At 69.4% G+C, this 42182-nt stretch carries 25 protein-coding genes, 1 pseudogene and 1 CRISPR repeat array (1 of these 27 cut by a window edge); of the genes and pseudogenes, 8 read left to right on the top strand and 18 right to left on the bottom strand.

The genetic code is table 11. The annotated features are described in order from the left end of the window. Positions 1–27: 27 nt before the first annotated feature. A CRISPR array of direct repeats spans positions 28–422; the repeat unit is 29 nt; unit sequence GGGCTCATCCCCGCAGGCACGGGGAGCGG. A gap of 440 nt (positions 423–862) precedes the next feature. From cas2e to LIU39_RS11760, 12 genes are all read right to left on the bottom strand, one after another. Continuing rightward, positions 863–1213, bottom strand: a complete 351-nt coding sequence (gene cas2e / locus LIU39_RS11815; RefSeq protein WP_227046602.1) for a type I-E CRISPR-associated endoribonuclease Cas2e — start codon at positions 1211–1213, stop codon at positions 863–865. Further along, positions 1210–2220: a type I-E CRISPR-associated endonuclease Cas1e gene (gene cas1e, locus LIU39_RS11810; protein WP_227046601.1), complete on the bottom strand. Its 1011-nt coding sequence runs from the start codon at positions 2218–2220 to the stop codon at positions 1210–1212. The genes cas2e and cas1e overlap by 4 nt, the downstream gene beginning before the upstream one ends. A 3-nt stretch (positions 2221–2223) precedes the next feature. Continuing rightward, a complete protein-coding gene (gene cas6e, locus LIU39_RS11805; RefSeq protein ID WP_227046600.1) occupies positions 2224–2928 on the bottom strand; it encodes a type I-E CRISPR-associated protein Cas6/Cse3/CasE in 705 nt (234 codons plus the stop codon). Further along, complete coding sequence (gene cas5e, locus LIU39_RS11800; RefSeq protein ID WP_227046599.1) at positions 2919–3659, bottom strand: type I-E CRISPR-associated protein Cas5/CasD; 741 nt, start codon at positions 3657–3659, stop codon at positions 2919–2921. Before cas5e ends, cas6e begins: the two co-directional genes overlap by 10 nt. After that, positions 3656–4876 carry a type I-E CRISPR-associated protein Cas7/Cse4/CasC gene (gene cas7e, locus LIU39_RS11795; RefSeq protein ID WP_227046598.1) on the bottom strand — a complete coding sequence of 407 codons (1221 nt, stop codon included), beginning with the start codon at positions 4874–4876 and terminating at the stop codon, positions 3656–3658. The genes cas5e and cas7e overlap by 4 nt, the downstream gene beginning before the upstream one ends. Then, the gene (gene casB, locus LIU39_RS11790) at positions 4873–5595 is read right to left on the bottom strand and encodes a type I-E CRISPR-associated protein Cse2/CasB (RefSeq protein ID WP_227046597.1); all 723 of its coding nucleotides are present in this window, start codon (positions 5593–5595) and stop codon (positions 4873–4875) included. The genes cas7e and casB overlap by 4 nt, the downstream gene beginning before the upstream one ends. After that, positions 5592–10238: a type I-E CRISPR-associated protein Cse1/CasA gene (gene casA, locus LIU39_RS11785; protein ID WP_227046596.1), complete on the bottom strand. Its 4647-nt coding sequence runs from the start codon at positions 10236–10238 to the stop codon at positions 5592–5594. Before casA ends, casB begins: the two co-directional genes overlap by 4 nt. Before the next feature lie 1241 nt (positions 10239–11479). Next, a protein-coding gene (locus tag LIU39_RS11780) for an IS5 family transposase (RefSeq protein ID WP_227043696.1) occupies positions 11480–12300 on the bottom strand; the annotation gives its coding sequence in 2 pieces (ribosomal slippage) (positions 11480–11940 and positions 11940–12300; 822 coding nt in all). Between the two features lie 754 nt (positions 12301–13054). Next, positions 13055–16123, bottom strand: coding sequence for a pPIWI_RE module domain-containing protein (locus tag LIU39_RS11775; protein ID WP_227046595.1), 3069 nt, complete (start codon positions 16121–16123; stop codon positions 13055–13057). Between the two features lie 82 nt (positions 16124–16205). Next, positions 16206–19988: a pPIWI_RE_Z domain-containing protein gene (locus tag LIU39_RS11770; protein ID WP_227046594.1), complete on the bottom strand. Its 3783-nt coding sequence runs from the start codon at positions 19986–19988 to the stop codon at positions 16206–16208. Beyond that, the gene (locus LIU39_RS11765) at positions 19981–21249 is read right to left on the bottom strand and encodes a pPIWI_RE_Y domain-containing protein (RefSeq protein WP_227046593.1); all 1269 of its coding nucleotides are present in this window, start codon (positions 21247–21249) and stop codon (positions 19981–19983) included. Before LIU39_RS11765 ends, LIU39_RS11770 begins: the two co-directional genes overlap by 8 nt. Further along, positions 21242–23038: a PD-(D/E)XK nuclease family protein gene (locus LIU39_RS11760; protein ID WP_227046592.1), complete on the bottom strand. Its 1797-nt coding sequence runs from the start codon at positions 23036–23038 to the stop codon at positions 21242–21244. The genes LIU39_RS11765 and LIU39_RS11760 overlap by 8 nt, the downstream gene beginning before the upstream one ends. A gap of 166 nt (positions 23039–23204) precedes the next feature. Between LIU39_RS11760 and LIU39_RS11755 the strand changes: the two genes are divergently transcribed. Next, complete coding sequence (locus LIU39_RS11755; protein WP_227046591.1) at positions 23205–24743, top strand: serine/threonine-protein kinase; 1539 nt, start codon at positions 23205–23207, stop codon at positions 24741–24743. A gap of 81 nt (positions 24744–24824) precedes the next feature. On the opposite strand, the gene LIU39_RS11750 is transcribed toward LIU39_RS11755, so the two are convergent. Both LIU39_RS11750 and LIU39_RS11745 read right to left on the bottom strand, forming a co-directional pair. Then, the gene (locus tag LIU39_RS11750; protein ID WP_227046590.1) at positions 24825–26846 is read right to left on the bottom strand and encodes an N-6 DNA methylase; all 2022 of its coding nucleotides are present in this window, start codon (positions 26844–26846) and stop codon (positions 24825–24827) included. Between the two features lie 158 nt (positions 26847–27004). After that, positions 27005–29143, bottom strand: a pseudogene (locus LIU39_RS11745) (UvrD-helicase domain-containing protein). A 172-nt stretch (positions 29144–29315) separates the two neighbouring features. On the opposite strand from LIU39_RS11745, the gene LIU39_RS11740 reads away from it, so the two are divergent. Genes LIU39_RS11740 through LIU39_RS11725 form a run of 4 tightly spaced genes read left to right on the top strand, consistent with a single transcriptional unit; the run spans position 29316 to position 32682 of the window. Next, positions 29316–29699, top strand: a complete 384-nt coding sequence (locus LIU39_RS11740) for a DUF4357 domain-containing protein (RefSeq protein ID WP_227046589.1) — start codon at positions 29316–29318, stop codon at positions 29697–29699. Between the two features lie 25 nt (positions 29700–29724). Continuing rightward, entirely contained in the window at positions 29725–30666 is a 942-nt protein-coding gene (locus LIU39_RS11735) for an ABC-three component system protein (protein ID WP_227046588.1), read from the top strand. After that, positions 30663–30953, top strand: coding sequence for an ABC-three component system middle component 6 (locus LIU39_RS11730; RefSeq protein WP_227046587.1), 291 nt, complete (start codon positions 30663–30665; stop codon positions 30951–30953). Before LIU39_RS11735 ends, LIU39_RS11730 begins: the two co-directional genes overlap by 4 nt. Beyond that, positions 30931–32682, top strand: coding sequence for an ABC-three component system protein (locus tag LIU39_RS11725; RefSeq protein ID WP_227046586.1), 1752 nt, complete (start codon positions 30931–30933; stop codon positions 32680–32682). The genes LIU39_RS11730 and LIU39_RS11725 overlap by 23 nt, the downstream gene beginning before the upstream one ends. 15 nt (positions 32683–32697) lie before the next feature. Here the strand turns inward: LIU39_RS11725 and LIU39_RS11720 are convergent, their stop codons facing one another. Beyond that, on the bottom strand, positions 32698–33096 hold the full coding sequence (locus LIU39_RS11720; RefSeq protein WP_308409370.1) for an ATP-binding protein: 399 nt from the start codon (positions 33094–33096) through the stop codon (positions 32698–32700). A 274-nt stretch (positions 33097–33370) separates the two neighbouring features. Here LIU39_RS11720 and LIU39_RS35250 point away from each other — a divergent pair, with 274 nt between their 5' ends. The 3 genes from LIU39_RS35250 to LIU39_RS11710 are packed head-to-tail and all read left to right on the top strand — an operon-like array spanning position 33371 to position 34438. Continuing rightward, complete coding sequence (locus tag LIU39_RS35250; protein WP_308409369.1) at positions 33371–33595, top strand: helix-turn-helix transcriptional regulator; 225 nt, start codon at positions 33371–33373, stop codon at positions 33593–33595. Continuing rightward, entirely contained in the window at positions 33588–34238 is a 651-nt protein-coding gene (locus LIU39_RS11715; RefSeq protein WP_308409368.1) for a DUF5753 domain-containing protein, read from the top strand. Before LIU39_RS35250 ends, LIU39_RS11715 begins: the two co-directional genes overlap by 8 nt. Next, positions 34235–34438 (top strand): DUF397 domain-containing protein, encoded by a 204-nt coding sequence (locus LIU39_RS11710; RefSeq protein ID WP_227046584.1) that lies wholly within the window; start codon positions 34235–34237, stop codon positions 34436–34438. The genes LIU39_RS11715 and LIU39_RS11710 overlap by 4 nt, the downstream gene beginning before the upstream one ends. Before the next feature lie 25 nt (positions 34439–34463). Here LIU39_RS11710 and LIU39_RS11705 read toward each other — a convergent pair whose 3' ends face one another. The 3 genes from LIU39_RS11705 to LIU39_RS11695 form a co-directional block, all read right to left on the bottom strand. Then, positions 34464–38624 (bottom strand): Eco57I restriction-modification methylase domain-containing protein, encoded by a 4161-nt coding sequence (locus LIU39_RS11705; RefSeq protein ID WP_227046583.1) that lies wholly within the window; start codon positions 38622–38624, stop codon positions 34464–34466. Next, the gene (locus LIU39_RS11700; RefSeq protein ID WP_227046582.1) at positions 38621–41593 is read right to left on the bottom strand and encodes a DUF8741 domain-containing protein; all 2973 of its coding nucleotides are present in this window, start codon (positions 41591–41593) and stop codon (positions 38621–38623) included. Before LIU39_RS11700 ends, LIU39_RS11705 begins: the two co-directional genes overlap by 4 nt. A gap of 108 nt (positions 41594–41701) precedes the next feature. Then, positions 41702–42182 carry the end of a DEAD/DEAH box helicase gene (locus LIU39_RS11695; protein WP_227046581.1) on the bottom strand. 4793 nt of this gene lie beyond the right edge of the window, so 481 of the gene's 5274 nt are visible here — the last part of the coding sequence; its start codon lies off the right edge, out of view; its stop codon occupies positions 41702–41704.

The following is a 42182-nucleotide window of genomic DNA, read 5'->3' as shown; positions in this document are numbered from 1 at the left end:
GTTGCCGCTGCTGGAGTCCTGCACCGCGGGCTCATCCCCGCAGGCACGGGGAGCGGATCATCGTGCAGGAATGCAAGGCCGCCGGCGAGGGCTCATCCCCGCAGGCACGGGGAGCGGCCACGTAGGGCGTGAGAAGCATGCCGGGGCTCGGGCTCATCCCCGCAGGCACGGGGAGCGGCTGTCTGCCGGCACCGTCGCCGCGATCATCGCGGGCTCATCCCCGCAGGCACGGGGAGCGGTCGCGGTGCCAATCGCGTACCTGGACCTGCTGGGGCTCATCCCCGCAGGCACGGGGAGCGGCGGCCGAGGTCGAGGACCAGGTCGAGGCCGTCGGGCTCATCCCCGCAGGCACGGGGAGCGGGCGTTGAACTGGCCCCTCGCGGTCTTGGGGGCGGGCTCATCCCCGCAGGCACGGGGAGCGGTCTTCGTGAGCTGCACTTTTATCAAGGGGCGACGCTTGTTTCAGCAAGGATGAGAGAAAAGAACATACGGGGCAAACGGGAATGCGTTCGGTCAGATGCCTCCACGACACAGGCTACGCGTTCACACCGAGGTTTCCCGGGTGAGGCTGCCATGGACTCCGCCCCCAAAGATGCCCTGCCAGGAGCGCGGCTTACCCTGCTTCGGGTCGCGACTGAACCCGCACGTGCGCAAGGCAGTTCGTGGTACGCCGATGGTCAGGAAGGTACGGGCGGCTCCCACCGTTCGGCATTAGGAACGGATGCTCTCGGCGTACAAGCCGCCAAGAGCCGAAACCCGAACTCGCCAGAGTCGCGGCGCGCAGCGGACACCACCGCACGGCCGCTGTCGGTACGGGCACCCGGGCAAGCACGACCGGAAGGTCGGCCCGTTGGCCAAGAAGCTACGGCGCCCGGTTGCCGAAGCGGCGGCGCTTGGACGCCTTGCTCCAGCCTAAAGAAGGTGATGAGGAAGCAGGGCGGTCGGAAGGGCGGAAGATGAGGGTGAGGCCCTCATGGTCGACGGGATGCCATTTGTGGTCGTGGGTACGGAAGGCATAGCCCTGTTCGGAGTTGGTGGAATAGGCGAGCAATGCGCGGCCGTTACCGGCGTATTGGCGGACCTCGTCCCACAGGGCGTCGCGAATGCGGGCGGAGGGACTGCCCAGGAAGACACCAGGAGAGATTTCCAAGAGCCAGCGGGTGAGGAAGCCGCGCAGGCCGACCGGGCAGTGAGTGAGGACGATGACTGTCACCAGATGACGCCATCCCGCGCGAGAGCGTCCTGCGCCCCGATGTCCTGAGCCAAGGTGCCGCCCTGACTATCTCCGTGGTCGCCGTAGTTGCGGCCGGCGGCCACCTCGGCACCCCGGTCGGACAGGAGGGTGACGTGGTCGCCGTCGTCCGGCAGGTCGGCACCCGCGGGCGCGAGCAGTCCCTTGATGTCGCGCACGCACCGGTCGAGCAGCCCGACGGTGTTGATGCGGTCACGCAGCGCTCGCCGAGTGCGGGGGCCGATGTCTTCCGGACCTTCGGCGGCAACCTCGAAGGCCACGGGAATGCCGATGTCCGTCTTGTAGAAGTCGGCCACATCGAGGACGAAGGACAGTTCGTGGCCCGAGTGGACGAAACCGAGCCCAGGACTACAGCCCAGCGCCGCGACCACGGTCTGGGCGATGCCGTACATGCACTGCGCAGCGGCGGTGATGGCCTGGTTCGGGGCATCTCCGGAGCTGAAGTCGCCGGGGGTGAACCGACGGCCGCGCCAGGGGACACCGGTGCGGGCGGCCTGCTCGGCGTAACAACGCTTGACCCGGTCGCCCTCACGACCGAGGAGCTGGCGACGGGTGCACCCGGCCGGGTCCTCGTCGGGGAAGCGGAGGCGGTACATGGCCCTGGCGACGTTGAGCCGGGCCCGCTGGTTGGCCCAGGCCATGGCCTGGGCCTCCACGAGAGCGGAGGAGCGGCTCAGTGCCCGGCCGCCGGCGTAGAAACGTACGCCGTTCTCGCCGACCCATACCACCACGGCGCCGCTCTCACCGAGAACCGCCATGGCCTGGTGGGTGATCCGCGTGCCGGGGCCGAGGAGCAGCGTGCCGATCGTCGCCGAGGGGATGTGGCGGACTCCCTCTGCGTCCTCGGCGGTGATGGCGTTGGCGTCGCGGTGCACCACACAGCGTTCGAGGTAGACGAAGGACAGGCGGTCACCAACGCGGGTGAGCTGTCGCGGACTGGAGGCAGGACGCCTGCTGATCGTGGTCACCGGCTACTCCGCGGGAGCCAGGGTCATGAGCCCGCAGCCGTACGCCTTGGCCTTGCCGAGACCAAAGGTGAGGGTGCGGCGGAGCGCATCGGGATCGAGGACGCGGAGGCGTCCGTCGAAGGTGACACAGGTCAGCGTCACCTTGTGCGCGCGGGCGTCGGACTCGTTCCTCTTGCGGAAGGCGAGGTCACTACGGTTGTGGACGACGACCTCGTGCCAGGCACCGTCGAGGCCGTCAGGCCGGCGCTCCGACCTTTCCACGATCGCGAAGCCGGCGTCCGTCTGCCGTTTGAGCAGCCAGTCCAGCTGGTGGCGCGGGGTGACGTGCGGGGTGCGCTTGGTCGGCTCGGCGTCGTGCCGCCGGATGCTGTGCACGGGGTTCGCGGTGAGCCGGAAGGCCCAGGTGTCGTCGGCGGCAAGGCGGGCGAGGAAAGGCGCGTACGGCTTCGTCTGCCAACCGCCCGTCGTCGGCCAACCCGCCTGCTCCACAAGGTGGGTGAGGTCGGGCCGGCCGGGGCTGACGACGTAGAGCAGCACTTCGCTGCGGGACTGCTGGTCCAGGCGCCACAGCACCCGGGGGCCGTCGCCCTGATGGTCGGGCTTCTCTACGAAGGACGCCATGACTGCCGCGTGCAGGCTCTGCGGCGAGGTGAGCAGCCGACGGGCGCCCATGCGCGCGGTGTTGAGACGGAATCGGGTCAGGAACATGGGTGGTCTTCCAATAGCCCCATCGGATCGTGTTTCGGCGGTACGAAAGTCCGGCGGGACGCGCTCAGCGGATTGGCGACGGTGATGGCACTCGAGTGGATGCCGCGCAGTCCGTACCGGCGGTGACGCGGGTCGAAGCTGAGCGGCTGGTCCCGTATCGCGTCACCGGGGCCGCCACCGGCGACTAGGTCGGCGATCACTTCGAGTTCGATGCGTCGCTCGCGGACACGGCGGCGCTGGAACCAGGCGGCTGCCTGCCAGGGCTCGGCCCTTAACGCCCGCCACAGGCCGCCGCGATGGACACCCAGGTCGATCGGGCGGGACGGCGGGCAGGAGCGGCGGCCGAGGAATGGCAGGAACGTCGGAGCCCGGACCGCCGCGTAGAGGGCGTCGATCAAGGCTTCGTCACCTTCGACGGCGGCGACGAAGACCGCGTCAGAGAGATAGAAGCGTTCGGAGACCGGCATGGACTTGCCGGTATCGCCGTGGCGCGCGGTCTGGTAGTCGCGCACCCGGGTACCCGGCTGGTCGAGCCGGACGGCGAACGTGAGCGCGGCAAGGTCGGAGAGATCCGCGCCGCGGTCACGGCCCTGGGCCGCGGCGAGCAGCCCGAGCACTCCACTCTTGGTGGGCGCGCGCTCCGTCGTACGCCGCACGAAGCGTGACGACGCGCCCCACGACTGGAGCGGGCCCGCTAGGCGCAGCGTCAGGACGCTGGTGCGTTCGCTCATGCGGGGCGGTCCTGGCCCTCGGGCGCTTGCGCCACCAGCCGTTCGCCGACCGCGTCGCTCACTTCGTCGAGCAGACCGCCGATGGTGACCGTCGTGCCGAGCGCCGCCAGCGGCTCGGTGGCCGTCCCCGCCCTGAGTACCCAGCTCGGATCGTCGGTGACCTCGTACGCCTTCTCGATGTCGGAGACGTGCGCGAGCAGTTGGGTGCACGCGCCGCGCAGATGGCCGCCGGAGTCCAGGGGAGCGAGAACGGGCTCCTCGAAGGCGGAGACGAAACTGATGGGCCTCGCCGAGCGGAGGGTGACGATCACGGCCTCGGGAAGCGTGTGGTTGCCGAAGGTATTGATCTTGCCGGTGGGCATGGAGGCCACGAAGCCGTGCAGGAAGGCCCGCACCGCCCTGCGTACCGGCTCGTCCAGCGGCTGCTCAGGACGCCGACCGACACCAAGGTTGTCGCGCAGCCGGTCCACGTCGAGAGCGGCGTAGCGGTAGAGCGTCGCCGAGTTGAAGTCGACCGTGCCGATCATGCCGGCACCGGACTCCTCCTCCTTCTCGTTCTGGTCGTCCACCGCGGTGAAGTAGTCGGACTCGTTCTCGACCTGGTGGACGCTGATGGCGTGCGCGACCTGGGCCGCGGCGTCGACGTTGATGTCGGCGGAGTCGGCGACCATCCGTCCGAACAGCGCGATGTCCACCGAGTGCCGGGTGTCGGCGATCCCGCGGGCCTTGTTCTTGTTCTCCTTGGCCTTCAGGTACGCCTTGATGTCGGCGGCACCCTCGACAGCGAGGTGAGCCAGGCCGTCGATCTGACGCGCACTGAGGAACATCAGATACGAGGACTCCGGCGGCGGCTCCGGCTCGCCCTTCTTCTTCGCGCTCTCCGCCTTCCTGCGCGGCACCTCGATCTTCGAGCCCGTCGCGGCGTAGAGCGTTTCGGCGGCCAGTGTCATGGCCGCGGCGCCGTCCAACGAAGCTTCCACAGCAGTGATCCGCTCGGCCAGCAGCTCGGCCACCCGACGGGTGCGAACGCCTAGTTCGTCCGGGTCGAGAAGGTCTTGGAACGCTCGTCGGGTCGCCCTCTTCCACGCCTGGCTGGAGACGCGGGCGCGGCGGACGCCGCCGTAGACCGCGGTCTTCGGGGTACCGGTGTCGTCGCGGTTGAGGTTGCTCGGCGGCACGGTCTGCAGCACGTGCACGTCGATGATGGTGCGGCTCACGGGGTGTCATCCTCCGGTGTGGTCGTGTCAGGTTCCTGCAGGCCGTCGCTGCCGCCCGGCGCGTTCGGCCCCGCTGTCGCTGAGCCGTTGCCGGAGGCGGACCGGGGAACGGCGAGGTAGGAACGGCCCCAGGAGCGGCGCACTGACTGGGGCCCGCCGGGGCTCTGCCAGGTGTGGAGCTGGTCGGCCAGCAGCCCGTAGTCGAGCGGAACGGCCTCGCGGCGCAGCAGGAGAACGATCTCGCGCAGCCGCCCGGCGAGGACCACGGGAGTGGCGGCCGTACCCGCCCGGACGAAGCGCTTGCGCGTCGGCTCGTCGATCTCGGCACCGGGGGCCAACCGGCGCACGGCAGCGCCGAGTTCCGGTCCGGGCCTGCGGTGCATACGAGCGGTGTGGTGCGACTGCTGGTGGAGCGACCACAGGGTGACGGCGGCGTGCGCCGCCTCCTCGGCCCACCGCATGGCGTCCTCGGTCAACTCACGGCGCTCGTACTGCTCGTATAGAGGTTCGGTGCCGATGAGACCCCACAGGTCGGCGGTCTCACCGGCAGGTCGGCCGATGCCGCGTCGCAGCCGGGCCAATGTGCCCACGGCATCGCTGCGGTCGTCCAGGTAGCCGCGCTGCAGCCGCGTGATGCGCTGGTGGACGGCGGCGCCGACCGGGCCGAGGGACGGCTGCCGCGTACCGGACGTGGCAGGGGCGGGAAGGCTGGTGGTCATACCGGCGACTCCACGGGGGCGGTTTGGGCAGTCGGTGGGTCCGGCGGGCCGTCGTCATCAGTGGCCAGGTGCCTGTGGAGACGGGTGCGGAAGCGAAGCTCGGCTGCGGCGTCGTTCAGCCATCGCGGTCCGTTACGGGTCTCCACGATGCGTCCTTCCCAGGCGGCCAGTCCAGCGTCGTCCAGCAGCCCGGTACCCAGGCCGCCGACGATGCGGTGCACCTCCCGCTTCCAGCGGTCGCGGTGCTCCCCTGGGTCGGGAGCGGTGCCCAAGTCCCGCAGCCATCGGCGGTAATGGGTGTCGAGTGTGCCGAATCCCTGGTCGCGGGCGGCGTCCCTGCGCGGTTCAGGATCGGACCCGGATGCCCGAGCAAGGTCGATGGCGAGGTCGGCGAGCATGCCGACGGCCTTCTCCGCGTCCTTCAGGGCATCCACGGCCTTCTGCCCGTACCGCCGGTCATCGCGGTGAAGCAGCACCACAGGCATCAGGACTCCGTCGTCCACCACCTCGTCGATCACCGATTGCTGGGTGCCGTACCGCGCGCCGATGATGCGGGTGCGGATCAGGTGGCCGCGTGGGAGAAATCCTTCGGTGGTCAGCCGGGCGATCCACTCCACGATCCCGGGCCGCAGGTGCTGAGCGCCGTCCTGGCCTTGCTCCGTCCCTGCCTCCCGGCCGGTGAGAAGGCCCTCCATCCCGCGCCAGGCCATGCGCGACGGGTCGTGCTCCTGCGGCAGGTAGACGAGCGCTTCGCCACGCTTCTTCTCCTGTGCCGGACTGCGGCGCCAGCCCGTCATCGGCTCGTACGGCAGTTTGTTGTGCGGTTCGAGGCGGTCACCGTACGCGAGCACCGCACCGTGCACACCGTCGGCGTCGTGGTACAGGCGGATACGACGGGACTGCCAGGTGTACAGGTCCCGCAATCCGTAAGGACGTTGCGCTAGGTCCCGGGCCTCAGCAGGCCCGCACGGCTCGGCCCGCCACGCCGGGCGGTCGGCCTGGTCCGCGTGCAGCCCTGTGGAGTCCGCGGCCATCAGGTTGAGCAGCAGCGTCTCGTGGAGGTTGTCCCCCTCCATGAGGACGCCACCGAGATTGCCTGCCCACGCCACGCCCTGGGGATAGCCCTTACCGGCCTTCACCCGGGGGTCGTCCACCGCGCCGGACTTGATGCCCGACGGGTCGAACGCCTGGGCGTGCACCAGCCATCGGGAGGCCTCCGCCCAGCCGAGCCGGTCGACCCCCGGCATACGCATGCTGAAGAACGGTTCCCCGTTGGGCACGTCGGCCACGATGCGGTTGAGAGAGAAGATCTCGTCCTTGGCCGTACGCAACCCGGCGACCTGGAAGAACGGACGCTCGGGGTGCAACAGGTCGAAGCGATCGCGATGCCGGTGCAGGTAGTCCGCCACGTGCCCGGCGTACGGCCTATCGGACACCCACAGCTCCTCCCACGCGTCGCTGTCGGCCGGCGCCGCGCCTTTCCCGGACCCGTCGAGAGCGTCATGGAGGATCGCCAACAGCAGTCGCATCAGGGCGAAGTCCTGGGTCGGCAGATCTCCGACGAGTCGGCGAATGTCGCGCGCCTGGTCGAACACCTCCGACAGGGACAGCTCGCGCTCCGAACCGTCGATGAGCTGGACGGGCAGCCAGGGGCGATGGGCCAGATTGAAGGACGGCACCCCGGGGGTCGGCGTCGCCTCCTCTCCCTTGCTCGGTTCCTCGCGTGTCACCAGCAGGCCCTCGTCGGGGTCATACGCCAGATTCCACCCCGCCAGCCGGGTCTGACAGTCCTCGTCGAGCGCGAGGATCAGCTCCCCGGCGAGCCAGTGGCTCTCCTTCTCCTGCCAAGCAGGGACGTAGAGCTCTTCCAGTTCGGCGAGGGCCTGGTCCGACTTGTCGGGGAAGGAGAAGTGGTAGGGCAGCCGCAGGCCGCTCGCAGCGGCGGCCCGCGCGGCGCGCGCGGACGGTACGGCATCGGTGGGCAGTTCGAGACCGCCGCGCCCCTTGTCCAGCCAGGGCAGGGTGCACAGGGTGCCGTCGGCCCGGCGCATGACGACCAGGACTTCCAGACTCTCCCGGCTGTCCCGGACCTGCGCTCGTCCGGCACTGCTGTCATCCGCGTCACCGACGCCTGCGCCGATCCAGCCGATGAGCGGTCGCCCGGCCTTGCGTACCTCGTCCAGCCGGAAGACCTCCGCCTTCTGCTGCTGCTTGGCACGGGCTTCGCGGTGTTGGGCCCGCGCGGGATCGACGGTCTGCTCCCAGTGCGGCGGGCAGGGTTCGTCGTCCCCGTACGCCCGCTGGACGAGAGGGCTGATGTCCTCCGGCAGTCGCACAGGCCGGCCCGGTTTCCCGGGCGCTCCGAGGTGCGGGGTGAGTACGGCGAGCGACCGGAGCAGCGGATACACGCCATAGACCGTGCACGAGCCTTTGACAGGCGTGGGGGCAGGATCCGTTCGCCAGTCGACGCCGGTCACCAAACAGCGCGGCTGCCGCAGGCGCGGAGGACGTTCACTCTGCTGCTCACCGCGCGGGTGGCGGTGCAGCCGTCCCATCCGTTGGAGCAGCAGGTCTACGGGACACAGGTCGGTCACCAGCAGATCGAAGTCCACGTCCAGCGACTGCTCGGCCACCTGGCTCGCGACCACGATGTGTGTTCCCCGTGGACGGTGCGGTGACTTGCTGTCGCGGTCCGGTGGTCCGAACCGGGTCAGCAGCGAGGCGTCCTTGCGTGCTCGGTCGACATCGATGAAGCGTGCGTGCGCGACGGTGACGTGCTCGGCACCGAACCTCGCCCTGAGTGCGGCGGCCGTGTCCGTCACCCGGTCGACGGTGTTACGGACGACCAACGCGCAACCGCCGTCGACCAGTTCCACTGCCAGACGGTCCGCCAGTACGGTCTCGTCATCCGCCAGGCGCTCCAACACCACGTCGGTCCGGCGCCCGGAGGCGGCGGGCGATGCCTTCACCGGCTCCGTGCCGGGGGCGACGGCAGTCAGAAGCGGGTAATCAGTGGCGTCGGCGAGTGCATCGGCGCTCGTCCCGGTGTACGCCTCCGCCAACTCCCGCCGTCGGCCTGCCGGAAGCGTCGCCGACAGCACCACGACGGGAACGCGATACGACCCCAGCCATGACAGCACCCGGTCGAGGTAGGTGTTCATGTAGGCGTCATAGGCATGTACTTCGTCGATGACGACGACCTTGCCGGCCATCGCCAGGTGTCGCAGAGCCAGGTGCCTGCTCTTGAGACCGGTCATCAGCAACTGGTCGATCGTCCCGACGGCGAACGAGGCGAGCAGGCCCTTCTTCCGTCCCCGCAGCCACTGGTGCGCGACGAGGTCGGCCGAGGCTGCCTTCGCGCCGCACGCAGGACGTTCGCCCTCGCCATACGCGTCCACAGCGGCGATGGTGCGGTGACTGTCACGCATCAGGGCGGCGTAGTCCTCCTGGAGCGCTGCCTTCGCGTGCGCCAGCAGGACCGAACACTGCTCCGGCGAGGGCTCCTCTGCAGTCGCCGATGTGAGGGGCGGGAGCCGGTCGAGCCAGTCCAGGAGCCGCGGGAACATCGCGTTGCTGGTCGCCATCGTCGGCAGGGCCAGGTAGCACCCGCCCGCGCCCGAGCGAGCCGCGAACACCTCCGCCACCGCGAGAGCCGCCTCGGTCTTCCCCTCCCCCATGGGCGCCTCAATGATCAGCATCCCGGGCTGTTCCATACCCCGAGCCATCGCGAGGGCCTGCTCCTGCACCGGCCGCACCACGGCACCGGGCGGCAGCTCGAAGCGCGCGGCGAACAACTCAGCTGCCTGCTCGAGCGGTTCGGCCGGTGACCACGGTGCGGGCAGTCGAAGCCCCAGCCACGCCGCGGCCACCCGCTCACTTTCGCTCCGGGGATGCTCCTCGGGGAAGTACGGGAAAAGATCCGGGTTACTGGCGATCCAGTCGCACACGATGACAATCGCGGTCAGCAGCACTTGGACCGGCTGGGGAAGTTTCACCCCTCGCCAGTGAGCAAGCCGGTCGTTCACCCCGAAGACGTCGGCAGACGCATCCAGCAGCTCGTTCTGCACACGCTGCCAGACGGCCTCCGCCGGCCCCGGCGTCCGCAACAGTTCGGGATGCGCATCGAGGTTGTGGATCTGCACGTGGTCCGGTGGTACGCCGTGGTGACCGCCGGCCATCACGGCGAACTGCGCGGAAGCCCTGCGGGTCCAGCCACGCCGTTCCTCCAGCCACTCCTGCAGCAGCACCTGACCAGCCAGCCCGTGCGGTGCCATCCCGCGGTGGTCGCCGAACTGCTTGCGCGTACGCATGCCGAGGCCGGCGGCGCTCATCACGTCGGCCAGATCGTCCACTTGGCATGAGAAGGCAGGCGTGGCCTTCCCGATGTCATGCGTGCCCGCCAGCCACACGCACAACCGCCGACCATCGGCTTCCCCCTCGGGAAGCGGCTCCGCGACCACTTCCTTCACGTTGCGCGGAAGCCAGTGATCCCACAGCAGCCCGGCGACAGCAGCACTGTCCGCCATGTGCCGCCACAGCGGCAGCCACTTCTCCGTGACCCGGTCGTGCTTGGCCCACACCGTGCGAGCCGCGCCGGTCAAGCGGTCGCCGAGGTTTGCGGGCGGGTTCTCTTCGCTATGCACGGCGGTTATTCAACAGGAACCTGAATGTGGGCTCAGACAATACGGCACGATTGATCAATATCTATCTTCCATGATCAAAATGCAACACAACGCGAAGGAATTTTACCTGCGAGCGCTGGAAACTGCGGCCGACAAGGAGATGAGGTCGGGCACTCGCCCCGTTCACGTGACATCCGAACGGGAGGACGAGGGCAGGCTCGCGTATGATTCAGCGTAATATCCGCTCCCCGCAGTCGCGGGAAACTTCACCCGGTAAAAAACTATTCGCACCACTCAAAGCCGACAGGTGCGGATAATGACTCGGTGGGAAAAACTGGGTTCATCATTCCGGCATACATCCGGATGTCCCCCTGAAGGTCGCCGCGTGCCACGCTCCCCGCATCTGCGGGGATACCCACCTCGCTTAATTTCGCCTCCCGCAACCACGGGAACCTGAACGTAGTAGCGTGATACATGCACCTCCACCATTATCCGCGCGTGTCTCTCCCTACACCGCTGCCGCGGCCGGACTACCGTCATGAAAGCGACAGCACTATCTCGAGTTGCCGCCCCCACGGCAGAGGGATCAGATTAAAAATGAAATACAGATTTTCAAAGCGCTGGCGTGTTCGCCGAATTCGAAAGAATTTTTTGAACGGTTTGAACGGACCGGCGGACGACCCATCCCGCCTCCACGCAGGGGAGGGCGGCAAGCTGCATATGCCGTCTCGACCGCCACAAGATCCTTCCACACCCCCGGAATCCACCTTTCGCGCATCAGCCTTCCTCCTGGCCGCCCTCCTCTGCGCCGTAGTCAGCTTCACTGTCATCGCGCTCGCGGCAATTGGCCACGCCACTCCTGATGCAGTCCCAGAGGTTCTACGTGGACTCGCCACTCTGGCGAGCATCCTGCTGCGCCACCCCTGATGGGTCTCCTGCGAGTTCCCTGCGAAGCCAGGTTCCCTTGGAACAGCCGTTGCGCCACTACGCGCCAGGAGGAGCGGAGAAAACGGTCAAGAGGATCTTGCGAAGACCTCACTGCGAGGTTCGCTGTGACCTTTGGCAGCGAGGTATATAGCCGCGCCCGGCACCACGCACCCCTTCCGGGCAGCACAACATTCGACCAAGAAACCGTTCATGGCCACCGCGGTGACGGTCTCCCGAAAAAGGAGAAAGTTTCCCTACCAGACAACCAGGCCCCTGTATCTGTGCAGCTCAAGACCTTACGGCCCTCACCCCCACCAGGTGCCTTCTAAGAGGAGCTAACACAATGCTTGGGCTCGTCTGTAGGTGATGACGCAGCAGGCGAGTTTGAGGAATGCCTCGTGGATGTCGTCTCGGATGTCCCAGCGGATCCGTAGTCGTCTGAAGCCGTGGATCCAGGCGTTCGTGCGTTCGACGACCCACCGGACGGCGCCCAGGCCGGATCCGTGGGGCACTCCCCGGCGGGCGATGACCGGCTTGATGCCGCGTTTCCGCAGCAGGCGGCGGTACTTGTCGTAGTCGTAGCCGCGGTCAGCGAACAGCTGCCGGGGGCGGTGGCGCGGTCGGCCGGTGGCTCCTCGGATTCGGGGAATCGCGTCGAGCAGGGGCAGCAATTGGGTGACGTCGTGGCGGTTCCCGCCGGTCAGAGTGATGGCTGGTGGGGTGCCGTCGGCGTCGGTGACGATGTGGTGCTTCGAGCCGGGCCGGGCACGGTCGACCGGGCTCGGCCCGGTTTTGGGCCGCCCCGACGGGCCTGCCGGTGCGAGCCGTCGATCACCGCCCGGGACCAATCCAGCTTCCCCGCACGGTGCAGCTCGGTCAGCAGCACCTGGTGAAGCCGGTCCCAGACACCGGCCTCATGCCAGTCCCGAAGCCGACGCCAGCACGTCATGCCGGAGCCGAACCCGAGTTCCTGCGGCAGCCATTGCCATTGGATCCCGGTATGCAACACGAACAGGATGCCCTGCAGACAGCCGCGGTCGTCCAGAGGCAACCGCCCCGGGTTGCACGACCGGCGCCGCCTGACCGGCAACAGCGGCTCAATACGCGCCCAAAGATCGTCCGACACCACCCACGGCGGACCATTGCCCTTCCCCATACCCGGCCCAACGACCCACCCAGGTACCAGACATGGCCTCCCCAGCTCTTTCTGTTAGCTTCTCTAAGTACTTGGCCGCAGGTTCGAGTCCTGCCGGGGGCGCACGTTTAAGCAGGTCAGAGGGAGCCTTAAGCCCTTCGCAAGATCACTCGCGGAGGGCTTTTTCATTGCCCGAGAGGCTATTTTGTACATATATGCACCATCGATTGAGGCGCTGCGTCCCACATACGTCCCCCCGGTTGGGGCAGCAACTTACGTCCAACCGCCATTAGTCAGAGAGTCGCCCCTGGTCAGAGCCATACTGATGGGCAATCAGCCAAGAACGGGGCAGGCGCCAAAGCGGCACCTGTCCTGTTCTTGATTGCTAGATCGACCTGCTCGACGCCTGTCCTCACGCCACCGCACACACGTAGATTCATCCCCGACGCGAGCCGCCCGATGTGGGTAGGGCTGGAGGGCTAAACGGAGCGGGGAGCCATGGTCAGAGCTTGGACGGTCCGCGGGGCCGGCAGGGAGAACGCGAAACGCAAGCGCTCGACGAGGGCGTGGTGATCGCCAGCTGAGAGGAAGCCGGCTGTCTGAGCGACTGCGCATCGATCACTGAGGCGGAGGGCCTTCCCGCGCGAACCTATCAGGATGAGGGCGCCTGGCAGCGTGGACACTTGGAAACACCAGCATTGGCGCTGCATCACCATGGAGACCCACACGCAGAACCGCGTTGTCCCACAGCTCAGCACGTCGCCGCAGAAGAGCTTCACCCATCGTCGTCTTCCTTCTCGGGTTCCGTGGTCAGCCCGGCCGCGTCCATGAGGTCCGGGTCCGGATCGTCCTCCGTCGTGCTCCGCTGCTCCCGCTCCACAGTGGACTCCGCCGTCGCCCCTCCTGGACTCACATCACTCTCCACGAACATCGGGAGGACATACGCCTGGGCCAGTCCCGCCAGGTGAAGCGGGAGCGGCAGGGACAGCGCCGCGGCATAGTCCGGCGCCTGGCGCAGTTGGTGTACGGCGAGGGCCAGAGCCTCGGCCTCATCCGGCTTGCCCAGGGCGAGGGCGCCCGGGTCGTCGCCCACGTGACAACCGAGCACTGCGATCTCGAGCAAGGTCGGGTTCCAGGCGCTGGTGCCCGCCTGTGAGGTGAGGTTGCCCGCCGCGTTGACCCGGGTGGCCAGGCGGTCGAGGGCGGGCGACACCGCGTGGGTACCGGGGCGTTCCGTGGTGCTGTAGAAGATCCGGTCACCTGCAGGAGCCTCGCCCTGCGACGGGACGGTCTGGGCCCAGAAGCCGGCCGGCTGTCCGTGCGGCTTACCGGGTTCCGCCAGGCCCCACCACTGCGCGGTCTCCCGTCCGCCACACCCGCGGACGCGCACAAGGCGGAGTTCGTCGTCGAGCCTGCCCGCGGGGGCGTGGCCCGTCTGGATCAGATCCCGCTCAATCCGGCCATCCTGCAGCCATGGCCAGTGCAGCCTGCTGTTCTGTGCGTGGGTGATCAGCGCGGTGGGCTGACCGCGCAGCGAGTGCAGTACGCGCTGGAGGAATGCCGCGGTCTCCTTGCGCTGCTGGGCGAGGTTGGTACGCCACTGCTTGCCGGTCAGACGGGAGGTACTTGATTGCGGGCCGCCGTCCTGCGGGTCGGGCTCCGCGCATGCCTCGGGATCGATCTCGGCCTGCTTCACTAGGCCGAGGAGAAAGCGCGGATACGGCACCCACTCCCCCGCGGCATCGTCCCAGCCGCGCACGGCCGCCAGGCCCGCCGCGTCCGGCAGCGGGGTGGCCAGGACGGCCACGGGCAGGTGCTTGGGCAGCCGGGTCGGGCCGTCCTTGCGGCGCTTCACCATCCAGACAGCGGCGTACTGAAGTCCATCGGGCAGGTCGTTGCCGAGCGTGTGCTGCGGCAGTACGCGGACGCCGAGCTGACGCAGTCCGTCAAGCCAGGAGCTGTGGGTGCGATGCTCGATGCTGTCCGCGTTGTCGATCTGCCGGTCGGTGGACGGGGTCACGACGAACTGGGTCAGTACCCCTGCGTCGGCGCACCCCAGGCGGACGGCGAACTTGGGGTCGGTCGTCGACGGGCGGAAGGTACTGCGGTGGGCGATCTCCACCAGGGCGAGTTCAGGGTGGTCGGGGTCCACGCCGTCCGCGCTCAGCCATGAGCGCAGGGCGCGGCGACGCTCATCGATAGCCGTCGCGATGGCCGTGCCGTTGGCTTTGACGGCCGGGTCGGGCAGCAGCCGGTCTCCGAGTCCGTCGGCCAGGGGCAGACACCGCAGTCGTAGGGTGAGTTCCTCCGTCCGCCATTCGAGGACGACCGGTGCTCCGGGCCTGGCTTCGTCGAAGTCCCGGTCCGTGATCACGGCGGCGGAGGCGCCGCCATCACCGTCCAGGCCCAGGGCATGCGCGAACTGGGCCACTGCTTCCTTCCGTACCTCTGATGACTGCCACAGCAACCGGACCTCCACCAGCGGGGGACCGCTGTGCCGCGAGCGCCGGCCTGCGATCCGCGCCTGCGCCGCGAGGTTCGCCCTGCGCGCCTGGGTTTCGCGCAGCAGCTCGGTCTTCTTGGCCTCGTCGGTCCTCGGTTTGGGCCGCCGGTTGTCCGGTGCGCCGATGCCCTTGCCGCGTCCCCGGGTCAGATCGGGTACCCGCACCACCGCTTCCGGAAGAGCCTGTTCGGCCCACTCGGTCAGCTGGGCGCGCTGGTTGGGCATGAAGCCGGTGCCGATCTCGTGCTTCCCCATTCGGGTACTGTGCACCACGGCCGCGCGGACTCCGCGGCCTTCACCGATCCAGGAGCCCGGTTCGGTGAGGAGTTGTTCGGGGTCCGGGAAGTTGCCGGAGAGGCTGAGTCCGCGCAGGATGCCGGCGGTGTCGTTCTCCGACCAGGCGAAGGTGTCGGCTGCCCGGTCCCGGCGCAGTCGGGCGAGTGCGTAGCGTTCGGTGGCCGGTGCTCCGGGCAGCCAGGGGATGGTGGGCCGCAAGTAGACCGTGGTGGCCTCCCGGTAGGACAGGTTGAGGCGTTTGGTGGCGGCCCGCGGGTGCGTCGCCCAGCGGCGTACACCCCAGTGCAGATGGAGACACGGCCTGGTGTCGAACGGCGTGGTGTGCAGGGAGATGTTGAGTACGACAGAGAACCACCACTCCTTGCGCTTGACCATTCGGCACAGGGACTGCGACATGAGTTCGGCACCCTGGTCGCGAGGCCCGCGAGGCACCGCGCGAAATCGCAGCTCGCCACCGTCGAAGCGGTAGGGGTCGAGGGACAGGATGCGGCGGGCCAACGCGTCGGTGGCGAGCTGAAACTGCCGGGGGTAGAGGGCGGCGGTACCGCCGGCGCTGACGGGCCTGGTGAGCAGTTCGACGCCGGTGACCGGCTGCCACTCGGGGAGGTTCCGCTTGAGGTCGGCGCTGCTCGCGAGCAGCAGCGAGCGAAACCCGGGATCCTGCCCCGCACCCTTGGGGCCGAGGGTGCGCAGCCAGGCGTCCAGGAGCTGCCGCATGGAGCGGTCCGGGAGGGGATCAGTCGCCGAGGCGGGGACGTACATCCAGAAATCCTCGGCGATCCGATGGTCCTGTTCCGGCCCCGGCTCGACGGGGATACGAGGGCGGGGGCGGACAATCACGTCGGGGGCGAGGGTCTGCAGTACTCCGTCGAGTCGGCGAGTGGGCAGGGTCAGCTGCCGTTTCTCCTCGTCGCGTCCGTGGTTATGCAGATCGAGGAGTTCCGCGCGCCAGTATTCGGGAAAGGCGAGCGCACGGAAGTCCTCGGTCCAGGACTCGCTGCCCTCGGCAAGGTGGTACGCGGATCGGCGGATGTGCTGGTACATGTCCGTTCTCCCTGCGATGTCGTACGTGGTCGGTCTCGCGCCGTGTCTTCGACAGCCTTGGAAGCGGCGGGGTCTCGGTGTGTCAGTCGGTGCTGCGCGGCTCGGGCGGAGCACCCAGGTCGCACAGCGCCTCGTACAGCGGCCGGTAGAGCAGCTTGACGAGTTCGATGTCGGCAGGGTCGGGCCCATCGGCCGCATTCTCGATGCCGGTGGCAGTGAAGTACGGGGCGAGTACGTCCCGAAGGCGTACCAGCAGTCCCGGGTCGCTGGTGCGAGACCGCCTGCTCCTGTCGCCGGCGGGTGCCTGCGCCCCCGCCAGTCGCGGCGCGAAGGCCGCGTCGACGAACACGACGCGGGCTGGCACACCACCGCGAACGAGGCGGCCGATGACCTGCCAGATGGTGACAAGCTGGTCCCAGACGAAGGACTCCTTCTCGTCGTGGGAGAGCGAGGAGTAGATGTAGGGACGGGACAACACGTGCCGCCAGACACGACGGGCGACGGTCCGAAAAGCGCCGCCTGCCGCATGAAGACCGTCGGCCTCCGCCACCAGATCAGCGAAGGTTCCGTCCGGGCTAGTCAGTTGGCCGCGCACGAACCGGCTCGACCAGTCGTTGATGGCGAACACCGCCAGGGACAGGTCATCGGGGCGTGGGTGAGGACGGACCAGGAAGAACACCGTCCCGAACGCCGCCACCCTCTCCTCGCCGGGGCGCTGGGGGGTGGTGAGAATGTTGTGCCCTCGCTCGACGGCCAGCAGAGGGGCGACGAGCAGTTCGGCGTCCGGGTCCTCGGCGAAGGAGGCGAGGTCTCCACGCCGTACTGCCTCTGTGCTACGTGTCCGGCTCCCCGACAGCGCCGCGCCGTCGACCGCGGCTTCCAGTTCCGCGTCGTCGGCGGTCAGGACGCGTACCCGGCCGCGCCAGCGCGGGATCTCGTCCAAGGCCGTGGCGGCCACCTTGGCCTCCGCATAGCTGCCCACCAGAAGCAGCGCGCGCCTGCGGCGCTGGTCGCGGATCTGGGCGAGTTCGCTCTGCAGCGGAGAAGTGGTTCCGTCCCTGCGAGGACGGGCCAGACGGTCGATCATCAGGCGCAGGACGTCCTCGCGCTTGTCGGGGTCCTGCCCGGAGAGGCGGATCGGCTGTCCGGCCGCGTCATAGAGGAACTCGGTGCGGAAAACCGTGTCCCGGATGGACTGCAGCGCCTTGCTCCGCGGTTTCAGGACCGCCCGGACGGGAGCGAGCACATGCGCACGGGTGGACGTGCCGGCCCAGCTGGTGCCCGACATCAGCAGAACGTGAGGTCCTGCTTCCTCCCGGCCGGGATCGGCGCCGAGCTGGGGGAGGCCCAGGAGCAGCTCGCGACCCACACCCGCACAGCGGAAGAAGCGCAGGGTTCCGGTGCGGCGGCCGTCCTTATCGCGGGCGGCCGCCCGTTCGTCGATCAGGTACTGGAAGCCGAGGACGTTGCCCATAGGAGCCTCGGGCAGGAGCGGTGCGTAGTCAAGGGGTGGCCGGCGGGTCAGTTCGTGGCTCGCCGCGTCGAGCCGCAGCGCCGCCTCCACCTGGGGCCACAGGAACGTCACCCGGTCCAGACGCTGGTGCAGAGCGGCGAGTACAAGGGTGAACTCCAGTCTCCGAGCGTTCAGTTCGCGCCACTCCTCTGTGAGGGGTACCTCCTCAGGCGCAGGCTCCTTGCCATGTCGGGCAGCGGATGGCGGGCGCTGCTGCGGCCCCGGTGCTCCGACGAGGAGAGAGTCGAGGAGCGCGCGGACCCGGGTGCGTGTCTGCTTCTCGTCGAGGGTGTGCAGAACGTCGTGGGCGAGGGCGGTGAGCTCGTCGGCGGGCGTCAGATAAGGACCCCGCCCGCCAAGCGGATCGTCCCGGAACATATCGAAGAACCCGGTGATCTCGCTGCGGCGGTGCGCCCAAGGCACCTCCGCCCCAGAGGGCCTGCGCTCTCCCTGCTCCTCCCCGCCGTCGCCCTCGGCGTCCATCTCGTCCTCGTCCTCATACAGCGCATTCTCGTCCTCGATGTCCCCCGCCTCCGTGCCGTCCGGCCGCCGGACGGACCGGCCGGGCGTCAGCGGATACCAGGCGTTCAGCAGCTTCTCCTGAAGGGTCCATGCGCTGAAGTAGTCGATCTGCGCCCAGGTCCGCAGCCCTTCGTCGTCGATGAGCATTGCGTACAGCCGGTCCGCCGCGGAGCCGACGATGTCCAAGGCGGCGGACCACCGTTCCACGTCCTGGTCGGAGAGCTGCAGTCGCCCCTGCCGGGCGAGTTCGGCGATCTCATGGGTCTGCAACTGGTCGAGCCAGGATTCGGGGACACCGGTGGTGACAAGAGTGGCCGACGGCGCGAACATCTGGTCCAGCTGCATCTGTACGCGGTCGGCCTCGTCGATGATCACAATGTCGCTGCGCAGGGAGGCCAGCTCCGAGTAGCGCAGACGTTCGGCATTGAGCTGGCGCGGAACGGCCGTCTGGACAAGGCTGGCGGGGTTCGCCACCCAGATCAACCCGTCCACGAGGTCGCGCGCGGCAGAGTGCCGAGGGCAGGCGCTCCACAACGGGCAGGCATGCGGAGTGCCCCACTCCTCCTCTTCGTCGCTGTCGTCCCTGGGGGTCTGCCTCCCGGCGGCGCCACGGGCGCGTTCGAGTTCGCGCAGGGCGTGTTCGGCTGCCAACTCCTCGGCAGCGTCGGCGGTGCCGGTGGTGCAATCCCGGCGCACGGGGTACAGGCCGCCGCACGGTGCGTCGCTGTAACGCAGCGGCTCTGATGTGTCGAGTGCGCGCAGCGCGTCCAGCGGGCAGGCGGTGCTGAGGTGCCTGAAGGCCGCGTCGGTGTGGGCGAGGAGCGAGTGCGCTCCGCGCGCGGCGAGCCTGCGGTGCAGCCGCTGGGTGTGCTGAGGTCGCGTGGTGCCGCCCTGGATCAGGGCTGCACTCAGGCCGAGGCCGCGGAAGAGTTCGGTCAGGGTGAGCTGTTCGGCCACGTCACCGACGACGAGTGTGGTGCGCAGGCCGTTGTGGTGCGCCCATACGGCGATCAGGGTCATCAGGGTCGACTTGCCGGCGCCGACCATGCCGACGAGGTGGGTGAGCCGGTCGAGCGGCAGCGCGGATGCCGGCGCGAACGCGGTCCCGTCCGGGGTGCGGGTGTCGAGGTCGAGGTCGTCGAGGCGCTGGGCCCAGTTGCCCGCCTTTCGGCCGCGGCTCCGTTCCTCCTCGTCCATCCACCGCGCCACGTCGGCGAGTTCGTCGAGCGATACGTTCAGAGGTCCAGCGGTGGCCGGACGTTCGGCGGTGAGGGGGTGGCCCGGGAGAGGGTCTCGTACGAGGTCGGCCGGGATGGTGACAGAGGTGCGCCGATGGCGGCGGTCCATGAAGCGATGCTCACCCGCCTCCGCCTGCTCCATCGGTTTGACGGAGAAGCCCGGCAGATTCGCGAGCGCTTCGTCGTACACGGAGAAACGGTCGGCGGCGACCATGAGGGGAACCCGGTACGCCTCTTCCCCCGCTGCCGGGACACGGTACGCGCGCAGCCGCTCCGGCAGTTCCAGGTAAGCGTCCAGAGACTGCCGCCACATCCGGCCGCGGCGCATCGGCCAGAGCAGGTGCCGGGCCGCGGCCAGCGCGACCTGTTCCGCGGCGCCGACAGACAGCTTCGCGGCGCGCGCGAAGGCTAGGCCGTAGCCGCCCAGGAGCGTCCACGCTCCGTCGGCGGCGTGGCCGGGTGCCACGGTCTCCATCAGCCGCAGGGCGAGTTCGACCTGGCAGAGCAGGGCGGGCCGGGTCCTGGCGTGCTCTTCGGGCCAGGGTCCGAGCGCGGCTACGACCGGTTGGTACCAGCTGCTGCGGTCACGCATCGTCCGCTCCGTCCTGCCCGGCGTCCTCAGCCCGTGTCGTGTTGTCCGCGGGGCGGTTCCCGGTGCTTCGTCGGCCGGGCCCCGACGGTTCGTCCGCTCCGGTGTTGAGCGGACCGATAGAGGCGTCCGGCCCCCAGTCACCGGACAACCGCAGCCGTGCGGCCCGCACCAGCTGTCTGTCCGTGAGTAGCCGCAGTCCACCTGCCTGGGCGCCCCGCTCCCTGGCATAGCTGTCGAGGTAGTCGCGGCGTGCGCGAACCCTGAACTCCGGAACGACCCAGCAGGCTTCGTCGTAGGGAGGTTCGGCGCGCACCGCGGTCGCGCTGCGCCCAAGGAAGGCCGGATGCGCCCAGTCCTTGACGTCCACGGCCCACACATGGCCATCGGGGAACGTGACGCGCACGTCGTACGAGTCGAAGTTGGGCCACATCTCGACGGTGAGCCCCAGCGCCCGCAGCTCGTGCTCCAGGGCGGTCTCCGCCTGTCCGGGACCGGTGACGAACAACCGCAGCGGTTTGCGCAGCTGGCGCAGCTCTCCGACCTCGGCCGCCACGAGTTCCCGGCCGTGCGGCGCGGGCCCCCGGTGCCGGCATTGATCCCGCTCGCACCACCACTCGGTGTCGGACACCGGGTGCAGCAGGATCAGACAGCGATGGCAGCACAGACACGAGCCGTCCCGCCGGAACCCGGCGGGGACGGGGGCGTAGATCTCCTCGACGAGGAACCGGACCGGGTCGAGGAAGAGGTCGCAGCTGATCTCTGCCCAGTCGCCCTCCGTGAGTACAGGCTGGGTGACCAGGAGGCGGCGGAAGGCCGTGTACGACTCGGGCGACGACATCGCGCGGCAGGCCCGCAGTGCCTCGTGGATGACCAGGCGGTCGTACTGCCGCCCGGTGCTGTCGCCATATCCACGTACGGCGAGTTCGTGGCAGAGCTGTGCGGGTTCTCCCGAGACCTCGTCGATCAGCCGGTCCGCGGCGTCGAACAGGTCGGGGGGCAGCTGGTCGAGGGGCCAGCTGCTGAGGGGCCGGGCGCGGGCCCAGCGGATCATCTCCGGTACGCCTGCCGGGGGGGTGGCCCTGTTGCGCAGACACTGCAGAACCAGGGCGTCCAGGGCACGCTGCGCACCGGGCGGGTAGGGCAGGGTGAAGGCGTCGAGGTCGCCGACGGCAGCGAGATGCAGGACGGCGGTGGCCACGTCCCGCAACAGGACGACGCCCGGGTTGAACAGCCAGTCCGGTTTGAGCTGTTGGTCAGTCATGGACCGGAAGACCTCCTTGCGATGGCAGCGGAGCGCTCGGCTTCGGCTCGTCGGCATGTGAGGGCGCGCCGGGGCCATGCGGCAGCGGATGGTCGGTGACGTAGGCGGTGCCGGGCCGGCACCAGGTCCGTGCCTGACAGCCGTGGCAATGGCGCCCGGTCCTCGGTTCGTACGTGGTGTCGTCCAGGAGCGGCTGGGCGAGGTCGGCGATGACGTCCCGGGCTTCGTCGACGATCTCCACGCGGCCAGGGTCGACGCGTTCGAGCCTGCTCTCTCCGTGGCCCTCGCGCAGATGCTCCAGTTCGACCCAGGAGCGGCGTGGGTCGTCACCCAGCGCTCCCGCGTGGAACAGCAGGACCCCGAGGGCCAGTTGCGGGTATGTGCGCAACAGCGGCTCCCGCTCCCACATCGGACGGGCAGACGTTTTGGTCTCGCGCCAGATCCACCGGCCGCGATGGGTGTACACCAGATCGGGTACGGCGAGGACAACGACATCGAGTTCGGGCACGTAGGCCGTCACCCGGTGCTGTACGAGTACGCGCTCGTCGGCGTCGAGTCCGTTGAGTGGGCACAGCAGCCGGTGCTCGGCCAGCATTCCGGCGGCCTCACGTGCGTACACGTCGTCCAGACCGGTCCCGGACCGTAGCGCGGCCGAATCGGGGGCCGCGCGGTCCCGGCAGCCGCGCACCAGCCGTTCGCCGTGTCGCGCGTCCAACCAGGAGTCGACAGCCCTGCCGCGCCGTGCTCCCTCGTTCTCGGTGGACAGATCGTTGAGATGCAGGCGCCGCACTAGGTGGTACTGGGCGGGACATTCGGCGTACAGGCGCAGATCCCAGGCGGAGACGGAACGGCGCTTGCGGGCGGCGGACGGGCGCCGTCCTCCCCACAGACTCGGGGCGCGCATCAGGTCCGTACAGCCGGCGATGGCCTTGCAGCCGACGCAGCTCTCGCCGGGCCGGGTGCCCGTCGCGGCCGCAGCGGCGAGGAACGCCGGCACGGCGTCGCCCTCGAACCGCTTCCTTGCCTCAACAGGCCCTTCGCCGAACCGTGGTGTCACGCCGAGCAACGGTTCGACCGAACCATCGGCGCACCCCACGTCGAAGACGCGCACCAGGGCAGGCGGGCGGGTGGTGTCGGTCGCCTCGACCGGGGGCTCGTCCCGCGCCCTGCGCCGCAGCGTGGGGGCCCCGTGTGCCATTACCTGTGCCACGGCACCGAGTTCGGCCTCGGGGCGACTGGTCTTGGCCCGACCCAGCGAGGGATACCACAGGTCGCGCACCGTCCCGTCGACGGAAGCGTACATGCGGCCCCACAGGGTGTGCTCGTACTGCCGGGCGCCGCGCGGGTCGGGTGCATCCGTGCGGCGTGTTCGCCACGTCCACGGGTGTTTGACCGCCAGGGTAGGCGGCATCCCCGACTCCTCGGCGGCAGCTTGCTCTCGGGCACGGGCCGCGACGTACCGCTCAAGTGCGTGCGCGACCCACGCGAGGTGGACGGGGTGGACCGGTGCGCCCCTGCCCCGGAACGAGCCGCGGGTGCCGCGCAGTTCTGTGCACACCCGCTCGACGGACCAGCCGTGGTGCTCCACGAGGTCGAGCGCCGTGAAGAGCGGGCCGAACCCGAACTCCTCGTACGGCGTGGGCAGGAACGGCACGGCCGGTTCGGCCACGAGCTGGGGCCGCATCGCGATGCGGCGGTGCGTGGGGCAGGCCGCGGCGTCGGGCCGAGCCATCCGGGGACTCGCCCTGATCAGCCAGTCGTCTCCGGCGACGCCCGGTGGATTCTGCATGGTGACCCCCGTGGAGGGCGGCATGGGCAGGAGGACGTCCAGAACCGCAGGGCTTCACACATTCCCGCACGACGTCCCGAACACGACTCAAGCATGACATGCGTCTGTGAACTAAGTCGATGCGTACTCTACAAGATGACCGCTTCACGCTACTCTGGTGTGCCGAATGGTGCAGGAGGCGAAGGAGCGGCGCGGCGTGGACGCGGATTCGTATGCGGAGATGTACAGGCCCGGCACAGGTGATCTGATCGACGGGCGCTACGAGTTGACGGAGTCGCTCGGCAAGGGCGGGATGGCCCACGTCTGGCGCGCCCGCGAGGTCTCCCCGGGCCGCGAGGTCGCGGTGAAGTTCCTGCGCCACGACTCCGAGGCCCTGTATGCCCTGGACCCGGAAGAGAGGGCGGCCGAACTCACCGTCAGGAACGCCCGGTTCCGGCGCGAGGCCACGCTCCTGGGCACGCTCGACCACCCGGGCATCACGGAGCTGTACGGCAGCGGATCGCACCGGGGCGTGCCGTACATCGCCATGCGTTTGGTGACCGGGGTGAGTCTGCGGACCTTCCTCGACGAGCACACACCGCTGCCGCCGACGACGGCGATCACCGTCGCCGTACAGGTGGCAGGAGCACTGGCCTGCGCGCACACGTTGCCTGTCGTGCACCGGGACCTCAAGCCCCCCAACATCATGATCGACGACGAAGGGACGGTCGTCCTCATCGACTTCGGCATCGCCAAGCCGCTCCGGGCCGACGCCACCCGGTACACGGCGCACGGTTCCACGCTGGGCACCCGCGGCTACCTGGCGCCCGAACAACTCCTGGAGCGCGAGCCCACCGCGCGCACGGACGTGTACTGCTTCGGCTGCGTCTTCTACGAACTGCTCACCGGACGCCCGCCGTTCCCGCTCGGCGCGGACGCCGGTCTGACCGAGAGGCATCTATACGAGGAGCCGCTGCCGCCGAGTGTGTACGCCGCGGGCATCCCCGAGGCGATCGACAACCTGGTGATCCGCATGCTCGCCAAGCAGCCCGGGCAGCGACCGCCCGTCGACGAGGTCCTGGAGGTCCTCGCCCCGTTCGGCCCCCAACCTGGCGACCCCGAACCCCGGCCGCGCACCCGCCCCGACCCCACGGCCCCGCTCCGCCGACCTGCGGACCGGGTTCCGCACACGCGCCGCGCTCCCGCCGCGCCACCTGTCACGTCCCCTGCGGCAGGCGAGGAGGAGTGGCTGGACACCCGCGCGGTAGAACTGCTCTGCACGCGGGCCGAGTCGGAGATCGCCGCCGGCGAAACAGGTGACGCGGCCGGCCGGCTGTGCGAACTGGCGGAGCGGGTGCGCAGGGAGTGGGGAGAGCGCCGCCCGCTGGTGCGCCGCGTGTGGCGGGGAGCGGCGGACGGGCTCCGGCTGGCCGGAGACTTCGGCTCCGCGGCCCGTCTCTACCAGGGCATCGACGACGCTCTCCTGCACGGCGACGGTCCGGCCGAGCGGGCGGAGCGCGCGGTGATCCGGCTGCGGCTGGCCGAATGCCGCCTCGCCTTCGGTGAACTGGAGGCCGCCGTCGCCACTGTCGATGCTGCGGGACGTACGGCCGCGGGTCTGCCGCGCGAACTCGCCGAACAGGTCGAGTCCGTACGGCACGAGGTTGATGCCCAGCTCTCGGCCCGGCTCGCGGACGCGGACGGCCAGGGCAGGTCGGGGGCCTGACCGCACAGCGAGGCGACCTGATGCGCTTCGCCTCTCCGCACCCCCGTACGCCCCGCCACCGTGCGCCGGCGCCCGAGCGCGCTACACCCCGCCCACGAGCCGCCCGGCCGCCAGTTCGTCGCCGAGGTCGTGGACGAGCTCCGCGCCGAGCTCGGCGGTGCGCCGCGCCATCTGTTCGAAGGCGGCGATCTCGCGGAACGCCTCACCGTAGCGCCGCTGTTCACGGAGCGGCACCTGGCGGACCTGGAGGCGCCGGACATCGATGCGGGAAGAGCTCGTCGCGTGCGTCCTGGCCTGCCGGACGTTGGCCGGGGCGCGCAACGAACCGGCGAGGAACCAGGCATCGAGCTGCTCGGGCTGCACCCGCACGGCGTGCAGTTGGGGGCCCAGAGCGGTCGGCAGCCCTTCATGAACCCAAGCCGAGAACGCCCGCGCCACCCCCACCACCACGATGTCCCCGGGTTCGGCGATCAGGGCCTCGTGCACCGCGGGATCGTCGGCGGCGAGGTGTCCCCTGGGGTCGCCGCCCGACAGAAGGTCGGGAACCGTCAGGAGCGGAATGCCCTCGGCGGACGGCGCCCCGGTGCGGACTGCCGCCTCCGGTGGTTGCTGGCCGCCGCGCAGGGTGAGCGCCCCCGCCCGCGCCAGTTCGGCGACGGTGGTCGCCGTCGGCGAGTCCTGTGCGCCAGAGGCCAGTTCGAGCGCCGCGAGCAGCCGGGCCGACTTGGTCACCGAGGCAGCGATGTCCTTGAACTCCCGCCAGGATGCAGCCAGTCGGGGCGCGGTGTCCGCCGGGGACAAGCTGATGTGGCGCCCCGGAGTGAGGTCCACCTCGTCGTCGAGGAGCTCGATAACAGGTACGCGTCGCACGAAGGGAGAGACCTCGGCCGGATCCGTCCGCCCAACGGCCTCGCGCACGAAGCCGCCGATCGCCGTCCAATCGGGGGCCCACTCACGGCCCGGATCCCTGGGAAAGCGGGACACGCCGTCGGCCACCAGCAGGTGGCCTCCTGCGTGTGGCTCTTCACCTGGTACGGGCGCCCGCAGCACCCACAGGTGCAGGGAGACGCTGTGCGGTGCGGCGCATCCCGGCGGCAGCGCTACGACAGCCTTCAGCTGGCCGGTGCGCAGCAGCGATCCTCGGATGCGCCGACCCGCTTTTCGCGCCGCCACGGCGGGGGGCAGCAGCAGCACGGCCGCGCCGCCGGGCCGCAGCACGGCCAGACAGTGCTGGACCCAGGCGAGTTCGGGTTCGGTACGCGGCGGCAGCCCGTGGCTCCAGCGGGTGTCCGTGGCCAGCTCCTCGTACCCCCAGTCCCGTTCGCTGAACGGCGGGTTGCACAGGACGATGTCGGCGGGGACGTCCGCGAACGGGGCGTCGCGCAGGGAGTCCCCTTCGCGGATGTCTATGCGCGCCGACTCTCCCTCCCGTGCGTCCTCGGCGAGGCTCAGGCGAGCTTCGGCGAGTGCTGCGAGTACGGAATCACGCTCACCACCCAGCAGGGTCGGTGCCCCACCGCCCAACTCCTCGGCCACCTGCGCCCCGGCCATCAGGAGGTGACCGGTGCCGCAGGCGGGGTCCATCATCGTGACGCCGCCGTCCACTTCCGCGACGCCAGTAGCGAGCTCCGCCATGAGCGCGGCCAGCGGCTCGGGAGTCGTGGCGATCTGGCGTACATGGACGTCGAGCCAGCGGCGGAGCAGAAAGGCGAAGGTCTCCGGTCCTCCTTCGCGCCGCCCGAGGTCCACGGCCCGCTCGATCAGCGCCATCGTCTCTTCCGGGAACGCGGCACCTCCTGCCGCACCCCGGCCGGCGAGCCTCCTGCCCACCTCCTCGATCGCCGCCCCCGTCTCGTCGCGTCCGCCGAGCGCCTCGAAGCGGGGCCAGAGCCATTCACCCTCGGCGGACTTCTTGAGCTTCTTGTTGTCGCGCAGCCAGTTCTCGATGTCGGTGAGGGAGAACTGGGGGTTGACGTCCGTGCCGGCGATCCTGGCGGGGAACGACGGATGACGCCGCCGCCAGTTGCTGACGGCGGCCCGCCCGACGCCCGCGAGACGAGCGATTTCCGCCAGGGACACGGGTACGGCACGCGGCGTGGACATCTGAACTCCCTGGGTGTTTCTCGATGAAATCGGACGTTCCCTCACCTGCGGGCGTGTGATCAAGCCACTTTCCCCCTCCCGCGCGTCCGGCAGACTACTACGGCAAGGCACGAGTATTGACATTGTTCACAGGCCGATCGCGGACATCGCTCTTCCCGCTATCCCACCCCGTCGAGGAAGACGCTCGGCCGTCCGCTGTACGACATGTACAGCGCCTCTCTCGCCCGGGTGCTCGCCACGAACAACAGGCACCGTTCGGCCGCGAGGTCCGTAGCATTCTGCAGGGGATCGACATCGGCCGGCGTCACCGCCGGCGGGAACGGGAACGCCGACGCGGTCACCCCGGCCACGACCACGCAGCGGAACTCAAGGCCCTTCAGGCTGTGCAGACTCGACACACGTACCCCGGCCGCGCCGTCGGACTCCCCGTCCTTGACCCGCACCACGGGCAGCCTCGCCCGGGCGAGCCGGTCGCCGATCCGCGCGGTCTGCGCGTGGAACCGGGCACAGACCGCGATCTCGGACGGCGCGCCCCCGGCTGCCGCCCACGCGCCCACCGTGCGCACGACGGCGTCGGTTTCGGCCGCTTCCGTCCCGTGCCCCTCGCGCACGGGCCGCTCCCCGTAGCAGGGACCGGTAGCCGGAGAGCGAATCCGGTGCGTCACCCGTCAGGTCCGCCACGAGTTCACCGCCGAGCATCGCCCGCGACCAGCGAAGGATCTCCTCCGTGGAGCGGTTGAGGCGCAGCCGCGCGCCATGCCCAGCGACGGAGACACCGAGGGAGCGCAGCGAAAGCCGGGAGTCGTAGATGAGCTGGTGCGGTCGCCGGTGAGAAACAGGTCGTCGGGCCCCTCGGGCACCAGCGCCCGCAGCAGCCGCCACTGGGTGGGGTGCAGGCCCTGCGCCTCGTCCACCACCACATGGTCGTACGAGGAGCCCTCGCTCGGTCTGTCTTTCAGCAGCCTGGAGGCCCTGGCGCACGGCTGCAGCCAGGTGCAGGCGCAGTCGCGGGCGAGTTCTTCCTTGAACTGCGTCATCGCCTGCCATAGCCGCGGACGCTGCCCGGCCGCCAGCTTGCTGCCGCGTCCGCGCCGAAGGCCCTTCTCGTACTCCTCGCGGGCGCGCAGGTCCTGGGCGAGCAGCACATGCCGGTACTCCTGGACCAGGAAGGCGTCGCCCCAGGGCAGTTCGAGCCTGCGGGACAGGCACTGCCAGCGCCGCCGCTCGTCCTTGTCGCCGAGGACGTCCCCCGGTTTCCCGTGCAGCTCCCGCACGATGCGGTGGGCGGTGGCGTCGACCGTGGTGACGGTGACCCGGTCGAGGAGCACCTGGTCGTGGTCGAGGAGCAGGGTGAGCCCGGACCGCAGCAAGCGGGTGAGCGCGCTGGTGTACGTGGTGAGCAGGACGCGCGTGTGGGGTGAGCGCCCGAGCAGGTGCCTTACGCGGTGCAGGGCGACCACCTTCTTGCCGGCGCCGGAACCGCCGGTGATCCGGGCGGGGCCCACGTACGCGGGCCGGTAGGCCACCCGCCGCTGGGTGGGATGCAGGAAGATCCGCCACGCGTCGAAGGGCTTGGCGAGGATGTCGGCGAGTTCCTCGGGCCCGGTCACGAGGGCGATCCGGCTGCGCGTACGGCTGACAGCGGCCGCCAACTCGCCCTGCCTTTCCTCGGGTTCGCCGGCGGCGACCGCCTGTCGCGCCGCGACGAGGTCACGGAAGATGCCGTCGGGGGCAAACCCTTCCGCGAGCAGCCACAGCGCCTCGAACTGGCCCTCCGGCATCAGCGACCCGAAAGTCTCCAACTGCGCCTTGCCGGTGATGACGCGGGCGGCGCGCAGCGCGACGTCGTCGACACCGAGGTACCGCAGCACGGTGTCCGGCCGGCTGGCGAAGAAGAGCTTCGACGCGACCTCGACCTCCCGGGCGAAGAACGGGGTGATCTGCTCCATGGTGCTGAGATCACGCACTTCGAGACGGCGGGTGACCGGGTTGACGGAGTACAGCCGCCGCTTGGCCCAGGAGTACGCCTTGTCGCGCGAGACCACATAGACGAACACGTCGCTGCCATCATCGGGCGCGAGCAGCACGATGCGCTGCCCGTCGTCGACCTGGATCGTGCGCATGCGCGGATCACGCGAGCCGACCACGGATTCCAGGTGCAGGCCCTTGTCCGCGTGCAACTGGTGGACCGTCGACTGCTGGAGCTTCCCCATCGCCTCGTGGACACGGGCGCGGGACGGCTTGTCGAGCCGGCCCACGCCCGCCCAGAAGGTGTTGGCGATCGCGGCCTGCGGCACTCTCTCCCCCTCCCATCGAGCCATCAATAAGTCATTGACAAAGTTTACAGCCGCACGAAGCGCAAGCAGTAGCACACTCCCGGCGCATCGAGATTGACAGCGAGTCGCAAGGTCGGTTATTTTTTTCCCACTGAAGCGCAGAGAAAAATAACCGAGGAAAGGGAGGGTCTCGGTGCCCGAGCACAGCATTACCGTTGACGCCGAAGTTTTCGCGCGCCTGCAGCGCGAGGCCAAACCGCTGATCGACACACCCAACAGCGTGCTGCGACGTCTACTCGCCCTGGACGAGGCGACGGTCCAGCCAGGGGCGCTCGCCGAGTTGCTCGCCGCAGGGCTGCTGCAGCCGGGGCAGCGGCTGACCTGGCGCCGCCGCAACCTAGGCCAGGTGCACCGCACACACGTCACCGCCGAGGGAAGCCTGCGCCTGGAGGACGGCCGGATCTGCGTATCGCCGTCTGGCGCGTGCGAGGCAGCGACCGGGGCCAAGGCTAATGGCTGGGATGCCTGGCACACGGACGACGGCACTTCCTTGAGCGCCCTTCGCGGCAGAGCCTGACCACTTCGACGGGGGGATCGATCACGTGGATTTCACTCAGCGCATGCTGGCGCAGCTCACCTTGCGCCAGCAGCTCACCGACATGCCGGGCGAGAGCTTCGAGCAGCTGATCCACCACCTGCTGAGCCTGCGGCACCCCGACTTCGTGCCCGTACGCACACACGGAAGCCTCGGCGACATGGGCGCCGACGGGCTCCTCTTGTGGGACCGGGTGCTCTGGGCATGCTACTCGCCGCAGACCGACGACATCGGCCGGGTCAAGCGCAAGTTCGGGTCCGACCTGGACAAGGCGCTCGCGAAACGGCCGGACGCCTTCGACACGTTCCGATTCGCGGTCAACGATCTCAAGGGCGTGCACCCGGAGTTGAGCGTGATGATGTCCGACGCTCAGGAGAAGCTGCGCCCGCGCCGGGTGGAGCACTACGGCTGGCACCGGCTGTGGAACGACGTCATGCGACTCGACCTGATCGCCACCGAGGAGCTCCTTGGTCGTGAACTGCCGGTCCAGGACAAGACGTACGGCATCGGACTCACCGACCTCGAGGCGTTGCTTGCCCGGCTCGGCGAGCAGCGGCACACATCGGAACCGCTCGTCGCCCTCCCCGAGGTCAACAAGTACAAGATCGAGTGGAACGGCCTGACCGGTGACGTCCGAGGCGCACTGATCCAGGGGATCGGGCACAGTCACCTCGTCGAGGGGTACTACGCCGGGCTCGGCGCACCGGACGAGGCGGACCGAGTCGCCCAGGGCTTCCGTGTGTACTACGGCCAGGTCAGGGCAGAGACCGAAGACCAGGACCGGCTGTGGGCCGCGCTGCAGGAGTACATCCTCGGGAACGCGGCGCCGAGCCTGAACTCGATGTACTGCGCCTGGATCGTCATCGCCCATCTCTTCGAGCGGTGCGACGTCTTCGACGTGCCGCCCGACGGCTGGATCCCGGGGTCGGCAAAGCGGAGCGCCGCGTGATCACACCGACGAAGGGGATCTCCCCGGATCGCTCCCTGCTGGCCGTCGGTGCGCAGATCCTGCGGGTCCTGGACATGCCGCTGACCGTCACCCAGACGTGGTCGAGATTCCGCGCCGAACGTGTCCGGCTCGGCCACCACTCTCCGGTCTCCTTCCAGTGGTTCGTCCTCGGGCTCGATGTGCTGTACGCGCTCGGTGTGATCGAATTCCGCGACGATCTGCTGACGAGAAGGCGAGCCGACTCGCCGACCAGAAGGAGGGACGATGCTGCGTCGTCTGAGCGCTGACGAACCCCGGTTCCGTACCGTCGAGTTCCGGCGCGGCCTCAACCTTCTGGTCGCCGAGGCGCACCCCGGGGCGACGAAGACGGACAGCCGCAACGGCACCGGCAAGTCCAGCCTGGTGGAGCTGCTGCACTTCGCTCTGGGTGCCCAGGCCGGCAAGGGCAGCCTGCCCAGCCGCACCCGGCTTCGGCACACTCTCTTCACGCTGACCATGGACTGGCCCGGGCGCGAGGAGCCGGTATGGGTGAGCAGGCGCGGTGCCCAGCAGGGCATCGTCCTGACCGATGCCCCAGGCGGCACCGAGGGCGAGGCCGGAGGGCTCTTCGAGTTCAACCTCACCCGTGAGATGCCGGTGTCGGAGTGGAGAACACGTATAGAGGCAGACCTCTTCCGACTGCCCGCCGACCACCCCGGCATCTCGGGGCGCGCCCTGCTGTCGCTTCTCGTACGCCGTGTCGGATCACACGCCTTCAACGACCCGGTGCGGACCTATCCGCAGCAGCCCACGGCCGAGGCCGCGGCCAACCTCGCCTATCTCCTCGGCCTGGACTGGCGGCTCGCCGCCGGCTACCGCGACATCGCCACACGGGAGGCGACCCGAAGGCAGCTGCGGTCGGCGATGAACGATCCGTCCTGGCACCAGGTCGTCGGTACGACGGCGGACCTGCGCGGCAGGATCATCGTCGCGGAGGGCGACGTGAATCGGCTCCGCGAGCAGATCGCCGCCTTCCACGTGGTGCCCGCATACGCAGAACTCCAGGCGCGGGCAGACGAGTTGGACAAGAGAGTCCGCTCGCTGCCGGAGCAGGATGTGATCGACCGCCGGAACCTGGCGGAACTGCGCCGCGCGGTGGAGGAGGCGAACGAACCAGACACGGCGTACGTGGACGCCATGTACCGGGAACTGGGCGTCGTCCTGCCCGACCGGGTGCACCGCTCCTTCGAGGACGTACGCGGCTTCCACGCCTCCATCGTCCGCAACCGCCGCCGCTACCTCGCCGACGAGATCGAGGAGACGCAGGCCAGACTCACGGCGCGCGAGCACGAGCGCGCCCGTCTCGGTGAGGAGCTCACCGAGACACTGAGCGCACTGCGCGACGGAGGCGCCCTCGACGGCCTGACGGCACTCCAGCAGTTGCTCGCCCAGAAACAGGCGGCGCTGGAAGCACTGCGTAAGCAGCATGAGACGGCGCAGTTCATGGAGGCCAGCCAGCGGGAGATCACGGCGCAGCGCGTCGAGCTCCAGGAGGAGCTGGAGCTCGACCTCGAGGAACGCGGTGAGCAGACCCGGGAGGCCACCTGGCTCTTCGCCCGATTCGCCCGCCGCCTCTACGGGCAGGACCGACAGGCCTACCTCACCATCAGGGCCGGCACCAGCAGCCTGGAGATCTCCGCCCATGTCGACAGTCAGGACAGCGTCGGCATCAACAAGATGGTGATCTTCTGCCTCGATCTCACGGCCGCGGTGATCGCCCACCGCCACGACCGCGGGCCCGACTTCCTGGTCCACGACAGCCATCTCTTCGACGGGGTGGACGACCGCCAGGTGACCGAGGCGTTGACGCTGGCGTCCGAAGTCGCCGAAGAGGAAGGTCTCCAGTACATCGTGACGTTCAACTCGGACAAGCTGGACCGCGCCCGCCTGGGCGGCTTCGACCCCTCCCCCTACCTCATCGAGCCACGCCTGACCGACGCCTACGACGAAGGCGGACTGTTCGGGTTCCGCTTCTGACCCGGCCGTCGCACCTCACCGGCGGTACACGGCCCACACCGTCTTGCCGCCGGGGTGGTGCGGGCGCACGCCCCAGTCGTCGGCCAGGGCCTCGACGAGCAGCAGGACACGCCCCGACTCGCCGCCGCTGTCGGGGTTTTGTGGTGCCGGCCACCTGTCGCCGCGGGCATCGGTGACCTCGATCCGCAGTTCGCTCGCATCCAGACGGACGTCAAGGCGGACCTCGCGACCGGGCACCCGGCCGTGCAGGACGGCGTTCGCGGTCAGTTCGGCGATAAGGAGGGCGGCCGTGGTGGCGAGGTCGTCGGGACCGGCATCGCCGAGCGGCAGGTGCGCCGCGAGCCGGCGCTCGGCGGCGTGGCGGACGGCGTGTGCGCCGTGGCGCGTGGTAACGAAGAGAGCCCTGAGGCTCACGTGGCTTGCGCACAGGTCTAGTTGGGGGATCGCAGCCCCGGTTTCCTGGTTCACGTCACCGAGGGCGACGTGCCCGATCTGCCACATGGAGTACCCGGCACGGCACGGAGAGCGACTGTCCGGGGGGCGGCCGGACAGGTACGGGAGTTGTCCGGGTATCCGCCCGTGACCTGCGCCGCGGGCCGCTCGGTGGTCAGGAGATCGGCGAGCGGTCGGTCTGTGGACGGTACGGCGATCCGGCCGGGGCGGGCCGGGGACGGACGGATGGTGCGCGATGACGGCGGTACGGGGTGACGCGGGCGCCGGGAATCCGGCGGGCTCGGAGGAGGTGGCGGACCTGTTCCGCGCCATCGGCCGCATGATCAAGGCGGCGCGGGAACGGGCCGGCATGAGCCAGCGGGAGCTCGGGCAGGCGGTCGGATACAGCGAGGAACAGATCTCGTCGATCGAGCGGGGGGCGACGGACGCCGCGTCCGGACTTTCTGGTGGCAGTGGATGAACTGCTCGGTTGCGGTGGCCTACTGGCGCTGCTCGGGGAGGACGTGGAGCGGGCGAAGGCGCGGCGCAGGGTGCGGCATCCGGAGTGGTTCCGGGGTTATGCGGTGTTGGAGGCGGAGGCGGTCGAGCTGTGCTACTTCGCCAACCAGGCCGTGCAGGGACTGTTCCAGACCGAGAATTATGCACGCGCCGTTTTCGCCAGCAGGCAACCCTTCTTCGACGAAGAGACGATCGAGCAGCGGGTCACGGCCCGTCTGGCCCGGCAGGATCTGCTGTCCAAATGGCCGCCACCAACGGTGAGCGCCATCGTGCAGGAATCGGCCCTCAGGCAGTCCTTCGGTGGCCGCGCGGTTCAACGGGAGCAACTTGAACGCCTGGTCCAGGTGAGTCGACTGCGCCACGTCGAGGTTCAAGTCATGCCGACGGTCAGCGAGGGCCACGCCGGGATGGGCGGCCCGTTCACCCTGTTCGAAATCAAGGGCCGTCCGCGCATGGCGTACCTGGAGGTCCAGCACCTCAGTCGTCTGATCGCCGGTCCGGAGGACGTACGGGTCCTGGCCGCGACGTATGGCAGCATCCGAGGGCAGGCGCTCACCACCCGCGAATCCCTGCGCCTGATCGAGAAGATGCTGGGAGATCCATGAACACCGAACAGCCCGCGCAGCTCGATGGGTTCAAGAGCAGCTACAGCGGGGACGAAGGCGGCGAGTGCGTAGAGGTAGCCAAAACCCTCACAGCCATCCATGTACGCGACTCCAAGGAACTCGGCGGCCCGCAGCTCGCGTTCCCACGTGCTGCCTGGGCCGGGTTCATCGCCGAGGTCGGGCGGAGCCAGTCCAACTGACCGACTCTGCACACGACTTCCCGGTTCAGCCCTCGTGGCGGGGGCCCTCGCCCGGCAGGGGGTCCAGCACGGTCTGATACGCATGGCCGGTCTCGCGGGCCTCCGCCATGCGGTCGTAAAGGTCGAGGATGAGGTTCTTGGTGCGGTAGGTGCCGCACAGGGCCTCCTCCCTCTTTTTGACCGTGGGGAACGTCTCCATCACGTAGCCCACCTCATCACGGCTGAGCCCGTACGCGTGGAACAGCGCGGAGTCCAGCTCTCCGCGTAGCAGCTCGCGGCGTTCTGCATGCCAACGGAACGGGGCCCCTTCGTCCCCATGAGCTGTGGCGAAGGCCGTCATGTCCCGCGAGGTGTAGGCAAGCTCCATGGAGCGAGCAGCAATCCAATCCGCTGCCGCGCCTCCCAGAAGGTCATCCAAGGCGCCGAGTTCCTTAGGGGTAACCGCTGGAAGTTGCCTAACAGTGAAGTACTTCAGCGCTGTACCCGACGCCTTCTGCCTCGTCACGTAGTCGAAGACGAAGGAGTCGAAGATCGCCAGCAAGATCGCTGGCGCATTCGGAGCAAGAGCGAGCAGGAACTTGTCGCCAACGCCGTAAGCGGGCAGAGCAGAAGCAATCATGGTGCGCGTATCCGTAGATCGAGCGATGTCTCGCCACCCCATCAACCACCCGTTCCACCACTCCCGCTCCCCCAGCCGCGAGGCAACCCCCGGCCACATGATCGGATTCAGCTTCTTGTCCCGCTTCCCCGAGTCCACGTCGAATTCCGGCACCCAGTACCGAGGCAATGGCGCGAACTCCGGGTCATCGTGCTGCTCCGGCGTCACCCTCGGCAGCGTCCCCACATTCGCCTGCGCCTGCGTCTGACCTTCGTACGTGCCAAGCCGGTGGTCGAAGTGGTGCAGCATCTTCGCCTCGTACAGCGGCAGATAGCGGCGCCCGTCGGACGGATGCGTCAAGATGTTGCCCTTCAGCTTCCAGCCCTCTGCCTCCAGCTCCGCCTTGCCGCGGAACAGGTGCGAGTCGTTGGACATGTCGAACATGCGCATGAAGGTCAGGCCCCACGGGTCCGTGCCGCCCTTGCCGTCCGCGTCCGGTTCCCGTCTGAGGACCGGGACGCGCCGGTAGATTCCCAGCGTGATCTCCGCGTCCCTGCGGGTGCGGAACACCGGCAGCGTGCCGGTGTTGGGGTTGACCAGGAGGATCTCCTCTGGCGGCATCGCGAAGCGGCGCTCGTCGAGGTCTTCCATGTAGCGGGTGCCGAACGCGAAGGACGCCGAATCCACCCGCTCGCCCCGGCCGGTGACAGTCAGCAGCGAGAACCGGACCCGATGGTCGACGTCCCGGCTGAGGATGAACGCCTCGTTCTCGAAGTCCAGGAACGATGCGAGCCGTGAGGTGCGGACCAGGTTGGAGAAGAACGGCGCGGTCGTCGCGTCGGTGGCGATGCCGGTCGGCAGGACCAGGCCGAAGCGTCCCTCGGGGGCGATGCCGAGCGAGGCGGCCTCGGCGAAGACCGCGTACGTGTTGACGTCGCCGCGCCCGGCCAGCGGGAAGCGGCCCGAGCCGCGCAGCAGGTGGCTGACGCCTTCGGAGAGGCGACGCGCCGAGATGAACTCGGCGTGCAGGGCCCGGTCCGCCTCCTCCTCGCTGGCGGCGAGCGCGGCGATCCGGCGTTCGCGGGCCGCCTTGTTCGCGGCGCCCGCCACCGACGCGTCACGGGTGGCGAAGAACTCCTGCTCCTGGAGCTTGACCCGCTCCCACGGCGGGTTGCCAAGGACACAGCTGAACCCGCCCTTCCACCCGGTCCGTTCATCCACCCCCGCCGCCTGCGGATCGGCCGGCACCCGGAACACCTCCGGGAACTCCAGGTGCCAGTGGAAGAAGCGATACTCCTCGCGCAGCCGCGCCACCTTCTCCACCGTCCCCGTCGGCAGGTTCGAGCCCCCGTCGGAGGAGTGCAGGGCGAGCAGGGAGTCCGTGGTGAGCGCGGGCGGGAACGTATCGTCCGTCCGCTTCGTCCCGTCGGTCCGGTCGGTCTTCTCCCAGACGAACGCCGCGCACCACGCGTCGGCGAGCTCCAGGGCACGCAGGTAGTCCTTGGAGGTGGTGAGTTCGTGATAGGCGCGGGCCTGGTTCTGGACGTCCTCCAGCTCCTCCGACCGGGCGGTCGTGATGTCCGACGTCTTCCTGCTGATCGCCGCGTTGGAGATCTCAAGGGCGTGCTGTTCCGAGAAGAGGGCGTCCTGGTTCGCGTGGTGGCGCAGCGCCGCCAGCCACCGCTCGCGCTCGCTCGCGTTGCGGGCCTTCAGGTTCCTGACGGCCTTCGACTCGTCGCCCTCCAGGACCTTGAACGCCTCGTCGGGCAGACCGCCCGCGAGGAGCTTCGGTGTCGTGCCGAGCAAGCCGTTGCCGTGCTTGACGTGCGCGTCGAGGAAGGTGAGCGGACGGCCCGGCTTCATGGCCTCGATCCACAGGGAGACCTTGGCCAGCTCCACGGCCATGTGGTTGAGGTCGACGCCGTACACGCAGCGGGAGATGACCTCGCGCAGAGCATCGCGTACGGCCTCGGCGGTCGGCTCCGGGTCGTCGGTCTCGATCTCGGCGAGCCGGCGGGCGATGCGGCGGGCCGCCGCGACCAGGAAGTGGCCGCTGCCGCAGGCCGGGTCGCACACGGTCAGGGCGAGCAGCGCCGCCTTCCGCTCCTGCTTCGTCGTACCCGAGCGCACAGCCCGCTCGATGACCGGGTCGAGGGCCGAGTCCAGGAGGCAGTCGATCAGTGGTGAGGGCGTGTAGTAGGAGCCGGAGGTCTTGCGGTCGTTGCCGTCCAGCCTCTTCAGGACGTAGGAGCCGTCCTCTTCCTGGCGGGGTTCGAGTTCAAGCAACGACTCGTAGACCGAGCCGAGTTCGTCCGCTCCCAAGTGCCGGTAGTCGACCTTGCGGGGGCGGCCGAGTTTGACGTCGAAGATGACGGCGAGGGCGCGCACCGCCTCGTACAGGGACTCGTTGGTGAGGGCGAGATCGTCCAGCCGCTCGTCCACAGGTGTGGGTTCGAAGAGGCCGCCGAGGGCGGGCAGGCCCAGTTCGGGGCGCCCGCCGGGCTTGCCGAGGCCCTTGATGACGAGAGTGAGGGCCTCCCACTGGTCGCCGTGCGGGCTGCCGGAGCGGCGGGCGAGGCGGCGCAGGCGGCCGGTGGAGAAGTACTTCTCGTAGCGGTCGCGTACGGTCTTGTCGGCGTCCGGGTGCAGGAGCAGGCCGCGGTCCTCGGTGACGAAGAGGAACAGCAGCCGGTAGACGAGCCGCAGCAGAGCGGGGTGCAGGTCACGGACGGTGAGCGTGCGGGAGTGCAGGGCCTCGCGCAGCTTCGCGTTGTCGGGGTGGGCGATGAGTCCGCCGCCGATCACCGTAAGGGCTTTCTCGACGCCCTTGCGGAGCTCCTTGAGGGCGCGGGTGCCGGAGTCGATGGCCTCGGTGCGCCACTTCTCCAGCGGGCAGGAGGCGGCGGGGTCGCCCTCGAAGCGGGTGCGGTGCAGCAGGCGCCACAGGAGGACGAAGTCATCCGACCGCTTGCCCTCGAAGATCGCCTGAAGGTCGAACTCGATGAACGCGGCACCGGTCAGCGACGCGGACTCGCGCAGCAGCCGCAGCTGACGGCCGTTGGACAGGACACCCCACAGGGCCTTGTCGCCGGAGCGGTTGAGGTACTCCTGGACCATGGACTGCGGGGCCTGCGGCGCCACGTGGGGGGTGCGGGTGTCCAGCGGGACGTTCCAGCCGGTGAGATGCACGGGCACGTGCGCCCACGCATGGCTGACCGGGAAGTCCTTCGTGTCGTCGTGGGCGGGCAGGCCGGGCTCCGGCACGGCGGACAGCCCGCCGAATCCGAGCTGCTCGAACAGGGGCAGCAGCCAGCGTTCGGTGGTGAGCCCCACCGCATGCACACCGGTGTCGTCGTCCGCCCCGTCGCGGGCCAGAGCGTCCTGGTAGGCGGCCCAGACGCCGCGCAGATAGCCCCAGGAGCGCTCGGCGGCGTCCCGTACAGACTCGCCCTTGGCGAACAGCCGGTAGTCGGCGGGCTTCGAGCCGGACTGCTCCTTGCCCTCCTTGATGCGGACGAGGAGGTCGTACGGCAGCAGTCCACCGACGGTGGCGACGGTGTCGGTGACCAGGGTTCTCGCGGTGCTCATGCGTCGGCTCCCAGCTGGATCGTGGCGGCCGGGCGGTAGAGGAAGACACCGAGGACGTCCGGGTCGCCCTGCGGGACGGCCTTCAGGCCGGCGAGGCGGGCCCGGGCGGCGGTGCGGACCCGGTGGTGCGAAGCCTCAAGATCCTTCGCGGCCGCCTTGGAACGCAGCCGCAGTTCGTCCATGAGTCCGGTGCCGAGGGCGGCGAGGATCGACGCGATGTGGTCGGCGGCGAAGCCCGCATCGGAGTTGCCGGTGGCACGGGCATCCAGGAGAGCCAGGGCCTCCTCGTCGGGCAGCCACTGCGGCGCCTCGGGTCTGCCGTGGAAGGCCACCACCCGCGCGTCCTCGGCAAGTTGAGTGCGTACGCCGCCGTCGCGGGTCGGCAGGCTCAGCTGGAAGCGGTGCCGTACGAGGAGCATCGTGGTGGGCCGTCGTACAGCACTCGTACGGATCACGCCGCAGCGGCGGGCCGGGCGCTGCCAGGCGGGGAACTTCTCATCCAGCGCGGTGTCCAGTACGAACCGGGCGGTCGCGGCCACCACCGGGTCGGTGCGGGTGAGCGCCACCTCGCCGCGCGGAGCGCTCGGCGCGTCGTGGAAGACGACCGGGCGCGGATGGCGGGGGCCGAGCGCTGCGGTCACGGCGTCGCGCAGACCCTGCGGAAGGGCGTCGGTGTGCGCGGTGAACCCGTCCTGCTTCCGGTCGGCGGGGATCCCGCGCAGCGCGCCGAGCGCGCGGCGGGTGAACTCTCTGACCTCCTCGCCAGTGCCGAGCGCGGCACGGATCTCGGCGACCTCAGCAGCCACGTCCTCCTTCTTGACCCGGTTTTGGGCGTAGAGCGACCGGGACGCCTTCTCGCTCTCGGCGGAGGATTCCCAAACGAGCTCCAGCTGCTCGGCGGCGGGCAGCTGTTCGCGTTCGAACAGCCCCTCCTGCTCGAAGGAAGGGGTCTCGCCGCGCAGGATCAGCTCTTCGAAGACCACCTGCATGGCGCTCTCCGCCTGCTGCGGCACGGGGACGGAGATACCGGTGGCGCGGCGGATGCGCTCGTGCTTGCGCAGCAGCACCTTCAGGACGATGTCGTCGACCGGGTTGTCCGCCCCGTACAGGGTGAGGGCCTTCACGGTGTCGGTGCGCTGCCCGAAGCGGTCGACGCGGCCCTCGCGCTGCTCGTGGCGGGTCGGGTTCCAGGCCAGGTCGTAGTGGATGACGGCGTCGAAGGACTCCTGGAGGTTGACACCCTCGGACAGGCAGTCGGTGGCCACCAGGACGCGCCGCTCGGGGGCCGGCTCGCCGTTCTCGTCCGTGCCGGTGAGTTCGGCGATCCGGTTCAGGCGCATGTCGGGCGAGAGCTCGCCGGTGACGGAGGCGACCGCCACCGGGTGTTCGGTGCCTCTCTTGTTGAGCACCTTCTTCAGGTGGTCGGCGACATAGTCGGACGTGGCGATGTAACGGCAGAACACGATCGGCCGATAGCCGGAGTCGAGGAGGTCGGTCACCGTCGCCACCAGCTTCTTCAGCTTGGTGTCACGGGTGGGACCGGCGAGTTTGCCCGCGGCCTCGGCCATGGCGACAAGGCGGGCCTTCTCGTCGTCGATCGCGTCGCCGGCATCCGCGGTGTCCGCTTCTGCGGCCGAAGACGTCGCGGTGGGCAGCAGGCTGCCCGGGACCTCGTCGGCGGACTCCGCACTGTCGGTATCGGCCGGGTCCGAGACGGTCGACTGCCCGGTGCGGTCCGCCTCGTCGGGGGTGTCCGCCTCCTGGACGCCGGCCCTGGTGTTCAGGGACCGTACGGCGGCGGCGGGCGAGGAGGACAGGGTGCGCAGCAGCGCCAGCGTCGACCACCAGCGCTGCCTCTGCTGCAGTGCTCCATCGGCGGAGCGCACCGTCTCACGGGCGTACGCGAGGACCTCGGCGAGCAGGGCTCGGTAGTCGCGGTGCAGTGTGTAGGAGACCTCGGCACTGTCCCGGCTTGAAGGGAAGTGCGCGCCGTCCTGGAAGTCCTCGCGGATGTCGGCGCGGCGGCGCTGCACGAAGAACTGGGCGAGCAGCTCACGGCCCGCGCGGGATTCGAAGCTCACGGTGGCGAGGCGGGCGTCGAGCAGCCCGAGCAGCCTTCGGAAGGGCTCCTCCTTACCGCTGTGCGGGGTCGCGGTGACCAGGAGGAGGTGGCGGGTGGAGTCGTCGGCGAGCGCGCGCAGCAGTCCGTAGCGCTGCTGCGAGGTGCGCGCCGAGACCTGCGCCGTGGAGTCCGCGACACAGGTGTGCGCCTCGTCGACGATCACCAGGTCGGGGCAGTTGCGCAGGAAGTCTTCGCGGTGGCGGGGCGACTTGATGAAGTCGGTGGACACGACGTAGGCGCCGTCCGGGCGGAACACCGACTGCCCGTACGGCGTCTCGCGCTCGAGCCGGCCGATCGTGGCGGGCAGCACCAGACGCGCGTCGATACCGAATTTGCCCCGCAGCTCGGCCCGCCACTGTTCGGCGAGCGCCGGGGAGCACAGCACGACCAGACCGCGGGCGTCGCCCTGGGCGAGCAGTTCGGCCGCGATGAGGCCCGCCTCCACGGTCTTGCCGATGCCCACGTCGTCGGCGATCAGCAGCCTTACCGTGTCCTGGCGCAGCGCCATCATCAGCGGCACCAACTGGTACGGGCGCGGGTCTACGGCGATCGAGGCGAGGGACCGGAAGGGGCCGGCCCCGGACCGGAACCCGATCCGCAGGGCGGTGCGCAGCAGACCGGCGGCGTGCTGGTCGCCGAGGTCACCGGGCGTGGGCGGGGCGAACGTGGCGAGCGCCACGGTCTCCAGGCCGGGCAGTACCCCCGCGATGTCGACATCAGCGCCGCCCAGCGGGCGCAGCACGAGGAGGTCCTCGGTGGAGTCCGGCAGCACCACCCATTCACGGCCCCGGGCGTGGACGAGGGAGCCGACGGCGTACTTCGAGGCCGGCGCGGCGGCGGTGGTCATACGGGCCTTCCGGGTGGATACGGGCGGGCGGACTTGACATTCGTACGGAGTGTGGAGAGGCGCCGAACCCGAAGGCCGGCGCTCCTTGGCAAGGTGTCCGACCGCAGGTCAGCGACGAGGTTCGCCGAACACCTGAGGGTACTCGGCGACCTTCTTGGACCAGTCGTCGTCGTAGCGGACGCGGATCACTTCCCAGCCGAAGTCCTTCAGCCGTTCCTCCGCCTCCTCGTCGCGCAGCACGATGTCGTCGTGGTCGTGGTGCGGGCCGTCGACGAAGACCGCGATGGGGCCGAACCCGGTGTCGTATACGAAGTCCGGCTTGGACAGCGCCTCGCGCACCTTGATCTGCTGGTGGTCCGGGAGCCGGTGGCCGTGCGACCGCAGGTATTCGACGAAGCGCTCCTCCAGGGTGGAGTCGGCGCCCTGCCGCAGCGCATCGGCGTGCTCGTCGCGCGACCGGCCCGGGGTGGACTCGCCGACGATGCCGTCCGCGAACGCCTGAAGCAGGTCGCGCACCAACTGCCGGTCAATGACGCGGTGGTGGCGCTGATTGCCGAAGGAGAGCAGACAGTCGTAGCAGCCCTTCTCG

This window comes from Streptomyces pinistramenti (assembly GCF_020564935.1).
In the GTDB taxonomy this organism is placed as follows: domain Bacteria; phylum Actinomycetota; class Actinomycetes; order Streptomycetales; family Streptomycetaceae; genus Streptomyces; species Streptomyces pinistramenti.
This window is presented reverse-complemented; position numbering and strand designations above follow the sequence as displayed.

What these genes read in the sequence shown, in the direction of transcription:
- cas6e (WP_227046600.1), bottom strand. Translation starts at nt 2,928, where the DNA reads ATGTTCCTGACCCGATTCCGTCTCAACACCGCGCGCATGGGCGCCCGT.
- LIU39_RS11700 (WP_227046582.1), bottom strand. Translation starts at nt 41,593, where the DNA reads ATGACCACCGCCGCCGCGCCGGCCTCGAAGTACGCCGTCGGCTCCCTC.
- LIU39_RS11765 (WP_227046593.1), bottom strand. Translation starts at nt 21,249, where the DNA reads ATGACTGACCAACAGCTCAAACCGGACTGGCTGTTCAACCCGGGCGTC.
- LIU39_RS35250 (WP_308409369.1), top strand. Translation starts at nt 33,371, where the DNA reads ATGACGGCGGTACGGGGTGACGCGGGCGCCGGGAATCCGGCGGGCTCG.
- LIU39_RS11710 (WP_227046584.1), top strand. Translation starts at nt 34,235, where the DNA reads ATGAACACCGAACAGCCCGCGCAGCTCGATGGGTTCAAGAGCAGCTAC.
- LIU39_RS11760 (WP_227046592.1), bottom strand. Translation starts at nt 23,038, where the DNA reads ATGCAGAATCCACCGGGCGTCGCCGGAGACGACTGGCTGATCAGGGCG.
- LIU39_RS11705 (WP_227046583.1), bottom strand. Translation starts at nt 38,624, where the DNA reads ATGAGCACCGCGAGAACCCTGGTCACCGACACCGTCGCCACCGTCGGT.
- cas5e (WP_227046599.1), bottom strand. Translation starts at nt 3,659, where the DNA reads ATGAGCGAACGCACCAGCGTCCTGACGCTGCGCCTAGCGGGCCCGCTC.
- LIU39_RS11770 (WP_227046594.1), bottom strand. Translation starts at nt 19,988, where the DNA reads ATGCGTGACCGCAGCAGCTGGTACCAACCGGTCGTAGCCGCGCTCGGA.
- casB (WP_227046597.1), bottom strand. Translation starts at nt 5,595, where the DNA reads ATGACCACCAGCCTTCCCGCCCCTGCCACGTCCGGTACGCGGCAGCCG.
- LIU39_RS11755 (WP_227046591.1), top strand. Translation starts at nt 23,205, where the DNA reads ATGGTGCAGGAGGCGAAGGAGCGGCGCGGCGTGGACGCGGATTCGTAT.
- LIU39_RS11725 (WP_227046586.1), top strand. Translation starts at nt 30,931, where the DNA reads ATGCTGCGTCGTCTGAGCGCTGACGAACCCCGGTTCCGTACCGTCGAG.
- LIU39_RS11750 (WP_227046590.1), bottom strand. Translation starts at nt 26,846, where the DNA reads ATGTCCACGCCGCGTGCCGTACCCGTGTCCCTGGCGGAAATCGCTCGT.
- LIU39_RS11775 (WP_227046595.1), bottom strand. Translation starts at nt 16,123, where the DNA reads ATGTACCAGCACATCCGCCGATCCGCGTACCACCTTGCCGAGGGCAGC.